The sequence below is a fragment of the Novosphingobium sp. SG707 genome (genome assembly GCF_012275515.1).
Taxonomy (GTDB): Bacteria; Pseudomonadota; Alphaproteobacteria; order Sphingomonadales; family Sphingomonadaceae; genus Novosphingobium.
Map to the genome: position 1 here is coordinate 57,672 of NZ_JAAZQL010000004.1, position 54,945 is coordinate 112,616.

General features: G+C 64.1%; 60 protein-coding genes and 2 tRNA genes (2 of these 62 running past the window's edge). 31 read left to right on the forward strand and 31 right to left on the reverse strand.

What is annotated here, in order from left to right:
• From FHW92_RS12650 to FHW92_RS12680, 7 genes are all read left to right on the forward strand, one after another.
• Positions 1–194: the 3' end of a TonB-dependent receptor gene (locus tag FHW92_RS12650; protein ID WP_168603648.1), read on the forward strand. The gene continues 2,149 nt to the left of window position 1, outside the view; the window shows 194 of its 2,343 coding nt (coding positions 2,150–2,343); the start codon falls outside the window, past its left edge; it ends in the stop codon at positions 192–194.
• Between the two features lie 2 nt (positions 195–196).
• Complete coding sequence (locus FHW92_RS12655; protein WP_168603649.1) at positions 197–931, forward strand: tetratricopeptide repeat protein; 735 nt, start codon at positions 197–199, stop codon at positions 929–931.
• Positions 928–1,551 (forward strand): PepSY-associated TM helix domain-containing protein, encoded by a 624-nt coding sequence (locus FHW92_RS12660; RefSeq protein ID WP_168603650.1) that lies wholly within the window; start codon positions 928–930, stop codon positions 1,549–1,551. The genes FHW92_RS12655 and FHW92_RS12660 overlap by 4 nt, the downstream gene beginning before the upstream one ends.
• Positions 1,552–1,563: 12 nt before the next feature.
• On the forward strand, positions 1,564–2,049 hold the full coding sequence (locus FHW92_RS12665) for a DUF2271 domain-containing protein (protein ID WP_168603651.1): 486 nt from the start codon (positions 1,564–1,566) through the stop codon (positions 2,047–2,049).
• Between the two features lie 29 nt (positions 2,050–2,078).
• On the forward strand, positions 2,079–2,984 hold the full coding sequence (locus FHW92_RS12670) for a DUF4198 domain-containing protein (protein ID WP_246870140.1): 906 nt from the start codon (positions 2,079–2,081) through the stop codon (positions 2,982–2,984).
• The gene (locus FHW92_RS12675) at positions 2,984–3,949 is read left to right on the forward strand and encodes an FAD:protein FMN transferase (RefSeq protein ID WP_246870141.1); all 966 of its coding nucleotides are present in this window, start codon (positions 2,984–2,986) and stop codon (positions 3,947–3,949) included. Before FHW92_RS12670 ends, FHW92_RS12675 begins: the two co-directional genes overlap by 1 nt.
• A gap of 69 nt (positions 3,950–4,018) precedes the next feature.
• Complete coding sequence (locus FHW92_RS12680; protein WP_168603652.1) at positions 4,019–4,807, forward strand: energy transducer TonB; 789 nt, start codon at positions 4,019–4,021, stop codon at positions 4,805–4,807.
• Here the strand turns inward: FHW92_RS12680 and FHW92_RS12685 are convergent.
• On the reverse strand, positions 4,797–5,576 hold the full coding sequence (locus FHW92_RS12685) for an alpha/beta fold hydrolase (RefSeq protein WP_168604070.1): 780 nt from the start codon (positions 5,574–5,576) through the stop codon (positions 4,797–4,799). The two genes, FHW92_RS12680 and FHW92_RS12685, sit on opposite strands and share 11 nt — an antisense overlap.
• Before the next feature lie 179 nt (positions 5,577–5,755).
• On the reverse strand, positions 5,756–6,058 hold the full coding sequence (locus tag FHW92_RS12690) for a hypothetical protein (RefSeq protein WP_168603653.1): 303 nt from the start codon (positions 6,056–6,058) through the stop codon (positions 5,756–5,758).
• A gap of 219 nt (positions 6,059–6,277) precedes the next feature.
• On the opposite strand from FHW92_RS12690, the gene FHW92_RS12695 reads away from it, so the two are divergent.
• Positions 6,278–6,946, forward strand: a complete 669-nt coding sequence (locus tag FHW92_RS12695) for a hypothetical protein (protein WP_168603654.1) — start codon at positions 6,278–6,280, stop codon at positions 6,944–6,946.
• Positions 6,947–6,979: 33 nt separating this feature from the next.
• Here FHW92_RS12695 and FHW92_RS12700 read toward each other — a convergent pair whose 3' ends face one another.
• The 13 genes from FHW92_RS12700 to FHW92_RS12760 form a co-directional block, all read right to left on the reverse strand.
• Positions 6,980–7,615, reverse strand: a complete 636-nt coding sequence (locus FHW92_RS12700; protein ID WP_168603655.1) for a DUF2238 domain-containing protein — start codon at positions 7,613–7,615, stop codon at positions 6,980–6,982.
• 1 nt (position 7,616) lies between these two features.
• Positions 7,617–8,642: an aspartate-semialdehyde dehydrogenase gene (locus FHW92_RS12705; RefSeq protein WP_168603656.1), complete on the reverse strand. Its 1,026-nt coding sequence runs from the start codon at positions 8,640–8,642 to the stop codon at positions 7,617–7,619.
• Between the two features lie 83 nt (positions 8,643–8,725).
• The gene (locus FHW92_RS12710) at positions 8,726–10,966 is read right to left on the reverse strand and encodes a S9 family peptidase (protein ID WP_168603657.1); all 2,241 of its coding nucleotides are present in this window, start codon (positions 10,964–10,966) and stop codon (positions 8,726–8,728) included.
• Positions 10,967–11,092: 126 nt separating this feature from the next.
• Positions 11,093–11,473, reverse strand: coding sequence for a 50S ribosomal protein L19 (gene rplS / locus FHW92_RS12715; RefSeq protein ID WP_168603658.1), 381 nt, complete (start codon positions 11,471–11,473; stop codon positions 11,093–11,095).
• Positions 11,470–12,219, reverse strand: coding sequence for a tRNA (guanosine(37)-N1)-methyltransferase TrmD (gene trmD / locus FHW92_RS12720; RefSeq protein ID WP_168603659.1), 750 nt, complete (start codon positions 12,217–12,219; stop codon positions 11,470–11,472). Before trmD ends, rplS begins: the two co-directional genes overlap by 4 nt.
• Before the next feature lie 48 nt (positions 12,220–12,267).
• A complete protein-coding gene (locus tag FHW92_RS12725; protein ID WP_168603660.1) occupies positions 12,268–13,011 on the reverse strand; it encodes a TIGR04222 domain-containing membrane protein in 744 nt (247 codons plus the stop codon).
• A gap of 148 nt (positions 13,012–13,159) precedes the next feature.
• Positions 13,160–13,486, reverse strand: coding sequence for a hypothetical protein (locus FHW92_RS12730; RefSeq protein ID WP_168603661.1), 327 nt, complete (start codon positions 13,484–13,486; stop codon positions 13,160–13,162).
• Complete coding sequence (gene rimM / locus FHW92_RS12735) at positions 13,483–13,980, reverse strand: ribosome maturation factor RimM (protein ID WP_168603662.1); 498 nt, start codon at positions 13,978–13,980, stop codon at positions 13,483–13,485. The genes FHW92_RS12730 and rimM overlap by 4 nt, the downstream gene beginning before the upstream one ends.
• Positions 13,980–14,345: a 30S ribosomal protein S16 gene (gene rpsP / locus FHW92_RS12740; RefSeq protein WP_168603663.1), complete on the reverse strand. Its 366-nt coding sequence runs from the start codon at positions 14,343–14,345 to the stop codon at positions 13,980–13,982. The genes rimM and rpsP overlap by 1 nt, the downstream gene beginning before the upstream one ends.
• Positions 14,346–14,371: 26 nt before the next feature.
• Positions 14,372–15,838 (reverse strand): signal recognition particle protein, encoded by a 1,467-nt coding sequence (ffh, locus tag FHW92_RS12745; RefSeq protein ID WP_168603664.1) that lies wholly within the window; start codon positions 15,836–15,838, stop codon positions 14,372–14,374.
• 149 nt (positions 15,839–15,987) lie between these two features.
• A tRNA-Ala gene (locus FHW92_RS12750) sits at positions 15,988–16,063 on the reverse strand.
• 23 nt (positions 16,064–16,086) lie between these two features.
• Positions 16,087–16,162 (reverse strand) — tRNA-Ala (locus FHW92_RS12755).
• 156 nt (positions 16,163–16,318) lie between these two features.
• The gene (locus FHW92_RS12760; RefSeq protein WP_168603665.1) at positions 16,319–16,636 is read right to left on the reverse strand and encodes an FYDLN acid domain-containing protein; all 318 of its coding nucleotides are present in this window, start codon (positions 16,634–16,636) and stop codon (positions 16,319–16,321) included.
• 250 nt (positions 16,637–16,886) lie between these two features.
• Between FHW92_RS12760 and aroA the strand changes: the two genes are divergently transcribed.
• From aroA to FHW92_RS12775, 3 genes are read left to right on the forward strand one after another with little or no spacing between them, the layout of a single operon-like run.
• A complete protein-coding gene (aroA, locus tag FHW92_RS12765; protein WP_168604071.1) occupies positions 16,887–18,191 on the forward strand; it encodes a 3-phosphoshikimate 1-carboxyvinyltransferase in 1,305 nt (434 codons plus the stop codon).
• Positions 18,188–18,472 (forward strand): permease, encoded by a 285-nt coding sequence (locus tag FHW92_RS12770; RefSeq protein WP_168603666.1) that lies wholly within the window; start codon positions 18,188–18,190, stop codon positions 18,470–18,472. The genes aroA and FHW92_RS12770 overlap by 4 nt, the downstream gene beginning before the upstream one ends.
• Entirely contained in the window at positions 18,469–19,107 is a 639-nt protein-coding gene (locus tag FHW92_RS12775; RefSeq protein WP_168603667.1) for a (d)CMP kinase, read from the forward strand. The genes FHW92_RS12770 and FHW92_RS12775 overlap by 4 nt, the downstream gene beginning before the upstream one ends.
• Here the strand turns inward: FHW92_RS12775 and FHW92_RS26080 are convergent.
• Positions 19,104–19,547, reverse strand: coding sequence for a hypothetical protein (locus FHW92_RS26080; protein ID WP_282599744.1), 444 nt, complete (start codon positions 19,545–19,547; stop codon positions 19,104–19,106). The genes FHW92_RS12775 and FHW92_RS26080 overlap by 4 nt on opposite strands.
• Before the next feature lie 387 nt (positions 19,548–19,934).
• Between FHW92_RS26080 and rpsA the strand changes: the two genes are divergently transcribed.
• Both rpsA and gloB read left to right on the forward strand, forming a co-directional pair.
• Positions 19,935–21,638 carry a 30S ribosomal protein S1 gene (rpsA, locus tag FHW92_RS12785; RefSeq protein ID WP_168603668.1) on the forward strand — a complete coding sequence of 568 codons (1,704 nt, stop codon included), beginning with the start codon at positions 19,935–19,937 and terminating at the stop codon, positions 21,636–21,638.
• A gap of 318 nt (positions 21,639–21,956) precedes the next feature.
• Positions 21,957–22,715, forward strand: a complete 759-nt coding sequence (gene gloB / locus FHW92_RS12790) for a hydroxyacylglutathione hydrolase (protein ID WP_168603669.1) — start codon at positions 21,957–21,959, stop codon at positions 22,713–22,715.
• A gap of 10 nt (positions 22,716–22,725) precedes the next feature.
• Here gloB and FHW92_RS12795 read toward each other — a convergent pair whose 3' ends face one another.
• The 10 genes from FHW92_RS12795 to FHW92_RS12840 form a co-directional block, all read right to left on the reverse strand.
• Entirely contained in the window at positions 22,726–23,079 is a 354-nt protein-coding gene (locus tag FHW92_RS12795; RefSeq protein ID WP_168603670.1) for a hypothetical protein, read from the reverse strand.
• 187 nt (positions 23,080–23,266) lie between these two features.
• The gene (locus tag FHW92_RS12800) at positions 23,267–23,461 is read right to left on the reverse strand and encodes a DUF4169 family protein (protein WP_168603671.1); all 195 of its coding nucleotides are present in this window, start codon (positions 23,459–23,461) and stop codon (positions 23,267–23,269) included.
• A 77-nt stretch (positions 23,462–23,538) separates the two neighbouring features.
• Positions 23,539–24,093 carry a hypothetical protein gene (locus FHW92_RS12805; RefSeq protein ID WP_168603672.1) on the reverse strand — a complete coding sequence of 185 codons (555 nt, stop codon included), beginning with the start codon at positions 24,091–24,093 and terminating at the stop codon, positions 23,539–23,541.
• On the reverse strand, positions 24,086–24,577 hold the full coding sequence (locus tag FHW92_RS12810) for an ATPase (RefSeq protein ID WP_168603673.1): 492 nt from the start codon (positions 24,575–24,577) through the stop codon (positions 24,086–24,088). The genes FHW92_RS12805 and FHW92_RS12810 overlap by 8 nt, the downstream gene beginning before the upstream one ends.
• Positions 24,578–24,733: 156 nt before the next feature.
• A complete protein-coding gene (locus FHW92_RS12815; protein ID WP_168603674.1) occupies positions 24,734–24,961 on the reverse strand; it encodes a F0F1 ATP synthase subunit C in 228 nt (75 codons plus the stop codon).
• Between the two features lie 62 nt (positions 24,962–25,023).
• The gene (locus FHW92_RS12820; RefSeq protein ID WP_168603675.1) at positions 25,024–25,812 is read right to left on the reverse strand and encodes a F0F1 ATP synthase subunit A; all 789 of its coding nucleotides are present in this window, start codon (positions 25,810–25,812) and stop codon (positions 25,024–25,026) included.
• A gap of 93 nt (positions 25,813–25,905) precedes the next feature.
• A complete protein-coding gene (locus FHW92_RS12825) occupies positions 25,906–26,226 on the reverse strand; it encodes an AtpZ/AtpI family protein (protein WP_168603676.1) in 321 nt (106 codons plus the stop codon).
• Positions 26,227–26,564: 338 nt separating this feature from the next.
• Complete coding sequence (locus FHW92_RS12830) at positions 26,565–26,960, reverse strand: YdbL family protein (protein WP_168603677.1); 396 nt, start codon at positions 26,958–26,960, stop codon at positions 26,565–26,567.
• Complete coding sequence (locus FHW92_RS12835; RefSeq protein ID WP_246870142.1) at positions 26,960–27,283, reverse strand: YnbE family lipoprotein; 324 nt, start codon at positions 27,281–27,283, stop codon at positions 26,960–26,962. The genes FHW92_RS12830 and FHW92_RS12835 overlap by 1 nt, the downstream gene beginning before the upstream one ends.
• A complete protein-coding gene (locus tag FHW92_RS12840; RefSeq protein WP_168603678.1) occupies positions 27,280–30,456 on the reverse strand; it encodes a YdbH domain-containing protein in 3,177 nt (1,058 codons plus the stop codon). Before FHW92_RS12840 ends, FHW92_RS12835 begins: the two co-directional genes overlap by 4 nt.
• A gap of 181 nt (positions 30,457–30,637) precedes the next feature.
• Here FHW92_RS12840 and radC point away from each other — a divergent pair, with 181 nt between their 5' ends.
• The 6 genes from radC (at position 30,638) to FHW92_RS12870 (ending at position 35,026) form a co-directional block, all read left to right on the forward strand.
• Entirely contained in the window at positions 30,638–31,351 is a 714-nt protein-coding gene (gene radC / locus FHW92_RS12845) for a DNA repair protein RadC (protein WP_246870174.1), read from the forward strand.
• Between the two features lie 92 nt (positions 31,352–31,443).
• A complete protein-coding gene (gene purB / locus FHW92_RS12850; protein WP_168603679.1) occupies positions 31,444–32,757 on the forward strand; it encodes an adenylosuccinate lyase in 1,314 nt (437 codons plus the stop codon).
• Between the two features lie 109 nt (positions 32,758–32,866).
• The gene (locus FHW92_RS12855) at positions 32,867–33,187 is read left to right on the forward strand and encodes a LapA family protein (protein ID WP_168603680.1); all 321 of its coding nucleotides are present in this window, start codon (positions 32,867–32,869) and stop codon (positions 33,185–33,187) included.
• A gap of 9 nt (positions 33,188–33,196) precedes the next feature.
• Positions 33,197–33,874 carry an orotidine-5'-phosphate decarboxylase gene (gene pyrF / locus FHW92_RS12860; protein WP_168603681.1) on the forward strand — a complete coding sequence of 226 codons (678 nt, stop codon included), beginning with the start codon at positions 33,197–33,199 and terminating at the stop codon, positions 33,872–33,874.
• A gap of 5 nt (positions 33,875–33,879) precedes the next feature.
• Positions 33,880–34,377, forward strand: coding sequence for a GNAT family N-acetyltransferase (locus FHW92_RS12865; protein WP_168603682.1), 498 nt, complete (start codon positions 33,880–33,882; stop codon positions 34,375–34,377).
• Between the two features lie 4 nt (positions 34,378–34,381).
• Entirely contained in the window at positions 34,382–35,026 is a 645-nt protein-coding gene (locus FHW92_RS12870) for a phosphoribosylanthranilate isomerase (protein ID WP_168603683.1), read from the forward strand.
• Between the two features lie 42 nt (positions 35,027–35,068).
• Here FHW92_RS12870 and FHW92_RS12875 read toward each other — a convergent pair whose 3' ends face one another.
• Together FHW92_RS12875 and FHW92_RS12880 are read right to left on the reverse strand one after the other, a co-directional pair.
• Positions 35,069–35,533, reverse strand: coding sequence for a hypothetical protein (locus FHW92_RS12875; RefSeq protein ID WP_168603684.1), 465 nt, complete (start codon positions 35,531–35,533; stop codon positions 35,069–35,071).
• 218 nt (positions 35,534–35,751) lie between these two features.
• On the reverse strand, positions 35,752–36,225 hold the full coding sequence (locus FHW92_RS12880) for an outer membrane beta-barrel protein (RefSeq protein ID WP_168603685.1): 474 nt from the start codon (positions 36,223–36,225) through the stop codon (positions 35,752–35,754).
• Positions 36,226–36,526: 301 nt separating this feature from the next.
• Here FHW92_RS12880 and trpB point away from each other — a divergent pair, with 301 nt between their 5' ends.
• From trpB to FHW92_RS12900, 4 genes are all read left to right on the forward strand, one after another.
• Entirely contained in the window at positions 36,527–37,777 is a 1,251-nt protein-coding gene (gene trpB / locus FHW92_RS12885) for a tryptophan synthase subunit beta (RefSeq protein WP_168603686.1), read from the forward strand.
• A 175-nt stretch (positions 37,778–37,952) separates the two neighbouring features.
• The gene (gene trpA, locus FHW92_RS12890; protein ID WP_168603687.1) at positions 37,953–38,753 is read left to right on the forward strand and encodes a tryptophan synthase subunit alpha; all 801 of its coding nucleotides are present in this window, start codon (positions 37,953–37,955) and stop codon (positions 38,751–38,753) included.
• Positions 38,750–39,604: an acetyl-CoA carboxylase, carboxyltransferase subunit beta gene (gene accD, locus FHW92_RS12895; protein WP_168603688.1), complete on the forward strand. Its 855-nt coding sequence runs from the start codon at positions 38,750–38,752 to the stop codon at positions 39,602–39,604. Before trpA ends, accD begins: the two co-directional genes overlap by 4 nt.
• Positions 39,605–39,627: 23 nt before the next feature.
• A complete protein-coding gene (locus tag FHW92_RS12900) occupies positions 39,628–40,944 on the forward strand; it encodes a folylpolyglutamate synthase/dihydrofolate synthase family protein (RefSeq protein WP_168603689.1) in 1,317 nt (438 codons plus the stop codon).
• Between the two features lie 248 nt (positions 40,945–41,192).
• Here FHW92_RS12900 and FHW92_RS12905 read toward each other — a convergent pair whose 3' ends face one another.
• Complete coding sequence (locus tag FHW92_RS12905; protein ID WP_168603690.1) at positions 41,193–42,899, reverse strand: MFS transporter; 1,707 nt, start codon at positions 42,897–42,899, stop codon at positions 41,193–41,195.
• 128 nt (positions 42,900–43,027) lie between these two features.
• On the opposite strand from FHW92_RS12905, the gene FHW92_RS12910 reads away from it, so the two are divergent.
• Both FHW92_RS12910 and rsmD read left to right on the forward strand, forming a co-directional pair.
• Positions 43,028–44,083, forward strand: a complete 1,056-nt coding sequence (locus FHW92_RS12910) for a pseudouridine synthase (protein ID WP_210428491.1) — start codon at positions 43,028–43,030, stop codon at positions 44,081–44,083.
• Entirely contained in the window at positions 44,080–44,640 is a 561-nt protein-coding gene (gene rsmD, locus FHW92_RS12915; RefSeq protein ID WP_168603691.1) for a 16S rRNA (guanine(966)-N(2))-methyltransferase RsmD, read from the forward strand. Before FHW92_RS12910 ends, rsmD begins: the two co-directional genes overlap by 4 nt.
• Positions 44,641–44,852: 212 nt before the next feature.
• Here rsmD and FHW92_RS12920 read toward each other — a convergent pair whose 3' ends face one another.
• Positions 44,853–46,130 (reverse strand): MFS transporter, encoded by a 1,278-nt coding sequence (locus FHW92_RS12920; RefSeq protein WP_168603692.1) that lies wholly within the window; start codon positions 46,128–46,130, stop codon positions 44,853–44,855.
• A 112-nt stretch (positions 46,131–46,242) separates the two neighbouring features.
• Between FHW92_RS12920 and FHW92_RS12925 the strand changes: the two genes are divergently transcribed.
• The 5 genes from FHW92_RS12925 (at position 46,243) to FHW92_RS12945 (ending at position 53,189) form a co-directional block, all read left to right on the forward strand.
• Complete coding sequence (locus FHW92_RS12925; RefSeq protein WP_246870143.1) at positions 46,243–48,534, forward strand: UvrD-helicase domain-containing protein; 2,292 nt, start codon at positions 46,243–46,245, stop codon at positions 48,532–48,534.
• Positions 48,535–48,654: 120 nt separating this feature from the next.
• Positions 48,655–49,149: a flavin reductase family protein gene (locus FHW92_RS12930; protein WP_168603694.1), complete on the forward strand. Its 495-nt coding sequence runs from the start codon at positions 48,655–48,657 to the stop codon at positions 49,147–49,149.
• Between the two features lie 91 nt (positions 49,150–49,240).
• Positions 49,241–49,681, forward strand: coding sequence for a chemotaxis protein CheW (locus FHW92_RS12935; RefSeq protein ID WP_168603695.1), 441 nt, complete (start codon positions 49,241–49,243; stop codon positions 49,679–49,681).
• A 137-nt stretch (positions 49,682–49,818) separates the two neighbouring features.
• Positions 49,819–50,697, forward strand: coding sequence for a CoA ester lyase (locus tag FHW92_RS12940; protein ID WP_246870144.1), 879 nt, complete (start codon positions 49,819–49,821; stop codon positions 50,695–50,697).
• A gap of 167 nt (positions 50,698–50,864) precedes the next feature.
• On the forward strand, positions 50,865–53,189 hold the full coding sequence (locus FHW92_RS12945; RefSeq protein WP_168603696.1) for an EAL domain-containing protein: 2,325 nt from the start codon (positions 50,865–50,867) through the stop codon (positions 53,187–53,189).
• Here the strand turns inward: FHW92_RS12945 and FHW92_RS12950 are convergent.
• Positions 53,180–54,223 (reverse strand): AI-2E family transporter, encoded by a 1,044-nt coding sequence (locus FHW92_RS12950; RefSeq protein ID WP_168603697.1) that lies wholly within the window; start codon positions 54,221–54,223, stop codon positions 53,180–53,182. The two genes, FHW92_RS12945 and FHW92_RS12950, sit on opposite strands and share 10 nt — an antisense overlap.
• 299 nt (positions 54,224–54,522) lie before the next feature.
• Here FHW92_RS12950 and FHW92_RS12955 point away from each other — a divergent pair, with 299 nt between their 5' ends.
• Positions 54,523–54,945 carry the 5' end (the start) of a TonB-dependent receptor gene (locus tag FHW92_RS12955; protein ID WP_168603698.1) on the forward strand. It continues 2,046 nt past the right edge of the window, so 423 of the gene's 2,469 nt are visible here — the first part of the coding sequence; its start codon is at positions 54,523–54,525; the stop codon falls past the right edge of the window.

Genomic DNA, 54,945 nt, shown 5'->3' on the forward strand with positions numbered 1-54,945 from the left:
TGCGCGCGGTCTATACGCCGTCCTACTGGCGCTTTGATGCCAATGCCGCCTATCAGTTGACCGACCATATCGGCGTCAAGGTCTCGGCGCTGAACCTGACCAACAAGCTCTATTACGATGCCACCTATGTCAGCCATTATGCCCATCAGGCGGCGGGCCGTACCATTCTGGCCAGCCTGAGCCTGAAGTATTGAGCATGAGCCATTCCCCGCTGACGGTGGAAGAGTGGCAGGCGGTGCTGGCGGGGGATTCTGCCGGCGCCGCCGCTGCGCTGTTTGATGCGGCACGCGGCGGGGACGCCCATGCCGCGCTGCATTACGGGCAATGCCTGCTGGACGGGCGCGGCGTGGCGCGCGATCCGCAAGGCGCCTTCCGCTGGTTCGTTCAGGCCGCGCAATCGGGCCTGGCGCCCGCGATGAACATGGTGGGCCGCTGCCTCGATCAGGGCTGGGGCGTGGATGAGACGCCGCGCCTTGCCGCATCATGGTTTGCCGCCGCAGCCGACAAGGGCGATGCCTGGGGCCTCTACAATTACGCCACCGCGCTCTCGCTGGGCCGGGGCGTGGAGCAGGACCGGGCGCGGGCGCTGGAGCTGTTCCGCCGCGCCGCCGCGATGGGCCATGCAAAATCGCAAAACATGATCGGATCGTTCCACGAGGATGGCTGGGCCGTGCCGGTCAATCTGGACGTGGCTGCCTATCACTATGCCCGCGCGGCCGAGGGCGGCGATTTTCGCGGCTGTTTCAACCATGCCCGCATGGAAATCGCGCATGGGCGGATGGATTCGGCTCACCGCTGGCTGACCGAAGCGGCCCGCCTTGGCCATGCCCGGTTCCGCCGCCAGATGGTCCAGTGGCTGAACGGGCGCGAGGAAGCATGGCTGCGCCGGTTTGCCGCCCAGATTCTATCGACGGACATGGCTCCGGCATGAGCAGGAAAAAGAATGGCGCGGCCAAACAGTGGTGGCAGCGCCAGTTTCACACATGGCACTGGATCAGCGCGGCCATCTCGTTGATCGGCATGTTGTTTTTCGCCATTACCGGGATCACGCTGAACCATGCGGACGCCTTTGCCGCCAGCCCCAAGGTGGTCGAACGCAGCGGGCAATTGTCGGTCGGCGCGCTGGTGCTGCTGCGCGCGCACCATGGCCCCAACGCTCCCCTGCCCGCGCCGGTCGCCGCCGCGGTCGCACAGGCCGTCCACATTGATGTTTCGGGCCATGACGCCGAATGGGCCGAGGATGCGATCACGGTCAACCTGCCCCGTCCGGGCGGCGACGGCTTTGTCTCGATCAACCCGGCCGATGGCGCGATTACGGCGGAACTGACCGACCGGGGCCTGCTCTCGCTGGCCAATGATCTGCACAAGGGGCGCAATGCGGGTGGGCCGTGGGTGTGGTTCCTCGACATTTTCGCGGTTGCCTGCGTGGTCTTCACGCTCACCGGCCTGTTGCTGCTGCATCTCCATTCCAAGCGCCGCCCCTCGACATGGCCGCTGGTGGGGCTGGGGCTGATCGTGCCGCTGCTGCTTGTCCATTTCCTTGTTCCCTAAAAGGAATATCCGATGAAACCCTCCTCCCTGCTTGCCCCCGTGCTGGCTCTTGCCCCGGCAAGCGCCATGGCCGGTTCGATCTCTATCGACCTGCCGCGCCTGCCCGTTGCCGAATATCATCGCCCCTATGTCGCCATCTGGATTGAGGGCGCAGGCATCCAGCCGCGCACCGTGGCCGTCTGGTATGACGCCGACCATCGCGGCGATCCGGGCACGAAATGGCTGTCGGACCTGCGCGGATGGTGGCGCGTGGCCGGGCGCAATATCGGCACGCCGCCCTCCGGCATTTCGGGCGCCACCCGCGCGCCGGGCCACCACACGATCCCCCTGCCCGCCGATCTGAAACCCGGCGCCTATACGCTCAAGGTCGAGGCCGCGCGCGAAACCGGCGGGCGCGAACTGGTCAGCGTACCCTTCACCCTGCCGCGCACCGGCGGCAAGGGCGCGGGCAATGGCGCGGGCGGCGAAATCGGCGCGGTTGCCGTCACCCTCCCCTGATCCGTCCCTTCCCCACAGGAGCCTTCTCCATGGCCAATTTCATCATGTTCAAGTCGCTTGCCCTGCTGGTCGGCGCCTCTGCCCTCGCGCTGCCGATGACGGCTTCGGCTCATCGCCAGTGGCTTTTGCCGGTGGCCACCACCTATTCGGGCGAAGATCCCTGGGCCAGTGTCGATGCCGCCGTGTCAAACGACCTGTTCTTTCCCGACCATTTCCCGATACAACTGGCGCAGATCAAGGTGACCGCGCCGGACGGCACAGCAGGCGCCATCGAACACGGCATCACCGCCCGCCATCGCAGCACTTTCGACGTTCACCTGACCCAGCCGGGCACGTGGAAGATCGGCACCGAGGGATTTAACGTGATGGGCAGTTTCAAGGTGGACGGCGTTGAAAAGCGCGTCGGCCGTCGCCCCGGCCCGCCGCCGGGCGCGATGGGGCCGGGCGGTGCTCCGGCCGGTACGCCGGGTGGTGCTCCGGGCCGCGCGCCGGTGGAATCGGTCGCACTTGATGCCATCCCGGCCAATGCCGCCGACCTGAAGCTGACCGAAGCAATCAGCCGCAACGAGATCTTCGTCACGCGCGGCGCGCCCACCACTGCGCTGTTCAAGCCCAGCGGCAAGGGTCTGGAATTCGATCCCTTGACCCATCCCGACGATCTGGTGGCCAATGAACCGGGCAAGTTCCGCTTCCTGATCGACGGCCAGCCCGCCAAGGGTCTCAAGCTGACCGTCATTCCGGGCGGCAAGCGCTATCGCGATGCCGAGGGCGGCTATGATGTCACCACCGATGCCAATGGCGTGGCCACCGTCAAATGGACCGGCGCGGGCATGTATTGGATGACCATCAGCGCCACCGACAACAAGCCGACCACCCCGCGCGCCACCGAGCGCCGGATGACCTACACCGCCACGGTTGAGGTGATGGCGCCCTGATGATCCGTGTCGCCCTGCCGCCAGTCATTGATGATAATGCCCTGCGCGGTCTGGACCCGAAGGCGCCCGTGGTGGCGCTTTCGGGCCAGACGATGGGGACGGTCTGGCGGGTTCGCGCGGTTTGGCCCCAAGGCCTAGACTCGGCGGATTTGCGCGGGGCGATTGCCGCGCGGCTCGATGATCTGGTGCGCCAGATGAGCCATTGGCAGGCCGACAGCGAGCTTTGCCTTTTCAACAATTTGCAAGGCGGGGAATGGGCGAGCCTTTCGCCCGATTTCGCCCATGTGATGGCCGCTTCGCTCGATCTGGCGCAGGCCAGCGGGGGCGCGTTCAGCCCGGCCATGGGGCGGCTGGTTGATCGCTGGGGCTTTGGCCCGCCCGGCCCTGTGGCCGCGCCGCCCGGTGATGGGGAGATTGCCGCGCTGCGCCCCTGTTGCGATGTTTCGCGTCTGGCATGGGACAGTGCGGCGGGGCGCTTGCGCCAACCGGGGGGCGTATCGCTCGACCTGTCGGGCATCGCCAAAGGCTACGGCGTCGATGCGCTGACCGCAATGCTGCGCGCGATGGGGGTGCGGCATGGGCTGGTCGAGGTTGGCGGGGAACTGTCCGGCTGGGGCGTGCAGAGCGATGGCCAGCCATGGTGGGTCGATCTGGAAAATCCGGCGGGCGTGGCGCCCTTGCGAATCGCGCTGCATGGCTTGGCGGTGGCCACTTCGGGCACCTATGTGCGCGGCGGGCATAATCTGGATCCGGCCACCGGTCGCCCGGCGCAAAGCGGGGTTCTGGCCTGCAGCGTGATCCATACAGAGGCGATGATCGCCGATGGCTGGGCCAGCGCGATGAGCGTAATGGGGCCGAACCGGGGGCGGGAACTGGCGGATCGGCTGGGGCTTTCAGTGCGCTGGGTGATGGAGGACGGGAGCGAGGTGTTGAGCGCGACATTGGTCGATATGATTGCGAATTAGATGCAATAAGCCTTGCTGGGGCGAGGTACTTTTGCTAATCGTTAGCAATAGCGAGCATCCAACGACCCCATGAGGCAGCCCATGTACGCCTTCCGAGTGACTGACGAAGCCGAGTTTTCCGCCCATTACGGCCCGCTTGGCCATGAGGCGCGACTCAGCTTTGCCGCTCCGGCTCCGGCTGCCCCCTTCATTCCCAGCGCCCGCTACGTCCAGCAGGCGCAACGCCCGCGCGGCGGCGCGATGCTGGCCTCGGCGTTGGCAGTCGGCGCCTTGTTCTCCGCGATGGTCTGGATGAATGTCGCACCCCATGCCAAGCGCGAACATCATATCGTAACGATGGACCTGACCGCCCCTCCCCCGCCTTCCGCGCCGCAGAGCAAACCGGTGGCCAAGGAGGTCGATATGCCGCAACTGCCCCAGGCCGTGGCCCAGCCGCAGCCCGAGGCCCCTACACCGCCGCTGGCCGTGGCCATTGCCGTAGGTCAGGAAGCAGCCGCGCAGCCCCCCGCCCCGCCTGCTCCTCCGGCCCCCGCCCCGGTCGCCGCCGCCGCGCCCAAGGCGCCTGCGGGGCCGGCCGAAGTGGGCGATCTGGGCGCGCGGATTCTCTCGTTCACCCCGCCCTCCTATCCTCTGGAATCGCGGCGGAATATGGAGGAAGGCACGGTGACACTGGGTCTTTTGGTCGGCACGGACGGGCGCGTGGCGGAAATCACCGTGGCCAACAGCAGCGGCTTCCCCCGCCTCGACAAGGCCGCGCTGGAGGCTGTGCGCAAATGGCGCTGGACCCCGATGATGCGCGGCGGCGAGGCGGTGATGCTGCGCGGCTTCCTGAAAATTCCCTTCAGCCTCAGGAAGTAAGGAATTCCACCATCTGCTGGCCCAGTTCCTTCTGGGTCACGCTGCTCATATGCGTGCCGGGGATTTCGGCATAGCGCGCATTGGGCAAGGTCTGGGCCAGACGCGGGGCGCTGCCATTGTCCTGATCGATGGCGCCGCAGACCACCAGCGTGGGCATGGTGATACCGGCCAGATCCGAAGGCGGCGTATCGTCCACCGATTGCAGCAGCAATTCCGCCGCGCGCAGATCGACCTTTTGCGCCTTCATGAACTGTTGGGCAACATAGGCCGGATCGCCATGCTTGATCGTGCCGTAGCGCGCGATGGCGTCGAGGAAAAAGGCGCTGCGCCGCGCCCATCCCGCCAGCCCTTCCAGACCCATGCCCGCAAGGATCAACCGGCGCGGCTCCAGCCCCGCCAGCACCGCGCGCGTGGCCGTGCGCGAGCCGAGCGAGAAGCCGCCCAGATCGAAGCCGCCCGGCTCAAACCCCAGTTCGCGCACCAGCATCAGCGCATCGGTGACCAGCACGTCCTCAGGATAGGCGGTGGCGTCATGGGGCGCCTCGCTCATGCCATGGGCGCGAAGGTCCGGCATGATGACCTCGAACCCGGCCTGCGCCAGACGTTCGGCATGGCCATATTTGACCCAGTTGATCGCCGCCGATGAAAACAGCCCGTGAAACAGCAGCAAGGGCCGCCCGCTCCCTCCCGATGCAGGCCCCATCCGGTGGAGCGCCAGCCGCGTTCCTGCCCAACCGCGAAAGTAGCTGGTGGTGACGGTTTCGGGCATGACGACATCCTCTTCGGGCGAATGGGCAAGGAGATCGCGATAGGCGCGGAAAAGCCAAAGGGGCAAGCGGCTTGTGCCAGCCGATGCCTGAAAATATTCATGGATCAAGGAAAGGCGCTCCAAAGGCGCGAAAGGAAACAGGGCGGGTTGCGCCCGCCCTGCATGATCTGTCGTCTGTTTCAGCAGCCGGTCAGCGAGGCGCCGGGCACATAGCGCGGGCCGAACATCGGCGAACAGGCGCGCGCCGCACCGGCACGCTTCAGCCGGGACGGGTCGATCTGGCCGCTCTTGGCGGTATCGGCGCGGTCAAAGGCGGTTTCCATATAGGCGACGAAGGCTTCGCGGGTGACCTTGCCATCGGCATCGCGCGGCACATGGGGCAGGATCTCGGCCAGCGCCGTGTCACCGGCAGCGGCGGCATTGGCCTGCGAAGCGCCGGCAAGGGCCAGAACCACGGCGGCGAGGCCAAAACGGATATTCATAACTCCTCCTATGCGAAAGTCCCCACCCCCGCGCCGCGCGGCCTAGCTTTTCGGACGGGCGTCCGATATGCGCAATTCTGCTCATGCTTTTATCGCGCATTTTCGGTCATTTCGTACAAAGCTGGCCTTTCCTTTGCGGGCGGCTCGCCTCGTCGCTTGGAACCATCGCCTCGCCGGACTCTTCCTTGGGCATGGTCCATGTTCGAGAGGAGTAGACCCATGAAGACCCTTCACAGCACGCTGCTCGCCGCCACCATGTTGGCCGTGGCATGGAGCGGCCCGGCCATGGCCGAGGGCAAGGCCGACCGCGCGAAAAAGGCCATCGCCGTGGCCGAGGCCAAGATCAGCGCCGCCGATACCGCAGGCGCCGACACTTTGCTGGCGGTGGATCAGGCCAAGGCCAAGCAGGCATTGGCCGATGCGCGCGAGGACCTTTCGGCAGGCCGCAAGGAAGAGGCCATTGAAACCGCCAATCAGGCCGCGATGATCGCCGATGCCAACCTTGGCCAGGCCCAGCGGATGAAGGCCGAGCGCACCGCAGCCCGTGTGGAGGCGGCCAAGACCGACGCCGCCATTGCCCAGCAGCAGGCCAGCGAGGCTTCGCAACAGGCCGCCGCCCAACAGGTTGCCGCGGCCAATGAGCGCGCCGCCAATGCCGAGCAAACCGCGCAGGCCGCCCAGCAGGATGCCGCAACAGCCCGCGCCAACGCCCAGGCCGCCCTGGACCAGAAGGCCGCCGTGGAAACCACAGTGACCACGCAGAACACGGGCCGGGTGGCCGCCAAGAAGGTGGTCAAGACGCGCGTGACGAAAAAGCCGGTGCACAGCGCCCATGTCGCCGGACCCGTGGCCACCACAACCACCACGGTGACGCAGCGGGTGAACTAAAAATGCAAAGAGCAGCGGGTCATGGTCGCAGAATCATGACCCGCTTCGGCGCTTCGAGGCAAGCAATGCGCGGGCCACGGGCAGAGCCAGCACAGCGCCCAGATTGGCCATCGCCATGTCTTTTTGGCTGTCATACATATCGCCCTGCTCGCCATTATAGGCGCCGGCCTGATCGGGCGAGAGGCCGATGGTGAGCAGCCATTCGAAGATTTCATAGATCGAGCTGAAAGCAAAAATACCCAGCACCGCCATCGACAGGGCCGCCCGGCGCGAAAGCCCGCCATGGCGCAAGCCGATTTCAGCGAAAGGCAGAACCATAAGCAGGCCGAAGGACAAATGAATCAGACGGTCAAACATATTGCGCCTGAAGCCAAAGGCCGCGTCGATCGAATGACCGGTCAAGGACCTGCCCCATGAATCATAGGGCGTAAAACTGTATGACCAGCAAGCGGCCAGCAGATGCAGCAGGATGAAACCCGTGACCATCCCCGCCGCGCGATGGCTCAGCGGCCAGCGCCGCAAGGCCCAAAAAGCAACAGGCAGGGCCAGCAAAACCGGCCCCACCTGCAACCATGTGTTTTGCGGATAGATCGCGCTCCAGCCGCTCAGCCCGGACCCGATGGCCATCGCCACCAGCATCCCGCGCTGAGCGACAGGGACAGCGTTCATATCAGCCCTTCTTGAGGTGGCGGCGGCCCAGCAGTTCGGCGATCTGCACCGCGTTCAGGGCAGCGCCCTTGCGCAGGTTGTCCGAAACGCACCACAGCGACAGGCCGTTTTCGACGGTGCTGTCTTCACGCACGCGGCTGATGAAGGTGGCGTAATCGCCAACGCATTCCACCGGGGTCACGTAACCACCGTTCTCGCGCTTGTCGACCAGCATCACGCCGGGGGCTTCGCGCAGGATGTCCTGGGCTTCCTGGGCGCTGATCTCGTTTTCGAATTCGATGTTCAGCGCTTCGGAGTGGCCGATGAACACCGGCACGCGCACGCAGGTTGCCGTCAGCTTCACCTTGGGATCAAGGATCTTCTTGGTTTCGGCCACCATCTTCCATTCTTCCTTGGTGTAGCCATCATCAAGGAAAACGTCGATGTGCGGGATCACGTTGAAGGCGATCTGCTTGGTGAACTTCTTGGCCTCGACCGGATCGCCGACAAAGATCGCGCGGCTCTGTTCGAACAGCTCGTCCATGCCTTCCTTGCCCGCGCCCGACACCGACTGATAGGTGGCGACCACGACGCGCTTGATCGTCGCCTTGTCGTGCAGGGGCTTGAGGGCCACAACCATCTGCGCGGTCGAGCAGTTGGGGTTGGCGATGATGTTGCGCTTGGTATAGCCGTCGATGGCGTCCGGATTCACTTCGGGCACGATCAGCGGAACGTCCGGGTCCATGCGATAGAGCGACGAGTTGTCGATCACCACGCAGCCCTGCGAGGCGGCCTTGGGGGCATAGATCTTGGTCGGCGCCGAACCTGCGGCAAACAGGGCGATGTCCCAGCCGGTGAAGTCGAAATGTTCAATGTTCTGAACCTTCAGCTTCTTGCCGGTTTCGCCGAAATCGATCTCGGTGCCCTGCGAACGAGGCGAAGCTACCGCCGCCAGTTCGTCGATGGGGAATTCCCGCTCGGCAAGGATGTTGAGCATTTCGCGGCCCACATTGCCCGTGGCGCCAACGACGACAACCCGATAACCCATGTTACTCACTCCTGCGGCCCATAAAGGGACCTGTTTCACGCGGCCTGAGACGCAAAGCCGCATTACAACAACTGGCTAGAGAATTACGGCGGCGTCACTCCATGCCGTGCCAGGAAAGCGAAAATCGTGTTCCAGAGATGGACGCTGACCTTGGGCCCGCCCACGCGGTGTGTATGGCCGGGATAGAGCATCATCTCGAAAGGTGTGGCCTCGTTCTGCATCTTGGCGATCAGAGCCGAGGAGTTTTCAAACACCACATTGTCATCCGAAAGCCCGTGGATCAGCAGCAGCGGATCGCGGATTCTATCCGAATTGTCGATGGCGTTGGAAGCCTTGTAGGCAGCCGGAACCTGCCGCGGATCCCCCATATAGCGCTCGGTATAGTGGGTGTCATACAGCTCCCACTTCGTCACCGGCGCGCCGGAGATCCCGGCGGCAAAGGCGCCCGGATGCGCCTCCAGCAGCTTGAGCGTCATATAGCCGCCATAGGACCAGCCATAGGTGGCGATCTTGCTGGCGTCCACGAAGGGCAGGCTCTTGAGGTAATCGGCCCCGGCGATCTGGTCGGCCACTTCCACCGTGCCCATCGCCTGCCAGATCTGGCTTTCAAAATCGACGCCCCGGTTCGCGCTGCCCCGGTTGTCGATCTCGAAATAGATATAGCCCTTGGCCACGATGGCCTGCGCCAGCGCGCCCGACCAGCCCTTGCTGACCACCTGAACATGCGGGCCGCCGTAATGTTCAAAGAACACCGGATAGCGCTTGCCCGGCTCCATCACCGGCGTGATCATCTTCCAGTGCAGGTCGCTGCCGTCCTGCGCCTTGATCGTGCCGAAACTGGGCGCGCGGTGGGCGGCAAGGAAGGGTGCGTAGGGATGGCCGGCATCCACGCGGTTTTCCTCAACCCATGCCAGACGCTTGCCCGCGCCATCAGCCAGATAGGTCTGGGCGGGCTGGTTCTGCGCACTGCGAGTGATGACCAGCGTTTGCCCGGCGCGATCCATCGTCGCGCTGTTCATATAGGCCGGATCGGTCAGGCGCTTCGGTTCGCCCGGATGGTTGTAATCCAGCGCATAGACCTGATGCGCCAGCACATCATCCTTCGTGCCGGTGAAGAAGAGCTTGCCGCCCTTTTCATCCACGCCGTCCAGCGAAGTGACCATCCAGCGCCCATGGGTGAGCTGCTGCCATTGGCCGCCTGCAAGGCGATAGAGATGGCCGAAACCATCGCGCTCGCTCCACCAGATCAGGCTGCCGTCGCGCAGGAAACGGTAATTGTCAGTGAGGTTGATCCAGCTCTTCGCGCGCGCGGTTTCGGTAAACAGCACCTCGGACTTGCCCGTGGCCGGATCGACCTTGAGCATGTCGAGGCGGGTCTGCGCCCGATCCTCGCGCTGGACATAGAGCGTCTTGCCATCGGGCGCCCAATCGACGCGGGCCAGATAGATGTCGGCCTCCGCGCCAAGATCGACCTTGACCGGGACACCGCCATCGGGGCTGACGACATAGAGCGACACTTCGGCATTGGGCGTGCCCGCCGCCGGATAGCGCTGGTCGAAAGTCTTGGTCCCGGTCGCGCCAATGGCCGCGCGGGTGACGGTGCCGACATGGGCCTCGTCAAAGCGTTCAACCGCCACATGCTTGTCATCGCCCGACCACCAGGCGCCGGTCAGGCGGGCCATTTCCTCCTGCGCGACAAATTCGGCCTCGCCCCAATGGACGGTCGAGCTGGTTTCGGCGGGGGTGATCGCACGCGGGGCGCCGCCATTGACCGGCACCACCCAGAGGCGACGATCACGGACAAAGGACACGAAACCGCCCTTGGGGCTGAGACGCGGATTGAGCGCATCGGCCCCCGCCCCTTCGACCTTGCGAACCGAACCATCAAGCCCCGCCAACAACAGATCACCATCGAGCGGCACCAGCACGCCCTTGCCATCGGCCGCCCAGCTATAGGTGACGATGCCCTTGAGATCGCCGATCCGCTGCCGCTCGCGCTGCATCTTTTCCGCCTCGGACAAGGCACGGCCCGAGGACAGCTTTTCCGAATCGACCAGCATCCGCCACTGCCCGTTCTGGCGGTCATAGCCCCACAGGTCATAGCGCTCGCGGTCATTGGCGCGGTTGCGCAGCAGCGTCAGATAACGCCCGTCCGGCGACAGCTTGACCCCGCGCGGCGCCGGGCCGTTGAGCGAAGGGCTGGCAAAAACCCGCTCGAACGACAGCGCAGCGGCGGCAGGCGCGTTCACAGCAGCCCCCTGCGCAAAGGCGAGGGGCGCAGGCACAAGTGCCGCTGCAGCAAGCAGGAGAGCGGGAAAGCGCATGGCAAGGAGAGAGACCTGTCGAAGTATTGGAGATAAGGCGCGCAAGCAAAAGGGCGCCCCGGCTGTCTTGGCCGAGGCGCCCTTTCACGATGTTCCGCTGGTTGGCTGGGGAACTGCTGTTCCGGCTCAGCCTGCCGTGCGGGGGTCGCGGCGCTCGGCGATACGTGCGCGTTTGCCGGTGCGGCCGCGCAGATAGTACAGCTTGGCACGACGCACGACACCACGGCGAACCACGGTAATCGATTCGATGTTGGGCGAGTAGAGCGGGAATACGCGCTCCACGCCTTCGCCGAACGACATCTTGCGCACGGTGAAGTTCGAGTTGATGCCGCGGTTCGAGCGAGCGATCACCACGCCTTCATAGGCCTGAACGCGGGTGCGGTCGCCTTCGATAACCTTCACGCCGACGCGCAGCGTGTCGCCAGCGCGGAATTCCGGAATTTCCTTGCCCGTAGCCGAAAGCGCCTTGGCGATTTCTTCGGCTTCGATCTGCTGAATCAGGTTCATTGACCCAAATCCTTCGTTTTGCGCCGCGCGCCAGAGGCAGACTGACCCGAAGCACCACCGTAGCGCTCCCAAAGGTCGGGCCTGCGTGACCGAGTATCGTCGAGCGCCTGTTGTTTCCGCCAGGCGTCGATCTTTCCATGATCCCCCGATCGCAGCACTTCAGGGATCAATCGCCCTTCCCAATCATTGGGTCGGGTATAGTGGGGATATTCGAGCAATCCGTTTTCGAACGACTCATCATCCCCACTAGAGGCCGCGCCCATTACGCCGGGAAGCAGCCGAATGCAAGCATCCAGAAGCATAATTGCCGCAGGTTCGCCGCCCGAGAGAATAATATCGCCCATCGAGACCTCCTCGACATCGCGCCCGGCGAAAATCCGCTCGTCAAACCCTTCAAATCGCCCGCAAAGTACGATCACCCCCGGTCCGGCGGCCAATTCGCGCACCCGCGCTTGCGTCAAAGGGCGCCCGCGCGGGGTCATGGCGATGACGGGCCGCCCCATCGGACCATTCGCGCGCGCATGGTCAATCGCGCGGGCCAGCACATCGACCTTGAGCACCATTCCCGCCCCGCCGCCTGCGGGCGTATCGTCCACGGTGCGGTGCTTGTCCTGTGCAAAGTCGCGGATCTGCACAGCGTCAATGGCCCACTTGCCCTCCTCGCGCGCACGGCCGGCAAGGCTGACCCCCAGCGGGCCGGGGAACATATCGGGATAAAGCGTCAGGACGGTGGCGGAAAAGCTCATGGCGCCCCCATGCCCCCTGCGCCGCCGGTCTGCAAGGGGCATCGGGTCTCAACGGCGGCGAATGCGCAGCCTGTGCAGCGCCTCATAGGGGGTGCCCGCCAGAACCTCGGTGCCGAACAGGGCGACCGCGATCTGGACCTGCTCGCCATCGCGGCGCAGGTTGCGCGCCTCGTGCCGCGCGCGCGCCAGCACGCGGCTGCCGCCCCGTGTCCGCCGGTCGATGGTGGCGCAGCGCACCACCCCGCCCAGCAGGGCCGCCAGCACAAGCCACCCAAGATAAGGCACCGGCCGATGATGAAGCAGGCCCGCCTCCCAGCGAATCGCGCCGAACAGCAAAACCAGCATGTAGGGCAAACAGGCCCAGCCACGAACCTGCCACCATTCCGCGCGGTCCAGCCACAGGCCGCGCGCAATCAGGCGCAGTTCGACCCAGTGGACCGCGCTCCACAGGCTGGTCATCAGCAAGGCCCAATCCGTCCCGGGCGGCAGACCCAGCACCGCCACCTCGGCCCGGCTGATGCCTGCGGCGGGGCGCAGCGGCTCGAAATGACGCTCGTCGCGCAGGGCCAGATGCCCCGCCTGCATCAGCCCCACCACCAGCGTTTCAGCATAGCGCGTCGGCCCGCCCGAAAGGCAGGCCAGTTCAAAAGGATGTTGCAACGCCAGCATTCTGCCATCGGGGCGCAGCCAATGCGGCAACACCCACGCCATCGCCGCCGCCGCCAGCAGCAGCCCGGCATAGATCGCGAGAAACTGCTCCCCGCTCAATTGAAACGGGTCCAGACCCGCCATGATCCCTCCTCATCCGCCCTCCGGCGAAGAAGACCCCGCGTGTCTTTAACCTTCAAACCAGCGCGGTACAATCATGCATTTAGGATAGGGAGGTTTTGGCAAAACAACAGCATAAGTGTTCAGGGTTCGAACCAGACTCCCCGGTCGATCACCGCCGCAATATGGCCGCCACCAGCCGTTCCGGCTCCTGAACCTGATGCAAACCGCGTGATCGGGCACGAAACAGCCAACACAGCAGCAGCCAGGGCAAGCCGAAAATGGCGAGGCAACCCACACCTTCACGGTCATCGGCAAAGCGCGCCCACGGCCAATCCCAGACCCACTCGCCATAGCAATCGGCCAAGGCCATTATGAATTCCGTGATGTCATCGCCGTAAAGCCCGAGATCCTGCGACACGGCCATATCCGGCCATACTCGCCGCAAACCCGACAGATCCTGCGCCAAGGCGGCAATCTCCGCCTCGCGCTCGGTCACCCGACGTAGGCGTCCTCGATCAGCACCCGCGTCTCGTCCCATTCGGGTACGGCCTCGGTGCGCATAGGCACCATGAAGCGGTGGCTCTTGCCGTCCTCGCCCGAGGGCGTCTCGATTTCCAGAATGTCGCCCGCGCCGAAATTCTCGACCGCGACCACCGTGCCCAGCATCGCACCCGTGGTGGATTGGGCCGCCAGACCCAGCAGGTCGGCGTAATAATACTCACCCGGCGCCAGCGGCGGCATGGCCGAGCGGGGGACCGTCAGCGCCGTCCCGCGCAATTTTTCCGCCGCCGTTCGATCAGGGACTTCGGCAAAGCGGGCCAGAGCGCCCCCCTTGCCGTCATCCTTGATCGATTTCAGCGTCAGCGCGCCATTGTTGAAGGTGCGGTAGCCCTTGAGCGCGGCCACACCTTCACCAAACAACTTGAGACGAACCTCGCCCGTGATGCCATGGGCCGCCGCAACAGCGGCCATTGTCACGGGCCGGCTCATTATTCAGCAGCAGCCGCTTCAGCAGCTTCAGCGGCCTTCTTGGCCTTGTCTTCAGCGCGTTCCTTGGCCTTCTTGCCGGGTTCGGCCTTGTTCGGGTTGTTGGTGGGGGCGCGTTCCTTCAGACCGGCCTTGTCCAGCAGACGGGCAACGCGGTCGGTCGGCTGCGCGCCAACGCCCAGCCAGTACTTCACGCGGTCTTCGATCAGACGCACGCGGTCTTCGCTGTCCTTGGCGAGCAGCGGGTTGTAGGTGCCGACCTGCTCCAGGAACTTGCCGTCGCGGGGCGCGGTCGAATTGGCAATAACGATCTTGTAGTAAGGGCGCTTCTTAGAACCGCCACGCGACAGACGCAGAGAAACCGACATTTTCGTACCTTTCCAATTAATTCAGCTTATTTCTTCAAAAACTTTGTAAAATCCGGGGCGCCCGCGCCAAGGCCGGGAAGGCCGCCGGCACCGGGGCCGCCAAGACCGCCCATGCCACCAGGCATTCCGCCGCCGCCCAGACCACCCATGCCACCCTTGCCGAACAAGGCGGCCAGGCCCTTGAGCCCGCCCATCTTCTTGATCTGCTTCATCGCCTTTTCCATCTCCTGATGCATTTTCAGGAGCTTGTTGACTTCCTGCACCTGCGTGCCGGAGCCATTGGCGATGCGGATCTTGCGCTTGGCGTTGAGCAATTCGGGGCGCGCACGCTCCTTGGGGGTCATCGAACCGATGATCGCATCCATGCGCAGCAGTGTACGGTCGTTCATCCCGCTGTTGGCCATGGCGGCCTGCGCCTTCTTCATGCCCGGCAGCATCCCGGCCAACATGCCCAGCCCGCCCATCTTCTGCATCTGGCGCAGCTGGGTGCGCAGGTCGTTCATATCGAACTGACCCTTGGCCATACGCTCGGCCAGCTTTTCGGCGTCCTCGGCCTCAACCGCCTGCGCCGCCTTTTCCACCAGGCTGACGATATCGCCCATGCCCAGGATGCGGCCCGCCACGCGGCCGGGATTGAACACTTCAATCTGGTCGAGCTTTTCGCCCATACCGGCAAACTTGATCGGCTTGCCCGTGACCGCGCGCATCGAAAGCGCCGCACCGCCGCGCGCATCACCATCCATACGGGTGAGGATCACACCCGTCAGATCGACTTCGCCCGCAAAGCTCTGCGCAACGTTGACCGCGTCCTGACCGGTCAGCGAATCGACGACCAGCAGCGTTTCCTTCGGGGTCGAGATGGCGGCCACCGCCTTCATCTCTTCCATCAGCGCGGCATCGACATGCAGACGGCCCGCCGTGTCGAGCAGCAGCACGTCCACAGCCTGAAGCTTGGCCGAATTGATCGCGCGTTCGGCGATCGCCGTCGGCATCTGGCCAGCGATGATCGGCAGGGTCGAAACGCCCACCTGCTCGCCCAGAACGGCCAACTGTTCCTGAGCGGCGGGGCGGTTGACGTCGAGCGACGCCATCAGCACCTTTTTGCCGTGCTTTTCCTTCAGCAGCTTGCCGAGCTTGGCCGTGCTGGTGGTCTTGCCCGACCCTTGCAGGCCGACCATCATGATGACCACCGGCGGCGCGGCGTTCAGATCGAAACCGGGGACATCCTGCCCGCCCAGCATCTCGACCAGCGCGTCATTGACGATCTTGACGACCTGCTGACCGGGCGTGACCGACTTGAGCACATTTTGCCCAACGGCCTTCTCGGTCACATCGTCGATAAACCGGCGCACCACCGGCAGGGCCACGTCGGCTTCGAGCAAGGCGATGCGCACTTCGCGCATCGCATCGCGCACATCCTGTTCCTTGAGCGCACCGCGCCCCTTCAGCCGATCAAAGACCGAGCCAAGGCGATCAGACAGAGCGTCGAACATCAGCCAACCCCAACAGCGGCGCAAAATTACGCCAAAAACGCCGATGGGCGAAACCTCGCCGATCAGCGCATATTCCCATCAAGCGAAAAACGCCGGCGGACGTAAATTCGTCGGCCAGCGTAACGCTTGATGAAGCGATACTTTCCCTTTGGTGGAGCCTAGCGGGATCGAACCGCTGACCTCCTGCATGCCATGCAGGCGCTCTCCCAGCTGAGCTAAGGCCCCTAACCAATGGGTATATGTTTGAATGGTGGAGCCTAGCGGGATCGAACCGCTGACCTCCTGCATGCCATGCAGGCGCTCTCCCAGCTGAGCTAAGGCCCCATTCATTCAATAAGCTAGGCATCCCAGGGTGGTTTGCTTCGCTTCCGCCTCGTCGGCGGGCCGCCCCACTAGGACGACCCCGGAACCTTGGCAAGAACTTTTTTCGAGAAATTTCATTTTTCTGAAAAAAGCCCCGCCAAGGTTCCGGACAAGAGCTTACACTTCGTCGGGCTCTTCATCATGGCCCGACACGCCCAGGTCGTCATCGCCGCCTAGGTCGACATCATTGTCCGGCGAATCGCCGTCATCATCGATATCCAGATCCTCATCGGCCAGATCGCCGTCGGCCACCTCATCGGCGTCCTTCTTCTGGATCTCCTCAAAGGGAATCGGCTGCTTGCTCTTGAGAACCGGTTCGGGAACCCAGGCATAGCCGCATTCGATGCAAGTGACGGGATCGTCCTTGCCCAGATCGTAAAAGCGGGTGCCGCACTTCGGGCAGCCGTGCTTGGCGCCCCATTCTGGCTTGACCATGCTATTCCTCATGTCTGCCCCAGCCAAAGCGGCGGGCGGTATCCATTGCTATGCGTAACTGGCGCGAAGGGCCATTTGACCGGCCTTGCCATGCTCTGGCGCCTTGCCATAGAGCCCCCGCGCTGTCAAAAGCCGCGCGCTTCTGACGGGTGCCTGCCCGTGACGCAAGCGTTTTTCGCATCCCCAGTCTTCATAGCCCTAAGGAATCCTGTCCGTGAGCGCCTCTGCCACCCCCCGCCCCCGCCGTTTCATGCCCACCGGCGCGCTGAATGGCACGATCCGCGTCCCCGGCGACAAGTCGATCAGCCACCGCTCGATCATGCTGGGCGCGCTGGCGCTGGGCGAAACGCGGGTCACGGGCCTGCTGGAAGGCGAGGATGTGATGTCCACGGCGGCCGCGATGCGGGCCATGGGCGCAAAAATCGAGAAAACCGAAGATGGCGAATGGATCATCAACGGCGTGGGCGTGGGCGGCCTGCTGCAACCGGAAACCGCGCTCGACATGGGCAATTCGGGCACCTCGACTCGCCTGCTGATGGGATTGGTGGCCAGCCATGGCATCACCGCCACCTTCGTGGGCGATGCTTCGCTGTCGAAGCGCCCGATGGGCCGGGTGATCGACCCGCTCTCCACGATGGGCGCGGATTTCACCTCCGTCGAAGGCCGTCTGCCGCTGACCATGCGCGGCGCCTCGCCTGCCGTGCCGATCACCTATCGCCTGCCCATGGCCAGCGCGCAGGTCAAATCGGCAGTGCTGCTGGCGGGCCTGAACACGCCGGGCATCACCACCGTGATCGAGCCCGTACCCACCCGCGACCATTCCGAGCGGATGCTGCGCGGCTTTGGCGCGAATCTGACCGTCGAGGTCGATGAGGAAGGCACGCGCACCATCCATATCCACGGCCCCGCCGAGCTGAAGGGCCAGACCATCGTGGTGCCGGGCGACCCCTCCTCCGCCGCCTTCTTCATCGTTGCGGCGCTCACCGTGCCGGGCAGCGATGTGCTGATCGAGAACGTGGGCCTCAACCCCACCCGCGCCGGGATCGTCACGGTCCTGCGCCAGATGGGCGGCAGCATCGAGGAAGTGAACCCGCGCGAGGTCGGCGGCGAACCGGTGGCCGATCTGCGCGTGCGCCATTCGCAACTGCATGGCATCGAGGTCGATCCGGAAATCGTGCCCAGCATGGTCGATGAATTCCCCGTCCTCTTTGTCGCCGCCGCACAGGCCAAGGGCCGCACCGTCACCACCGGCCTTGAGGAATTGCGCGTCAAGGAAAGCGACCGCATCACCGTGATGCGCGTGGCGCTGGAACTGGCGGGCGCAAATGTGACCGAAACCGAGGACGGCCTCATCATTGACGGCACGGGCGGCGCGCCCCTGCCCGGCACATCGGGCGCGCATCATGTCGCCACGCATCTCGATCACCGCATCGCCATGAGCATGGCCATTGCAGGCCTCAACAGCATGAATGGCGTCGCCATCGACGACACCAGCCCGATCGCCACCAGCTTCCCCAATTTCGAATCGCTGCTCGCCAGCCTGGTGGCCATATGAGCCTGATTACCGGGATTCCCGAGGAGCTTGCCACCGCCTGCGGTTTTGCGGGCATGGCGCTCTGCGTCTTTGCCTATGGCTATACCACGGCCTTTACCGGCAAGACGCGCGAGCCCAATCCGTTTGTCCAGCATGGCGCCAATCTGGCCGGTGCGCTGCTGCTGGTGATTTCGCTGCTGGTCGATACCAATCCGGCCTCGCTGGCGCTGGAAAGCCTGTGGTCGGCCATCGCCTTTGTCGGCCTTGTCCGCGCCATCATGGCCAAAGGGAAAAACGCATGATTATCGCCGTTGATGGCCCGACCGCTTCGGGCAAGGGCACCATCGCCAAGGCGCTGGCCGCGCATTACGGCCTGCCGCATCTGGACACCGGGCTGCTCTATCGCGCGGTGGGGCGGCAAGTGGCGATAAATGGCGGCAATCCCGATGATGCGGGCGATGCGCTGGCCGCCTGCGGCTTTGCCGACAGTTTGCTCGACGATCCCGAATTGCGCTCCGAAGCCTCGGGCGGGCTGGCCAGTCGCGTGTCGGTGCATCCCGCCGTGCGTCAGGCGCTGTATGAACGCCAGCGCGCCTTTGCCACGCAAAGCGGCGGGGCGGTTCTGGACGGGCGCGATATCGGCACGGTGATTGCGCCGGAGGCCACGGCCAAGCTGTTCGTGATCGCCAGCGTAGCCGCACGCGCGGCGCGGCGCCATGCCGAAATGCTGTCGCAGGGGCGCGATGTAGCGCTTGCCGAGATCGAGGCCGACCTTGCCGCGCGCGACGAGCGCGACCGCAATCGCAGCGCCGCCCCTTTGCGCCCGGCGCCCGATGCGATCACCCTCGACACATCCGATCTGGGGCGCGAGGCGGCGATTGCCGCCGCCATCGCGCTGGTCGAGCAGATGCGCTGCCTTAGTGGTGAAACGTCTTAATGGTGAAATTGGGCCTGCGTGACCTGGGCTTCCTTGGCCACGGTCTTTTTCTTGGCCACGCTCTTGGAATGATGGCGCTTCTTATTCTTCCCTTCCAGCTTATGGAGGCGCGCCTTCAGCACGGCCACCTGTTCGCGGGCGGCGCGGGCATCGGCAGCGGCCGCCGCGGCCAGTGAATTGGCAGAATTGGCCGAGTTGCCCGCGTTTTGCGCCGCCATATTGGCCGCATCGGCCGCACTCTGCGCCCGGCCCGAGGCCGCAAGGGCATTGTCGGCCGTGCCCTGCGCGCGCGATGCGGCGCCATTGCCTTCCTGGGCGCTGGCATAGGCTTCATCTGCGCGCGCCTGTGCCCGCTTGACCGAACCGGTCGTGGCACAGCCCGAAAGCGCGAGAGACGCCGCCACCAGACCCGTCCCCATCAGGCCCAAAGAAATACGCATGGGTTCTCCTCCTTCACAAAGTTTCCATCCAGTGGAAATCTGAACAGACCGCTGCGGTCCTGTGCGGAAAATGAACGGAACGGCAAACCTCGTTGGCCCGCCCCCGGCGCAAGACGAACCGTGTTGCCACACCCATCGCCACCTGTACCAAGGATCAGGTGGCGGGCGGTATTTTCCTTGCCTTTCGCGCCCGTTTGGCCTAGTCGCCGCCGGTCTGCCCGTGGCCTTGGCTGTGGGTGGGTGCTGTGGATGGCATCCGGCCTCCATGGCGGTTCGGCCCTTTTTGGCCCGGCCATCGCATGGTGCGATGCCGGAGGAAAGACCGGCGGACGGAGCAAAACTCCCAACCGCCTGGCCGGAAGAACGTTAGATTTGAAGGACTCTTTTATGAGCACCCCGACCCGCGACGATTTCGCGGCTCTCCTTGACGAATCGCTTGGCGGCGCCGCCAACGGTGGCTTTGAAGGCCGCGTAGTCAAGGGCACCATCACGGCAATCGAAAACGACAAGGCCGTCATCGACGTAGGCCTCAAGAGCGAAGGCCGCGTTCCGCTGCGCGAATTCGCCATGGCCGGTCAGCCCCACGGTCTGAAGGTTGGCGATGAAGTCGAAGTGTTTGTCGACCGCGTCGAAAACGCTGACGGCGAAGCGATGCTCTCGCGTGACCGCGCTCGTCGCGAAGCCGCCTGGGACAAGCTTGAAAACGAATTTGGCGAAGGCAAGCGGGTTGAAGGCGTCATCTTCGGCCGCGTCAAGGGCGGCTTCACCGTTGACCTCGACGGCGCCGTGGCCTTCCTGCCCGGCTCGCAGGTCGACATCCGCCCCGTGCGCGACGTCACCCCGCTGCTCGACGTTCCCCAGCCGTTCCAGATCCTCAAGATGGACCGTCGCCGTGGCAACATCGTCGTGTCGCGCCGCGCCGTTCTGGAAGAAACCCGCGCCGAACAGCGCAGCGGCCTGATCCAGAACCTCTCGGAAGGTCAGATCATCGACGGCGTGGTCAAGAACATCACCGATTACGGTGCGTTCGTTGATCTGGGCGGCATCGACGGCCTGCTGCACGTCACCGACATGAGCTACAAGCGCGTGAACCACCCGAGCGAAGTGATCGCCATCGGCGACACCGTGCGCGTGCAGATCGTCCGCATCAACCAGGACACGCAGCGCATCAGCCTGGGCATGAAGCAGCTGGAATCGGATCCGTGGGATGGCGTTGCCGCCAAGTACCCGGTCGGCGCCAAGCTGCGTGGCACCGTCACGAACATCACCGAATATGGTGCGTTCGTCGAACTGGAAGCCGGCATCGAAGGTCTGGTCCACGTTTCGGAAATGTCCTGGACCAAGAAGAACGTCCACCCCGGCAAGATCGTTTCGACCTCGCAGGAAGTCGACGTGCTGGTGCTGGAAGTCGATTCGGACAAGCGCCGCATCTCGCTCGGCCTCAAGCAGGCCCAGCAGAACCCGTGGGAAGCTTTCGCCGAACGTCACCCGGTTGGTTCGAGCGTCGAAGGCGAAGTCAAGAACGCCACCGAATTCGGCCTCTTCATCGGTCTGGACGGCGAAGTCGACGGCATGGTTCACATGTCGGACATCGCCTGGGGCATCTCGGGCGAAGACGCGCTGGCGCTGCACCGCAAGGGTGAAAGCGTCAAGGCGATCGTTCTGGACGTGGACATCGAAAAGGAGCGTATCTCGCTCGGCATCAAGCAGCTCGAAAAGGGCGCTCCGGCTGCCGGCGGCGTGTCGCCTGCTGGTGGTTCGAACCTGAAGCGCAACGAAGTCGTCACCGTGACCGTGCTCGAAGTGCGTGACGGCGGCCTCGAAGTGCAGGCCGGCGACGATGGCGCCACCGGCTTCATCAAGCGTTCGGATCTGGGTCGCGACCGCGACGAACAGCGCCCCGACCGCTTCCAGGTCGGTCAGAAGATCGACGCCATGGTCACCGGTTTCGACCGTTCGAAGAAGCCCAGCTTCTCGATCAAGGCGCGTCAGCTGCACGAAGAAAAGGAAGCCGTCGAACAGTACGGTTCGTCGGATGCCGGCGCTTCGCTGGGCGACATCCTGGGCGCCGCTCTGAAGGCCAAGCAGTAAGCCTGAACCTTCTCAGAGCTGTTGCCTGAGATACAAAGACCCGCTCGGAGCGATCCGGGCGGGTTTTTTGTTGGGGGTTTAGGTTTAGGGATAGAATGCGAGGGTCTGGACCCTCGCGCTCCCATTACTGTCCTTGTTGCGCCAAAGGTTCACCCTTGCGCCCAGCTTGCCGCGCCGCAGGCTTTAAATAGAGCGGCTTTGCCGCATGACGCTTGCTCGCAAGCAAAGCGCAACCAGTATCGGGATTGCAAAGGGCTTTCGCCCTTTGCCCGCCGGAGGCATAAGCCCTTCCCGAATCCCCACCACAGGACCGCGCCCATGCCCCTCCAGATCCACCAATTCCCCTGCCTTTCCGACAATTACGGCTTTCTGCTGCACGATCCGGCCTCGGGCGAAACGGTGTGTATCGACACGCCGGATGCCGACGAATACCTGCGTCAGGCCGATGCAAAGGGCTGGACGATCACCCAGATCTGGAACACGCATTGGCATAAGGATCACGCGGGCGGTAACAGCGCGATCAAGGCCGCCACAGGCTGCGTAATCACCGCGCCTGCGGGCGATGCGGGCAAGATCGAGGGCGTGGACCGCGTAGTTGATCAGGGCGATTCGGTGGCTTTGGGGGCCTATCGCGGCCAGGTTATAAATGTGGGCGGGCATACGCTGGGCCATGTCGCCTATCACCTGCCGGAGGCCGCAGTGGCCTTTGTGGGCGATGCGGTTTTTGCGCTGGGCTGCGGGCGGATGTTTGAAGGCACAGCACCGCAGTTCTGGGCCAGTCTGGAGCGGATCAAGGCGCTGCCGCCCGAAACGACGCTCTATTGCGCTCATGAATATACGGTCGCCAACGCCCGATTCGCGCTCCATGCCGACCCGGATAATACCGCGTTGGCCGCCTATGCCGAAGAAATCACCGCGCGACGAGCGCGGGGCGAAGCAACCGTCCCCTTCCCGCTGGCGCGCGAACTGGCCACGAATCCTTTCCTGCGCGCCGACAGCGCCGATATTCAGGCTCGCTGGGGTGACGATCCCGTCAGAGCCTTTGCCGCTCTGCGTGAGGCCAAGAACAGCTTTTGAGTGAGGCTTGTTACAGTTTGAACTGCACCATGGCATGGACAACGGCAGTTCGGTTCACACCCGTCACATGCGGCACGAATCCGACGCGCAGCGGCCCCAGCTTGACGCCCGCCATCGCATAGGGTTCGACCAGATGGTTCGGATAGCCGGTGACGCCACCGATCTCGACGAACAGCGGCAGGTGGTCCGTCTCTGCGCGCCATCCAATCTGGAAGGATGGCCTGCGATAGGAATTGTAATAGCCGCCCGCGATAAAGCCGCATTCGCTTTGGGCATAAAGCCCGTAATTCTGATCGTTATAGCCCGGCTTTTCATGCACCGAGACAAGATGAAGGCCAATGGCCGCAAGGTTCAGACAATTCATCGCCCATTCGTCTCTTTCTGTGCATGATCCCGCTCGGTGAGCGCAGGCTTTTAGCGCAGAGGTTCTTTGCATTTCGCAATGAATGACGACGTAGTCTTGCCCATATCACAACGCTGACAATGGCAACCATAGGCCATCGTTGCATTGTGGCTTTTACATATTTGATTTCAGGCCAATTTTCCGGCTATCACAGCTTGGAACTGTCCGGATCCTCGCGCTTGACGCCGTCGAGCAGACGCTCCGCGCGCTCCTTCTCCGCTTTGCTGATCGCGCGCGCGGCCTTGCTCTGACCATGCAGGGCCCGATTGGCCTGCGCCTGCTTTTCAGCCTCGCCGCGCGCCTTGGCCTTACGCGCCATGCGCAAATTGATGATCTCCGCCATGCTCGCTCCCTTTCCCGCCCCAAACGCAAAAAGCCCCGCCGGAGCGGGGCTTTTCACCAGATCCGCAAGAAGCAGGATTACAGACCGGCGATTGCCGCGTCCACCTGAGCCTTGTCGGCATCGACGCCGTAACGACCGGCGATCAGACCGCGAGCCGCCGAGGCCGCCGCTTCGGCCGCCTTGTTCTGCAGTTCGGCAACAGCCGCGCGTTCCGCCGCCTCGATCTTGTCACCGGCGATCTTCTCGCGGCGCGCAATCACGGCGGTGGTGTCGGCTTCCGCCTTGGCGATGATCGCTTCGGCTTCATGCTTGGCATGCTCGACCAGCTGCGCGGCTTCCTTTTCGGCACCGGCAATACGGGCGGCATATTCAGCGCGCAGCTTGTCCGCTTCAGCGCGCAGCGCCTTGGCTTCGTCGAGCTGCTTGCGGATTTCGGCAATGCTGCCGTCCAGCCCCTTGGTGATCACCGAGGGAACCTTGAGCGCGATGGCGATCAGGATCAGCACCGCCATAGCAGCGGCAACGATCTGCGGCGCCGTGGCAAAGCCCAGCATCAGCGGTTCGGCAGCTTCATGACCACCGGCTTCACCGGCGCCGGCAGCCAGAACGGCCAGAGTAGCAAGATCAGCCATGGAGGACCTCCTTCACGGCGGCGCGGGCGGCATCGCCTTCCACGCTCAGGCCGGCAAGGCGGGCGACGATGTCGCTGGCCGCTTCGCTGGCAACGGTTTCGATTTCGGCCAGCGCATCGGCACGGGCGGCGGCAAGGCGCGCATCAGCTTGCGCGATACGCTCGTCCACCACGGCGGCGGCCTGCGCCAGACGGGCTTCGCTTGCCTTGGTGGCGTCGGCCTTGGCCTTGGCGATCAGGGCCTGCGCTTCGGCGCGCTGCTTGTTGCTGGTCGCGGCCCAATTGGCCTCGTCCGATTCGGCGGCGCGGCGCGCGGCTTCGGCGGCGGCCAGATCATCAGCGATCTGCTTGTCGCGATTTGCCACCGTTGCCTGAACCTTGGGCACAAAGCCGCGGCCAACAACAAAGAAGACAAATCCGAAGAAGATCAGCGCCCAGAAGATCTGGGACGCATAGGTTGCGGATAGCTGCGCAATCTGAGGCATCACTTAGGTTCCGGTCGCTGTGCGTCGGGCCGGATGGACCCAAACGGTATCACCGCATGGCCGCGGCATTGCCCAAAGGCAAAATCCGGGCCGGGAAAATCAAAGGCGATCCCGACCGGGGCAAACCGCCCCGGCCAGTATCACCTTGGTATTCGTTCAGGCAACGAAGATCAGGATCATCGCCACGACGAACGAAAGCAGACCCAGAAGTTCAGCAGCCGCGAAGCCGATGAACAGACGGCCCTGCTGGCCATCAGCGGCGCCGGGGTTGCGCAGAGCGGATTCGAGGAACGAACCGAACACGTTACCCACGCCCAGGGCAGCCACACCGGCGCCGATAGCGGCCAGACCAGCACCGATCAGCTTTGCGCTTGCAGGTTCCATTTCCATAACTCCTTTTGAACGAATTTCGTTGGTTGAAAGGCTTTGATGTACGTCTTGAAAACTTAGTGCAGGTTTTCGGCGTCGTTGAGATACAGCGAGGTCAACAGCGCGAAAACATAGGCCTGGATGCCGGCAACCAGAATTTCCAGCGCGCAGATGGCGATCATCAGCGCAAAGCTGGGCAGGCCGACAACAGTGCCCCACAGCATGCCCGAATTGGTCGAGCTGATCACAAAGCTGGAAAGCACTTCGAGCAGCACGTGGCCCGCCATCATCGCAACGAACAGACGAAGCGCGAGAGAGAAGGGACGCACGAGGAACGAGATCAGCTCGATCACCGGGATCAGCCACAGCAGCCATGCCGGCGTGCCATGCGGCACAAACAGGCTGAAGAAGTGCAGGCCATGGCGCGCAAAGCCCACGATCAGGACGATCGAGAAGGACAGGATCGCCAGAACGCCGGTCACCGTAAAGTGGCTGGTCGAAGTGAAGGGATGAACGCCCTTGATCAGGCCCAGCGGCAGCAGACCCAGAACGTTGGAGAAGAGAATGAAGCTGAACAGCGAGAAGATGTAGGGCACATACTTCTTGCCCTTGGGGCCAACATTGGCGGCCAGCAGGTTGTCAATAAAGCCAACCAGCCCTTCAACCATCACCTGCCAGCGGCCGGGAACGGTCTGACCCTTGGCGCCGCCCGCGACGAACGCGAACAGCACGACAAAAGTGATCAGCATCCACAGCGCCGAATTGGTGAAAGCAATGTTATGCCCGGCAATGGTCCAGTGATCGGTGCCAAAAAGCGGCTCGATCATGAACTGGTGCATCGGATCGACTTTGCCCTGTTCGGCCACGCTTTATGCCCCCTTGCCTATGCATCATGTGCGGTCTTTCCTAACCCCTTCGTTGGGGCGACCCTGGTTCAGAGCCCGCGCCCTGTTCAAGGATCATTCAGACCGCCGGGTGGAAATCCGGATAATGTTCCTGAAAGCGGCAAAGGTGCCAAGCCCCATCACCACCAACAGACCCCAATGACCGCGCCCGATCAACTGGTCTATAGTCCAGCCGATGAACGCACCGCCACCGATCCCCGCGATCAGTTCGGCCAGAACCCGGTTGCCCAGACGATAGCTATCGTCAGATTGCGCCCCCGCATTCGGCGTTTTACGCATTTCCTCCCGCTCCCGAACGGCGTTAATCCGTTCATCGAGAGCCGCAAGGCGCGCATCCTCACCGCGTTGATCCTGTGCCTCCGGCTCGTTGCTCAATTCTCTCTCCCGCCTACCTGTCCTTGGAGTGGACTGTGGGGCCAAAAAGAGCCTTGTGCAACGGCTGTCCGCTCAGGGCGCCTGCCCCTTAGGCGGGGGGTAGGCCCAAGTCAACCGGTCGCTAGGTAGTAGTAAGGTAGCATAAAGCCGTTCGCGCCATTTTCAGACGGGTACGTATGCACAGAAAATGCGGGAACCGGCAAATATCGCGCAATTGTCCGACATCTGCGCATCCAGGCGCGAATCACCTGTATCAATGACACGCCCGAACAGGAGCAAAGAAAAACCGCGCGGGAACCATGCCCCACGCGGTCGATCCTAACAGCGGTTAAGCCGGTTTACGCCGGACAGCGACTATCGCGGACCGGGGCGCCCCCGCCCCTCACCTGCCAACTGCCATCGGGGGTCTGATACTTTTCCCCCGGCTGGGTCTGCATCACCAGCTTGCAACCGGTGGTGAAGGCATATTCCTCCACCGTGGCATGCTGGGCCTGGGCGCGCTCGGCATAGACCGCCTTGCGCTTGATGTTGATGTCATCGACCAGCCGCTTGAGTTCGGGCGTGGAGGCGCCGACGATCCCAAGATAGCCGGTGGGCATTTCCCCCACCTGTCCGGCGGCGCGCGCGGCGGCATAGGCTGGATCGCGCACCTGCGCCAGGGCGCCGCCCGCCATCACCGGAACCAGCAGCGCCGCGGCCAAAAAGGGCGAAACAGAAGCAAATACGCGCGACATCAGAAGATATCCTTATTGCTATCAATCGTTTTGCCCGCATCGGCGGCCAGACGATAGATGACTTCCTGTTTGATGTTGATGTTCAGCTCGATCACGATCGGCTTGTCCGGCGCGCTCACGGTAATACACCCCGACAACGCGGTGACCATGCCCAGCGAAAGAACCGAAACCCCCAGCCGGACGGGTCGTTTGCGCCACACCTTTTGCAAGGCTGGCCACAGACGTCCGTCCGGCCCCTTCGCCCTGCCCTGAAATGTTTCCCGCTGGTCCATACGGGAATCTTTTGCCACGGCGGGGCGGCGGGTCAATGTATTACGCTTCATGGACGATGCTCGCTGACTGAAGGCTGAATGGTTGCGGTTTTCGGCAAAGGGTTTTGCGTTGGCATGATGCGCATCGACGGCAGGGTCAGGCCCTTGTCCCGCGGATCGCCGATATAGCTCGAATCGTAAAGCGAGCGCAGCGAGCCGATCAGTTGATAGAAGGGCGCGCGAATGTTCACATTGAATTGCAAAGGCAATTTCGCCACCTGACGGGTCAGGAAATTCTTCGACGCGCCCTTGCCCTGGCTCAGGCCCTTCATTGACACGCGCGTCACCACCTCACCGGCCAGATCGCCGTCGAGGCCGATTCGCATTTCCTTGAAACGCACATCGCGCAGGGTGCGGAAGGCGAAATTGGCCATGGGCGTAAGGTCGCGATAGCTCAACTGCCCCACATAGGAGACAGAGCCGCCGCCCGGCCGCGAGATCAGTTCGCCGCCCGAGACACGTCCGCCATTCTGATCGAAAATCAGCGGGATACGGCCATCAAACAGGCCCGTCGCCGCCAGATTCGACACATCCATATGCGTGATCAGCTTGGCCGCGTTCACTGCCGAGAGCTTCAATTCGAATCGGCGTACCGCCGCCCCGCCCAATTGCAGTGTGGTCGGCAGCATCTCCATCTCGCCATCGAGGAAGGGCCAGCGCGCATCCTCGATTTCCAGCAGATAGCCCGGATGCATGGTAAAGCGCATCTTGCCATCGGTGGCCTCGATGCCCGGATTGATCGAACCGATGCGCAGGCTCTGATGCGGCGCGGTGACAAGGCCGAGCAGGTCGGTGAATTCCACCGTCCCGGCCACACCCTTCACCGGCCCGGCAAGACCCGCGAAATCAAAGCTCTGCGTGGTGATCCTGCCATGGCTTGTCACCTTGCCGTCCGCCCAGTCGATCCGCCCAGTGCCATCGAATCGCCCCGCCGCATTGGCAATCGTGCCCAGCGCCAGCGCCGTCAGACGGTCCGGCTGTAGCGCGGCATCAAAGGTCAGCCCGTCCAGCGTCAGATCGGCAAAGCCCTTGGCCCCGCCCAGATCATGCGTGATGGCAACCTGCACGATCTGCCGGTCGCTCTTGGGTTCGCGCAGCACTGCATCGGCGCGAATCACCCCATCCTTCATGGTCAGGCTGGCGCCATGCGCGGACAGCGGGGCAAAGCGGGCCAGCTTTTCCACATCGCTCACCTGCATCGCCACATCGCTCAGCGCCAGCGTACCGTCCGCATAGCGCCATTGCCCCGCGCCATTCTGGATCAGCATCGGCACCGCAGCCAGCGATCCCTCCAGCCCCTTGAACTCACCCGCCGCGCCCGCGCCCATCTGCGCCGTCACCGAGGCCAGCTTCAGCGCCGTTCCCTCGCCCGGCTTGCCCAGTTGCACCGAAACATTTTGCGCATTGAGCGCTGCGTCACGCCCGGCCCCGGCGCGCAAGTCCATCGCCCCGCTGTTCAGCTTCAACGGCGAATCGCCCATCCGCCCGTTCAGATCCAGCCCGGACAGCCGAACGCCCGCGCGCCATCCGCCCCGATCCAGCACCAGCAACGGCCCGGAAAGCGGGCAGGCCGCCAGCTTGCCCGCGCTCAGGCTCAACCCATTGGCCTCCAGCCCGGCAAAGCTGACCGGTGTGCAGGAGGACCACAGACGCGCGCCCTGCGCGCCGCCCACGCCATCGAGCGGCAGATGCAGGTTCGCCACCCTCACCCCCGGCGCCAGCGCGCCCGAGGCCACCGCCTCGCCCCTCCAGCGGATTTCGCCGCTCTTGGCCACAATCTCCATCCGGGGCAGCGCCAGAGCCGCGCCATTTTCGGCGCGATATTCGGCCATGCTCAGCCGGATCGGCCCGCCGTTCTTGGGAATTTCGGCCAAAACGCGCGGCAGGCCGGGCGCCGCCGTCCGCAGGGAGCCGGTGAAGGAAGGTTTGGCCCCATCGTTTTTGACCAGCGTCAGCCGGTCGCCATCCACCAGCGGCATGCCCGATTCCCCGACCAGCCGCAGCAGGGGCGCAACAAAGCTGAACCGCCCCTCGCCCGCATGAAGGTTGAAGCGCCCCTCCAACCGGCTGCGCGGGGTTTCCTTGCGCAGGCTCGCCTCGATCCGCGCGATCAGCGGTTCGGCCAGTGTTCCGGCCGCACCGCCCCGCGCCTTGCCCAGCGCGGCATAGCCGGCCTTGTCGGGCACCACGCCCTGGCCCGAAATCGTGCCGTCGCCATCGATCCGCGCCATGGTCAAAGGCGCGCGCAGACGGCCCTCGATCCCCACTTCGCTGGCCGCCAGCCCGGTCGTGGCCAGATCATGCGCGGCGATCCGCCCCATCGCATTGACCGCCGAATCGCGCAGCGCCAATCGCAGGGGCCCGGTGATCGAGCCGATGCGCGCACCCGGCATATCCAGCGCGCCGGTCCGCAGAGCCAGATCGACCTGGCCGCCATCGAGCAATTCGTCCAGCCTGCCCTTGACGTCGATCTGCGAGGCGCCCAGCCGGATCGCGCCGCAGGAGGCGGGCATGAGATCGGCCGCGCCCTCCAGCGTGGGCGCCCCGCCCTTTACCCCGATACGCCCGGCAAACCGTCCGCCGCCCGAACATCCCGCCCCGCGCAGATGCGGCGCAACCACCAACAGCGGGCCGTCAAAACCGCCCGCCAGATTGCCCCGGCCCGACACCACCGCCCCTACTCCGCCCGCAGGCGTGGCCAGAGCCATGACACCATCCTTGATCCGCAAATCCATCGCGGGCAGGCCGGAAGGTTTACCGCCGCCTTTCATCAATGTGTCGATCGCGCCAAAACTGACCCGCCCGTCCTTAATCGCGGCAAAGAGGCGCGGCGAGGTCAGGTCCACCCGCGAAATGCCCGGCGTAAGACCCACCATACCGGCCCAGACCTCGACACGGGGAATCACCGCATCAGGATGGGCCGAATCGCCCACCACCACATCGGCCAGCACCGCATGGCGCGTATCGAGTTCGACCACCTTATAACTGGCCGCCAGCCCCAGCCGCACCAGTTCGCGCCGCAGCACGGCATCGGCAATCGAGAGCCTTTCGGCCCAGCCCAGCCCCAGCGCAAGCGCCACCAGCCCCGCTCCGGCCAGCGCCAGTTGCCGCCCGCGCGGCGCCCGCAACAGGCCGCGCCCGCGCGGCGGGGGCGTCACTTCGGCATCGGTGGGCAAATCATCCATCACCTACAGACTCTTGCGCGAGGGGGCCGGGAAAGGCAATGCTTATACGCAATTGCCGCGATAGGCGCCGCCATGGATCGGGGGGACGGATGTGACCAGTGATGATGATGCCTCAACCGATCACCGGGCCGCCAGCCGCCTGCGAGAGGCGCATCATGGCACTTTGTTTTCTGCACAGGACCTGAATCCCGTCCCGCCCTCGGCCGAAAAGCTGCAGCAGATCGCGCATGACCCGTCCGGCCATCGCGCGCGTTTGCGCAAGAGATTGCTCGAAGGCGGCGAAGGCGCGCTGGCCGATCATGAGATCATCGAATATCTGTTGATGACCGCCATCCCCCGGCGCGACACCAAGCCGCTGGCGCGCAGCCTGCTGGCGCGGTTCGGCTCGCTGGCGGGGGTGTTCAATGCCGATTCGGCGGCGCTGGCCGCGCATCCGGGCATGGGCGAAACCAGCGCGGCCGCGATCCGCATTGTCGCCACGGCCACGCGCCGCTTTGCCCGGCAAGAGGTGAGCGAACAGCCCGTTTTGAGCACCTGGCAGACGCTGATCTCTTACCTCACCATCGACATGGCGCATCTGAAGGTCGAACGGGTGCGCGCACTTTATCTGGACACCAAAAACCGGTTGATCCGCGACGAACATCTGGGCGACGGCAGCCTGGACGAGGCGGCGATCCACCCGCGCGAGGTCATCCGCAAGGCGCTGGATCTGGGGGCGGCCTCGATGATTCTGGTCCACAATCACCCTTCCGGCTCGCCTGAACCCAGCCGGGCCGATATCCACATCACGCAGAAGATTGCCGAGGCGGGACACCATCTGGGCATCAGTGTGCATGATCATGTCGTCATCGGGCGCGAGGGGCATGTATCGCTGCGCCAGCGCGGTCTCTTATGAGGGGCCAGCGGGGCCTGTTGTAACGCAAAACTTGCCTTTCGGCCCATGAAGCCCTAGCGGCGCGAGCAAGAGAATCTGCGCCGGAGACACATATGGTACCCCGTTACGCCCGCCCCGCGATGACCGCGATCTGGGAGCCCGAAGCCCGTTACAAGATCTGGTTCGAGATCGAAGCCCATGCCACGCAAAAGCTGGGCGAGCTGGGCGTTGTGCCCGCAAGCGGCCCCAAGGCGCTGTGGGACTGGTGGGCGACCAATCCGACCATCGACGTGGCCGCCATCGATGCCAAGGAAGCGATCCTCAAGCATGACGTGATCGCCTTCCTCGACTGGGTTGCCGAACAGGTCGGGCCCGAGGCGCGCTTCATGCATCAGGGCATGACCTCCTCCGACGTGCTGGACACCACGCTCTCGGTGCAGTTGGCCAAGGCCGCCGACATCCTGATCGAGGACATCGACGCGCTGCTGGCGGCGATCAAGCGCCGCGCGTTTGAGCACAAGTATACACCCACCATCGGCCGCAGCCACGGCATCCACGCCGAACCCACCACCTTCGGCAAGAAGCTGGCCGAGGCCTATGCCGAATTCACCCGCAACCGTGCGCGCCTTGTGGCCGCGCGCGAAGACATCGCCACCTGCGCGATCTCGGGCGCGGTCGGCACGTTTGCCAACATCGATCCCAGCGTCGAGGTCTATGTGGCCGAGCAGATGGGCCTGTCGGTCGAGCCGGTTTCCACGCAGGTCATCCCGCGCGACCGCCACGCGATGTTCTTTGCGACCCTTGGCGTGATCGCCTCGTCCATCGAACGTCTGGCCGTTGAAATCCGCCACCTTCAGCGCACCGAAGTTCTGGAGGCGGAAGAATATTTCTCGCCCGGCCAGAAGGGTTCGAGCGCGATGCCGCACAAGCGCAACCCGGTGCTGACCGAAAACCTGACGGGTCTGGCCCGCGTGGTGCGTTCGGCTGTTACCCCCGCGCTGGAAAACGTGGCGCTCTGGCATGAGCGCGACATTTCGCACTCCTCGGTCGAACGTTACATCGGCCCGGACGCGACGATCACGCTCGACTTTGCGCTGGCCCGTCTGACCGGCGTGGTCGATAAGCTGGTGATCTATCCCGAGCGGATGCAAAAGAACCTCGACCGTATGGGCGGCCTGGTCCATTCGCAGCGCGTGCTGCTGGCCCTGACTCAGGCCGGTCTGGAGCGCGATGCTTCGTATCGTCTGGTGCAGCGCAATGCGATGAAGGTGTGGGAATCGGACGGCCAGCTCAGCTTGCTCGAACTGCTCAAGGCCGATCCCGAAGTGACCGCCGCGCTGACCCCGCAGCAGCTCGAGGACAAGTTCAACCTCGACTATCACTTCAAGGCCGTCGACACGATCTTTGATCGCGTGTTCGGCGCCTGATGGTGCAAGGACAAGGGGCGCTGCCACAAGCGCCCCTTTCCATCCGGAACATTCCGGCCTAGCATAAGCCTTTGGGCACGATAATCCGGCCTATACCGCGCAGGAGGGGATGACCTTGCAGATCTTACGCACCGCGCTCTGGATCCTGACGGCTGTGCTGATCTCGTCCTTTGTGGCGATCAACTGGCAAAAGACCTCGATCAATTTGTGGCCGCTGGAAAACGGCTATCTGCATGTCGATTGGCCGGTGGGGCTGATCGCGATGGCCGCATTTGTGGCGGGCATGGTGCCGGTGTGGCTTTTGGCCAAGGCGAAGATCTGGCGGCTGAACCGCCGTATCGCGGGCCTTGAAAACACGCTGCGCGCCGCCACCCCCACTCCGCCGATCGCCACCGCAACCCAGCTCGATGCCGCTGCCGAGAAGAATTGAGACGCAAAGATGAACCATAATCCGATCTATGTCGCCCTCGACCTGCCCCGTCTGGATGCCGCCGAAGCGCTGGCGCGGCGGATCAAGGACCATGTGGGCGGGATCAAGCTGGGGCTGGAATTTTTCTGCGCCCATGGCCATCACGGCGTGCATGAATTGGCCAAGGTCGGCCTGCCGATCTTTCTCGATCTGAAACTGCACGACATTCCCAATACGGTGGCGGGCGCGATGCAGGCGATCCATGTGCTGCAGCCGGCCATTGTCACGGTTCACGCCTCGGGCGGGCGGGCGATGCTGGAAGATGCCAAGGCTGCGGCGGGCGAGCATACCAAGGTGGTGGCCGTGACCGTGCTGACCAGCCTTGACGATGATGACATGGGCGCCATCGGCTATGCCAACCGCGCCGGCGATCAGGCGCTGCGTCTGGCCGAACTGGCCCATGGCGCGGGCGTGGACGGCATCGTGTGTTCGGGCCACGAGGTGGGCGATATCCGCCGCCAATGGAAGGATGGTTTCTTTGTGGTGCCCGGCCTGCGCCCGGCCGACGGCGCTCTGGGCGACCAGAAGCGTTCGGTCACGCCGCGCGCCGCGCGCGATGCCGGGGCCAGCGTACTGGTCATCGGCCGCCCGATCACGCGCGCCGAAGACCCGGTGGCCGCCGCCCGCGCCATCGAAGGCACGCTGTAACGGCGATGGTCCGTCTTGCCCTGCCCGACGATCTGCCGGCGCTTCATGCGCTGGTCGAAAGCGCCTATCGCGGCGGATCGGCGCGCGGTGGATGGACGCATGAGGCCGACCTGCTGGAAGGGCAGCGCACCTCACAGGCCGAACTGGCACGGGTGCTGGGCGATACAGGCAGTCGGATGTTGGTGATGGAAAGCGACGGCGCGCTGATCGGCACGGTAACGGTGACGCGGCGCGCGGACGGGATGGCCTATATGAGCATGCTCTGTGTCGATCCGGCCTTGCAGGCGGGCGGCATGGGCCGCGCCCTGATCGCGGCGGCCGAGGATTGCGCCCGGCGCGATTTCGGCGCGACCGTCATGGAAATGACCGTTGTGGCGCCCCGCACCGAACTGGTCGCCTATTACGAACGGCGCGGCTATGCGCAAACCGGCGAAATCCGCCCCTTTCCCCTGCCCCAATTCGACCATCTCACGATGGTGGTGCTGACCAAGGCGCTGGGATAGGTCCATGGCACGCATCGGCATCAAAATCTGCGGCATTTCCGACCGCGCCAGTCTGGACGCGGCCATCGGCGCGGGCGCGGACCATATCGGGCTGGTGTTTTTCGCCAAGAGCCCGCGCAATGTCGGCATTGAACAGGCCGCCGCGCTGGCCCATCATGCGGCGGGCCGGGCAAAGATCGTCGGTCTTTTCGTCGATCCCGAAGCCGATTTCCTCAACCAATTGCGCCAGAGCGTCCGCCTCGACGTGATCCAGCTTCACGGCAAGGAAAGCCCCGCCCGCGTGGCACAGGTGATGGCCGCGCAAGGCCTGCCCGTTTGGAAGGCGATAGGCGTGCGCAAGACGGCCGATCTGGACGCGGCGCACGCCTATCAGGGTGTCACGCGCGTCCTGTTCGACGCCAAGCCGCCCGAGGGGGCCGACCTTCCGGGCGGAACGGGCTTGCGGATCGACTGGTCGCTGATGGCCAATTATCGCCATTCCATCCCGTGGATTCTGGCGGGTGGTCTTGATCCGCGCAATGTGGGCGAGGCCATCCAGGCTGCGGGGGCCGATTTCGTCGATGTGTCCTCGGGCGTCGAAAGCGCGCCCGGCGTGAAGGACGCAGGCAAAATCGCCGCTTTTTGCGAGGCCGTTCGAGCGGCGGGCTGATCGCTGTGCGGGCGGCAGGTTGATCCCGCCGCCCCCGTTTCCTCAGAACTTGACGCCAAAGCCCAGCGTCAGCGCATCGCCCGGGCGCCATCCGCCCTCGTTCATGTAATGGCGATATTCGACCTTGCCATAGACCGGGCCAAGGCCCTGCTGATAACCGGCGCCGATCGAGGTTGCATTCGGCCCCGAACCATAGTGATAGCCCGCAACGCCATAAAGCGCGCCCAGCGACAGCACCTTGATCCCCAGCCGTCCCGAGGTGCCCCAACGCGTCCCGCTGCCCCCGGCGGCACTGTCTACCGATTCCTCGACGCCCGCAAAGACCCCGTTGCCCAGCGCGCCCACGGACATGTCATAGCCGACAGCCGCGCCGACCGTCGCCTTGGTCGAGTTGCCCTGCCAGCTGACCCCGCCATGCCCCTCAATGCGGATTTCGCCAGCCTGCGCCGTGCCCGACATCATAAAGGCGGCCATGGCGGCCGTGGTTGCATAGATCAAATGACGCATAGGATTGGTTCCTGCTTCCCTGAAATTCCGCCCCCGCGCTTTCCGCAAGATCGCGGGATTGTCCAGATGCGTCGGGTCTAAACACCACGTGGCGTTCAATAAATCGGGCGGACCGGCGTTGCAGGATTCGCGCCGCCCATAGGAAACGCGCCCATAAAAAACCGGCGGCCTGCCGATGCAGACCGCCCGCTCTTTACACGCAACCCGTCAGAGCTGGATCAGAAGCGCATACCGACACCGACCAGCGCAGCATTGCTGTCGCGGGCATTGTCTTCATTGAAGGTGTGGCGATATTCGACCTTGGTAAAATACTGCTGGCCAAGGCTGTGCTCGACGCCCGCGCCGATATGCGCGCCGTTCGGGCCGGTGCCATAGGTGTAACCGGCAAGGCCATAGACCTTGTCATGGGGGGTGGCCTTGATGCCAAGGCGGGCGGTGGTGCTGAAACGGGCCTTGTCTTGGCTGGTCAGCACCTTGTCGACCGATTCTTCGAGGCCGACGAAAGTGGTGCCGCCCGTGGCGATGTCGTAACCCAGCGTGGCACCCACGGTCCCCTGAACGGCGCGACCATCATTCCATGCGGCGCCGGTGTGAACGTCAAAACGGGCCCCCATGTCCTTGGTTTCGCCCTGGGCCATGGCAGGCGCGGCAACAGCCAGCGACGCGGCGAGCGAGAAAAGAACCAGACGCATAATCGTTACTCCGTTTGTTATCCCTGGGCGCCAAAGAATTTCATCGTTGATCGGCGCCTGCATCCCGTCTGGACCCGGCCGCCTGACGTCCAAGTGAACAGGAAAGTCAGGCAAATGTCAGATTTCGTTCATAAAACTATGCAAAGAAGGGCGATTGCCGCAGAAATCCGGCATTGAGGCAGCCCAGCGCCGCATTTGTCGCGAAATGTATTGCCAATGCGGCACCCTGCCTTGACTGCCCCTTTTGCCCCTTTGGCGGGACTGGACTTGGCGCCGCCGCCGTGGCAGGCGTTTTATCGCTATGAACACCGCCACCATCCCAAACTCGCTGCGCACGCAACCCGATGAATGCGGCCATTTCGGCCAGTTCGGCGGGCGCTATGTCGCTGAAACCCTGATGCCCTTGATCCTCGATCTGGAGCGCGAGTATAAGGCCGCCAAGGCCGACCCCGCGTTCAAGGAAGAATTCGACGATCTGATGAAGCATTTTGTGGGCCGCCCCAGCCCGCTCTATTTTGCCCCGCGCATGACGGAGCATTTTCGCGCGATCGCCGCCGAGCAGGGCAAGCCGGAAAATGGCGCGCAGATCTGGTTCAAGCGCGAAGAGCTCAATCACACCGGCGCGCACAAGATCAACAATTGCATCGGCCAGATCCTGCTGGCCATCCGCATGGGCAAGACCAAGATCATTGCCGAAACCGGCGCGGGCCAGCACGGCGTGGCCACCGCCACGGTCTGCGCGCGCTTTGGCCTGCCCTGCACGATCTTTATGGGCGCGACCGACGTGGCGCGTCAGCAACCCAACGTGTTCCGCATGAAGCTGCTGGGTGCCGAAGTGGTGCCCGTCACCAGCGGCGCGGCGACGCTCAAGGATGCGATGAACGAGGCGCTGCGCCACTGGGTCGCGCATGTGCATGACACGTTCTATATCATCGGCACGGCGGCGGGCCCGCACCCCTATCCCGAACTGGTGCGCGATTTCCAAAGCGTGATCGGCAAGGAGGCGCGCGCGCAATTGCTCGAACGCACCGGGCGCCTGCCCGACCTGCTGATTGCAGCGGTGGGCGGCGGCTCGAACGCCATCGGCCTGTTCCACCCCTTCCTTGACGACACGGACGTACAGATGCTGGGCGTCGAGGCGGGCGGTCATGGGCTGGACAAGGAACATGCCGCATCGCTGACCGGCGGCAAGCCGGGCATCCTGCATGGCAACAAGACCTATCTGTTGCAGGACGAGGACGGCCAGATCACCGAGGCCCACTCGATCAGCGCGGGTCTGGATTATCCCGGCATCGGGCCGGAGCATAGCTGGCTGCACGATATCGGCCGCGCCAAATACCTGCCGATCACCGACGATCAGGCCATGGAGGCATTCACGCTGTGCTGTCAGCTTGAAGGGATCATCCCGGCGCTCGAATCGGCCCATGCCCTTGCCGCGCTGCCCGAAGTGGCGCCGAAAATGGGCAAGGATCAGATCATCATCGTCAATGTCTCCGGTCGCGGCGACAAGGACATCTTCACCGTGGCCGAAAAGCTGGGCGTGAAATTGTGAATGATCGGCAGAAGGTCGCCCTGACATCCGGGGCACTTTCTGCAATCCTTATGAGTCTGTATTGGTTGGTCGGCGCCATCTGGCCTGTCCTGAGAACCGATATGGCGCTGGGGGCAGTTATCCCCGTTGTTATCGCACTGTGCGTCCTTGCACCTTTGGTTCGTGGAATTCGCAAATGACCAATCGCCTCTCCGCTGCCTTCTCCAAAGGCCGCCCTGCCCTTGTCACCTTCATCACCGGGGGCGATCCCACGCCGGACGCCACGCCCGCCATCCTTGATGCGCTGGTCGCGGGCGGGGCGGATGTGATCGAACTGGGCATGCCCTTTACCGATCCGATGGCCGATGGCCCCGCGATTCAGGCCGCCAATCTGCGCGCGCTTGCCGCCGGAACGCGCACCGCCGACATTTTCCGCATCGCGCGCGATTTTCGCGCGCGGCATCCGGAAGTGCCGCTGGTGCTGATGGGCTATGCCAATCCGATGGTGGCGCGCGGGGCCGAATGGTTTGCCGCGCAATGCGCCGAGGCCGGCGTCGATGGGATCATCTGCGTCGATATTCCGTCCGAGGAAGACCCTGAAATCGGCCCCGCTCTGCGCGCCCATGGCATCAGCTTTATCCGCCTTGCCACACCCACCACCGACACCGCGCGCCTTCCCGCCGTGGTCGATGGCTCGTCAGGCTTCCTCTATTACGTCTCGGTCGCGGGCGTGACGGGCAAGCAGCAGGCCGCCGTGGACTCGATCAAAGAAGCCGTGGCGCGCATCAAGTCAGGCACCGACCTGCCCATCGCGGTGGGCTTTGGCGTGCGCACGCCCGAGCAGGCCGCCGCCTTTGCCGCCCATGCCGAAGGCGTGGTGGTGGGCTCTGCTCTGGTCGATCTGGTGGCCCAACATGGCGCCGATGCGGCCGGGCCAGTGCGCGAATTGACCGCCGCCTTGGCAGATGCCGTCCATAACGCTAAGGCGCTGGCATGAGCTGGCTTAACAAAGTTCGCAACTCGCTTTCCTCGCTCACCGCGAAGAAGGACGATACGCCCGACAACCTGTGGATCAAGTGCAAGAACTGCAACGAGATGCTGTTCGCTCAGGAATATGAGGCGAATCTCTCGGTCTGTCCGCGCTGTGACCATCATGGCCGCATCGGCACGGACGCGCGTTTCGCGCATCTGCTCGATCCCGGCTTTACCGTGCTGCCCACGCCAAAGGTCAAGGACGACCCGCTGAAATTCCGCGATACGAAAAAGTATCCGGACCGCATGAAGGCCGCCCGCGCCGCCAATCCGCATCCCGATGCGCTGACCAATGCCCTTGGCAAGATCGAGGGCAACAAGGTCGTGCTGGGGGTTCAGGACTTCGGCTTCATGGGCGGCTCGATGGGCATGGCTGTGGGCGCGGCTTTCGTGGCCGGGGCGCAGCGCGCCTTGAAGGAAAAATGCGCCTATGTGATCTGCACGGCGGCGGGCGGCGCGCGTATGCAGGAGGGCATTCTGTCCCTGATGCAGATGCCCAAGACCACGGTGGCGGTGCGCCGGCTCAACAATGCGGGCCTGCCCTATATCGTCGTGCTGACCGATCCGACGACGGGCGGCGTGACGGCCTCCTACGCCATGCTGGGCGACGTTCAGATTGCCGAGCCGGGCTGCCTGATCGGCTTTGCCGGACAGCGCGTGATTCAGGACACGATCCGCGAAAAGCTGCCCGAAGGGTTCCAGCGCGCGGAATATCTGCACGATCACGGCATGGTCGACATGGTCGTCCACCGCCACGCGCTGCGTGAGAAACTGGCGCAGGTGCTTTCCTATCTCACCGCCGCCAAGGCGGCCTGAAACACGACGAACGGGGTGATCCGGTGAAGGATTTTGCCATCTCGGACCACCCCGGCGTGGCCGCGCAACTGGCTCGTCTGGAGCAGCTTTCCGTACCGCAGGGGCGGCTGGGACTGGAGATTATCGAGGGCCTGTTGGCGCGTCTGGGCAATCCGGAACGGCGCCTGCCCCCGGTGTTCCATGTCGCGGGCACCAATGGCAAGGGCAGCACTTGCACCTATCTGCGCATGATGCTCGAAGCACAGGGGTTGGTGGTTCATAGCGCCACCAAGCCGCATCTGGTGCGCTATAATGAGCGGATCAGGCTGGCCGGGCGGCTGATTGAGGATGATCTGCTGGCCGACCTGCTGGCCGAAGTGCTGGACGCCAATGATGCGGGCGAGGATCTGGGGCCGAGCTTTTTCGAGGTGACGACTGCCGCGATCTTCCTCGCCTTTTCGCGCATCCCGGCGGATGTCTGCGTGATCGAGGTCGGGCTGGGCGGGCGGCTGGATGCCACCAATGTCATCCCCAATCCTGTCGCCACCGGCATTGCCACGCTGGGCATTGACCATGAAGGTTTCCTGCTGCGCCCCGAAGAAGGCGCGCCCGAAGTGCCCCTCGCCCGCATAGCGTGGGAAAAGGGCGGAATCGTGCGCCCCGGCGCGCCTATGGTGACGCTGGACTATCCCGCCGTGGCCGAGGAGCAGATCGCGGCGTTGACCGCAGACGCGGGCGCGCCATGGATCCGGCGCGGGCGGGACTGGTTTGCCGATATTGGCGAGACGATTGAATATCGCGATGCGCGCGGTGCGCTCTCGCTGCCCCTGCCGCAACTCGCCGGGAGGCATCAGGCGGAAAATGCAGCGCTTGCCGTCGCGCTGATCCGGCATCAAACGGCGGTGGCGGTCAGCCCCGAAGCCATGGCCGCAGGCATTCGCGCCGCACGCTGGCCTGCGCGGTTGCAGCGCCTTGGCGATGGGCCGCTGACGGCGCTGGCCGGTGGCCGCGCGGTGTGGCTGGACGGCGGACACAATCCCGACGCGGGCCTTGCCATCGCGCGCCATTTTGCCGATGCACCGCCCTTCCATCTCATCACCGGCATGCTGGCCAACAAGGATCCCAGCGCGATCATCGCCCCGCTGGCAGGCAAGCTGCTCTCGCTCAGCGTCGTCCCTGCGCCCGGCCATGATGCCCATCGGCCCGAGGATTTCGCGCCCTTCACCGCCCTGCCCGCTCATCCGTTTGAAGATGTGGAGCAGGCCTTGGGGGCGCTGCCGGCCGAGGGCGATGTGTTGATTGCCGGGTCGCTTTATCTGGCGGGGGATGTGTTGCGGCGGAATTTGGAGTTTCCGGATTGAGGTTTGAGGGGGTTTGGAATGCCTCCGGCGGGCAAAGGGACTCGGTCCCTTTGCAATCCCGTTACTGTCTGCCTAGCGCGTTAGGTTCTGCCGGGGTGGCCAATACGCGGCGTTGAAATATGAAGGCCTGCGGCGCAATCTAACTGCGCCGCGGGCCTTCATAGTTATAACAAAGGGCCGCAAACCTCCCACCACCCATTAATGGGATTGCAAAGGGCCCCCGCCCTTTGCCCGCCGGAGGCAAACCTTTAATTCTTCAAAGCCCGCGCCTCCGCCCGGCTCACCCGCACCCACTCCATCAACACGAAGGACACGCTGACCACCCCCGCCAGCGCGGTGGCGCGGAAGACCGGCCCATAGCCATAGGTGTCAAACGCCTCGCCCGCCACGCCGCGGCCCAGCGTGCCCACCAGAAACGTCAGCGAGGAGAGCAGCGCGTACTGGATCGCGGTATAGCGCTTGGAGACCACGCTGGAGACATAGGCGACGAAGGCGGTGCCTGCGAGGCCGGTGGCGATGTTTTCATAGACGATGGCCAGCAGCAGACGCAGCATCCGCGCATCGGCCCCCAACGCCCCGCCCAGCCGGTCAAGCATCAGCACATGGGCAAAGGCGTCGATCACATGCCCGCCATCGGCAAGGTCCGCATAGAGCAGATTGCCCAGCGGCGGCAGCATCGCGCCCAGCAGCACGGTGGGAAAGCGCCCGATGCGCAGGAACAGGTATCCGCCCAGCGAAATGCCGAACATCGTCATGATAATGCCAAAGATTTTGGAGGCGAAGGCGACCTGATCCTTGGTGTAATGCAGATAGTCCAGATAGAAGGGAAAGGCGAAACTGGACCAGATATTGTAGCAGAACGCATAGGTCAGGATGAAGCCCAGCACCACCAGCACCCCGGCCCGCAGCCTTCCGGCCAGCTCCGCCAGAGGCGTGACCAGCGCGGCATAAATATGGTTGGCGATGGTGCGCGAGGGGCCATGCGCATGGTCCTCCACCGCCAGCACGCCCAGCGCGCGGGCCTTCAAATGGTTGGCCACGCTGGCCACGATCAGCGGCACGAACACGGTGGCCCCCACGATCCACGGCCCCTGCGTCTTCGTAAATTCCGCCACGGAGGGCAATTTGCCCCCCGGCGCGACCGGGGCCAGCATCGTGATCATGAAATGGGCGATCGTGGCAATTGCCCAGACCCAACTGGCCAGCACAATAAACAGCAGGACCGCCCGCACCCCCGGCGCCAGTTCGCCCGGCTGCCCAAGATCGGCGTGCAGGCGCGCGGTGATCGTGCGCTCGGTATCGGGTGCGCGCAGAGTCACCAGCGTCATCACCGCCATCAGCCCCGCCATCGCGCCGAACACCTGCGGCCAGGACATCCGCGCCGCCAGCATCAGCGCCAGCGCGCCGCCCACAATCGAGGCCGTGCGATAGCCAAATTGATAGAGCGCGGTCAGCAGTTCGAGGCTGGTGTCCTCATCGGCATTCTCGATCCGCCATGCGTCGAGCGCGATGTCCTGCGTGGCGCTGGCAAAGGCGGCGATGAAGGCGATGATGGCGAAAGTGCCGATGGCGCGCGTGGGGTCGGTGATGGCCAGCCCGGCAATCGCGCAGGCCAGCACCGCCTGACACAGGATGATCCAGCTGCGCCGCCGCCCCAGCGCCTCCAGCCCCGGCAGTTTCAGCCGGTCGACCAGCGGCGCCCAGAGGAATTTGAACGAATAGGACAGGCCGATCCATGACAACACGCCAATCGTCGCCAGCTTGATCCCCACCTCGCCCAGCCAGGCATTCAGCGTGCCGATCAGCAGCGCAAAAGGGAGCCCTGAAGAAAAGCCGAAACCCAGCATACACCCCGCCTTGCGCGTCGAAAGCGCCACGCGCAGCAGCGCCAGCCCCTTGGGCCGGGGCGGTTTTTCCGCATCCGCCGGGGTGTTGTTCTGGGCGCTGATGGCCATGCGGGTTTGGTCCTGAATAATGGAAATGAAGTGGCAAGATTAGGCGGTTTGATGAACAAAAAGAAAGGGCAAATCGCCGCGCGTCCACCGCTTTTGACCTGTGGCCCGAAGAAGAGTAAGGCGGCCCCATGTCTTATACCAAGAATCCCGGTGGCCCTTCCAAGGGTCCTTCATCGCGTGGCCCCGCCTCGCGCAATGGCCGCGCGTCCGACGCCGCCCCCCGCGGGAAACCGCAATTTGACCGCAGCGGCAAGCCGCAGGCCGAACGGAGCGGTAAGCCCTCGTATGGCGGCAAGCCTTCCTATGGCGACAAGCCAAGCTATGGCGACAGATCGAAGGCGGGCGGCAATGCCCAGTCCACCGGCAAACTCCACCCGCCGCGCATCCCCCGACCCCCGCGCCCCGCGCCTGAACCGATCAACAAGCTGGAAGGCGAAGGCGAGCGTATCGCCAAGCTGCTGGCCCGCGCGGGCGTGGCAAGCCGCCGCGAGGTGGAACGCCTGATCGAGGCCGGCCGGGTCAAGGTGGGCGAAATCACCGTCACCACGCCCGCCACGCTGCTCACCACGCTCAAAGGCGTCACGGTGGACGGCAATCCGGTCAAAGCGCCGGAAGCGGCGCGGCTCTATGCGTTTCACAAGCCCAGCGGCCTCATCACCGCCGAGCGCGATCCGGCGGGACGCCCCACGATCTACACCGCGCTGCGCAACGCCCTGCCCGAAGGGACGCCGCGCCTGATGCCCATCGGGCGGCTCGATCTTAACACCGAAGGTCTGCTGCTGCTGACCAACGATGGGGAATTGAAGCGCGCGATGGAATTGCCCAGCAGCGGCATTCCGCGCACCTATCGCGCCCGCACCTTTGGCGACATCACGCAGGACCGGCTGGAAGAGCTGATGGAAGGCATTGAGGTCGACGGCATCCGCTATGGCCGGATCGACGCCAATATGGAGCGCCGCACGGGCCGCAACCAGTGGATCGAATTGACGCTGAGCGAGGGCAAGAACCGCGAAGTGCGCCGTGTGCTGGAGGCTTTGGGGCTTCAGGTCAGCCGACTGATGCGCACCAAATACGGGCCGTTCGAATTGCTTGATCTGGCTCGCGGGCAGGCGATCCAGATCCCGCAGGTGCAGGTCGAACGCTTCCGCAAGGGGCTGAAATTTGCCAAGGCGCGCGGCGAATGATCCGTATCATTGCTGGCGAATGGCGTGGCCGCAAACTGGCCGCGCCCGAAGGTGACGACACCCGCCCCACCGCCGACCGCACCCGCGAGACGCTGTTTTCCATGCTCAACAGCCGCCTTGGCGGTTTCGAGGAATTGCGCGTGGCCGACCTGTTCGCAGGATCGGGCGCGCTGGGCCTTGAAGCGTTGAGCCGGGGCGCGGCGCATTGCCTGTTTGCCGAACAGGCCGCCCCCGCGATCCGCGCGATCCGCACCAATATCGCCAACCTCAAAGCCCACGCCCGCTGCGACGTGCGCGCGGGCAGCGTGATGGCCCTGACCGCCACCAAGGAGCCGCTCGACCTCGTGCTGCTCGACCCGCCCTATAACACCGGCGCGGGACAGGTGGCGATCGACAAGCTGCGCCGCCTCGGCTGGATCGGGGAAGGCACATGGGTTGCGCTGGAAACCGCCGCGACCGAAAATCCGCAGGTGCGCGGGTTTGTGGTCGATGCCGAGCGGAAGGTGGGTAAGGCGAAGATTACCTTGTTCAGGATGGAAGAGAAGCAGGAAGGGTAAGATGCGAGGGTCTAGACCCTCGCGCTCCCATTACTGTCTATGTCGCGCTAAAAGTTCGACGTTTTGGGTCGGGCGCGGCGTTGGAAAAATGAAAGCCTGCGGCGCTATTTAACTGCACCGCAGGCTTTCATTTTAATAGCCCAAGACCTCAAACCCACCCTATTAACGGGATTGCAAAGGGCCCCCGCCCTTTGCCCGCCGGCGGCAAACCTTCACTTCACCTTCAACCGCCGCGTCCACCCGATCCCTATCAACGTAACGACACCCGCAACCGCCGGGATAATCCCGATCCAGTTGCCCAGCCCCTTTTCGATCAGACCTTGCGCAAGCACGGGCGTCAACGCACCGCCGATGATGCCGCCTGCGTTAAACGCCATCGAGATGCCAGAATAGCGCACCTCGACCGGGAACAGGCCCGAGAGCCAGCCCGAGAGCGGGCCATAGGCCATGCCCATGGCAAAGAGCGCGGCCGAGAGGGTGACAAAGACGATGATAAGGCTGCCCGAGGAGAGGCCCATCCAATAGACCGCGCCGATCACCGCGCCCAGCGATGCGCCCCATGCGAGGATACGCCCCGAACCGAAGCGGTCGGACCAGACAGCGGCGCAGGCGATCCCGGCGGCCAGCATCAGATTGGCCGCCAATTGCGCGACCATGAAGCCGGTGCGCGGATAGTGGAGCGGCCCAGTGCCCTGCGCCAGCGCGAAAGCGGTGCACAGATAGAACAGCGAGAAGCAGGAGACGACGCCCGCGCTGCCCGCGATCAGCGGCTTCCAGTGTTGCGAGAGCAGCAGGCCCAGCGGCACTTCGGGCGGCTTTTCATGCGCGCGAGCGGCGGCAAAGGCGGCGGTTTCGGTGATTTTCAGCCGCACCCACAAGCCCACGCCCACCAACACGACCGAGAGCAGGAAGGGAATGCGCCAGCCCCATGCCTTAAAATCAGCCTCGGGCATGACCAGGCCGAGGATCAGGAACAGGCCGTTGGCCGCCAGAAAGCCCACCGGCGCGCCAAGCTGGGGGGCGCAACCAAAGCGGGCCTCCCAGCCGCGCGGGGCGTTTTCCACCGCCAGCAGCGCCGCCCCGCCCCATTCGCCGCCAAGGCCAAAGCCCTGACCAAAGCGGCAGACGCACAGCAGGATCGGCGCGAGAATACCCGCCTGCGCATAGGAAGGCAGGAAGCCCACCGCCAGCGTCGAGCCGCCCATCAGGATCAGCGAGGCCACCAGCGTGGATTTGCGCCCGATCCTGTCGCCGAAATGGCCAAAGGCGATGGCCCCCACCGGCCGCGCGACAAAGGCGATGCCAAGCGACATGAAAGCCAGCAGCAATTGCCGCCCCGGCGCCGCCTCGGGAAAGAACATCGGGCCGAACACCAGCGCTGTGGCGGTGGCAAAGATGTAGAAATCGTAGAATTCAACCGAGGTGCCGACAAGGGCTGCGGTCAGGATTCGGGCGTTCTTGCGGATCGGGTGCGGACTGTTCTGGCTCATGGGCGCAACGGGTTGATGGCGGATTGGCTTCAGGTCAACCCAAAATGCAGTTTTCTGCCCAAAACCCCCTCTTGCGCGGACCGGGCATGTTCTCTAGGCGTTCCGGATGACTATGCCCGAGACTCCCGCTCATGACGCCCCCTGGCTGGCCAATCTGAACCCGCCCCAGCGCGAGGCGGTGCTGACGACCGAGGGGCCGGTGCTGATGCTGGCGGGCGCGGGCACGGGCAAGACGGCGGCGCTGACCGCGCGCATGGCGCAGATCATTGCGCAAAGACTGGCTTGGCCGTCGGAAATCCTGTGCGTGACCTTTACGAACAAGGCGGCGCGCGAAATGCGTGAGCGTGTGGGCCATCTGATCGGGCCTGCGGTCGAGGGGATGCCGTGGCTGGGCACGTTTCATGCGATCGCGGCCAAGATGCTGCGCCGCCATGCCGAACTGGCCGGTTTGCAGAGCAATTACACGATCATCGACACCGACGACCAATTGCGCCTGTTGAAGCAGTTGATTCAGGCCGAGGGGCTGGATGAAAAGCGCTGGCCCGCCAAGGCTCTGGCCGGATGCATTGACCGGTGGAAGAACCGGGGCCTTGGGCCGGGCGATCTGGATGCGGTGGAGAATGAAGCCTATGCCAATGGGCGCGGCGCGCATTTCTATCGGCTGTATCAGGACCGGCTGAAGGCGGTGAACACCTGCGATTTCGGCGATCTGCTGCTGCATATGCTCGATATTTTCCGCCGCCACCGCGACGTGCTGGAGGAATATCAGCGCCGGTTCAAATATATCATGGTGGACGAATATCAGGACACCAACTCGGTGCAGTATCTCTGGCTCCGCCTGCTGGCGCAGGGGATCGAGGGGCGGCGGCACAATATCTGCGTGGTGGGCGACGATGACCAGTCGATCTATTCGTGGCGCGGGGCAGAGGTCGCCAATATCCTGCGCTTTGAAAAGGATTTTCCCGGCGCGAAAGTGATCCGGCTGGAGCAGAATTATCGGTCGACCCCGCATATCCTTGGCGCGGCCAGCGGCCTTATCAAGGAGAACAGCGAGCGTCTGGGCAAGCAGCTTTGGACCGAGGCGACCGGCGGCGACAAGGTGCGCGTGATCGGCGTATGGGACGCGCCCGAGGAAGCGCGGCGTGTGGGCGAGGAAATCGAACGGCTGGAGCGCGAGGGCCTGCCGCTCGACAAGATCGCCATTCTGGTGCGCGCCCAGTTTCAGACGCGCGAGTTCGAAGATCGATTTATCAGCATCGGCCTTGCCTATCGCATCATCGGCGGCTTCCGTTTCTATGAGCGCGCCGAAATCCGCGATGCGCTGGCTTACCTGCGCATCATTACCCAGCCTGCCGACGATCTGGCTTTTGAGCGAATCTATAACACGCCCAAGCGGGGCCTTGGCGACAAGACGCTGGAAAAGCTGCATCGTTTCGCGCGCGCGCATGGGATGCCGCTGGCTGCCGCCGCGCTGGCCATGGCCGATACGGATGAATTGCCAACCAAGGCGCGCAACACGCTGCTGGGGCTGATGCGCGACATGGCGCGCTGGCGCGATCTGGCCAAGACGGCGACGCCTGCCGAACTGGCGCGCGTGATGCTCGACGAATCGGGCTATACCGCCATGCTTCAGGCCGACCGCAGCGCGGAAAGCGCGGGGCGTCTGGAAAACCTGTCGGAACTGGCCCGCGCGATGGAGGATTACGAATCGCTGGGCGCGTTTCTTGAGCATGTCTCTCTGGTCATGGACAACGAGGCGAATAATGACGCCGAAAAGGTCACGATCATGACCATCCATGCCGCCAAAGGTCTGGAATTCGACCATATCTTTCTGCCCGGATGGGAGGAAGGCGTGTTCCCCAGCCAGCGTTCGCTGGACGAAGGCGGGTTGGCCAGTCTGGAGGAGGAACGCCGCCTTGCCTATGTCGCGATCACGCGGGCGCGACGCCATTGCACGATCCTGCACGCGGCCAACCGGCGCATCTATGGCCAGTGGACATCCTCGCTGCCCAGCCGCTTCATCGGCGAATTGCCCCCCGCCCATATTCACAGCGAAAGTACGATGACCGGCGGGGCCAGCCTGTGGCGCGCGCAATGGAGCGAGCGGGACGATCCCTTCGCCCATTTGGCACAGAACAAGCCCCAGCGCATGGAAACGCGCGGCCCCGGCTGGCAGCGCGCCAGCCAGACCACCTTTGCCCCCGCCCGCAAGATCGCCGAAAACACCCGCAGCGCGGCCAGCTTTGCCGCCGCGCCGCGTCTGGACCTCCGCATCGGCGACAAGGTATTCCACGAAAAATTCGGCAATGGCACGGTCAAGGCACAGGAAGGCAACAAGCTGGAGATCGAATTCGACAGCGGCGGGTTCAAGCGCGTACTGGACAGTTTCGTGAAGCGCATATGATCTCCGAAAGGCGACTATAAGCAATTCCCATGAGGCCCTGCCCCATCACGCACTTGCAGCATCGCGCGCGCTCTGGCACGGCGTTGCGTAAGACATTCACGGTGGGGACAAGGACAGACCATGACGCAAACGGCCACGGCCATCGAACCGGCAGACTATCGCCGCGTGATGGGTCATTATCCCACCGGTGTGGCCGCGATCACCTCGACCGGGGCCGATGGCACGCCGCTGGTGCTGGTGGTGGGCACGTTTACCTCGGTTTCGCTTAATCCGCCGCTGGTGGGCTTTTTGCCGACCAGTACGTCGGCAAGCTGGCAGGCGATTGCCGCCACGGGCCGCTTTGCGGTCAATGTGCTGGGCAGCGATCAGGCGGCGCTGTGCGGCCAGCTCGCCGGGCGGGGCGACAAGTTTGCCGGGGTGGAATACACGCTTTCTGAAGGGGGCCTGCCCTTGCTGGCCGATGCGCTGATAACGATCGAGGCCGATATCAGCGCCACGCTGCCTGCGGGCGATCATGATTTCGTGCTGGGCGCGGTGCGGCGGATGAATGTGGCGCGCGAGGGCGATCCCCTGCTGTTTCATCGCGGAAATTATGGCGGTTTTGCCGCGCTGTAACGGCAAAAGGTCAGCGCCAATTTGAACCCATCTGGCGTTGCGCCATGCTGCTCGAATGCGCCAAACGCTGGTGCGGACGAGAAGAGGTGGCATGACGCGCGAACTGATAACTTTCGAAGTATCGCGGCAATTGTTCGGACTGGATATTGCCGCGATCCGCGAAATCCGCGCCTGGTCGCCGGTTGCGCGCTTTCCCGGCGCGCCTTCCTATATCGCGGGCATGGCCAATCTGCACGGCAACACGCTGCCCATCATCGATCTGGGCTCGCGTCTGGGCTGGGGCACGACCCAGACGACCGAGCGCCATGCCATCGTCGTGGTGCAGATGGGCGCGCTGATGGCCGGGCTGATCGTTGAAACGGTATCCGATCTGGTCAATCTGGCCGAGGAATCCTTGCAGCCGCCGCCCTGCCTGGGGGTGGAGGAGATGACATCCTTTATCGACGGGCTGGCGCCGGTGGGCAATCGCATGTTGCTGGTGCTCAATCTGGCGCAACTGGTCGGCCGCGACTGGTTGACGAGCGGGGAATAGATCCGCGACTTATTGCTGCCCCTACCTAAAGCCGGCTTGACGCCCGCCGGGCTTGTGAACAAAATCGCGCCTGTTCAGCCCTATCAAGGTCGCGGCGCCACCCCCGATGCCCTGGCCGAACCATCAGAGGATCGTTCATGCCCGCTCTCCGCCTCGACCGCCCCCGCCGCAGCGCGCTGTTCATGCCCGCCTCCAACCCCAAGGCGCTGGCCAAGGCGCGCGAGGTGGATGCCGACGTCATCATCCTTGATCTGGAGGATGCCGTTGCGCCCGAACAGAAGGAGGCCGCGCGCGAGGCTGCGGTGCGGGCGCTCTACACCGGCGGCTTTGGTCATCGCGAGGTGGCCGTGCGCGTCAACGGGCTGGACACCGATTGGGGGGCCGAGGATCTGGAGGCTCTGGCGCGCGCGGGGGCCGATGCGCTGCTGGTGCCCAAGGTTTCCAGCCCGCAGGACGTGCTGCGCTATCATGAGGCGCTGGCCGATGCGCCTTCGGATCTGCAACTGTGGGCGATGATCGAGACGGCCGGATCGGTGCTGCGGCTCGACGCCATCGCCTCGCTGGCGCGGCAGACGCGATTGGCGCTCTGGGTGATCGGGCCCAATGATCTGGCCCGCGAATTGCACGCGCGGCCCGATGCGGGGCGGACCTTCCTGCAACCTTTCCTGTCGCTGGCCGTGGCGGCGGCGCGGGCGCATGGCCTGTCCATTCTGGATGGCGTATGCAATGAATTCAAGGATATGGACATCTTCCGCGCCGAGGCGGCGCAGGGTCTGATGTTCGGTTTCGATGGCAAGACACTGATTCATCCCGCCCAGATCGCGCCTTGCAACGAGGTGTTCAGCCCCTCGCCTGCCGAGCTGGAATGGGCCGGGCGGGTGATCGAGGCTTTTGCCCTGCCCGAACATGCCGGCAAGGGAGCGATCAAGCTGGACGGGCGGATGGTCGAACTGCTCCACCGCGATCAGGCGCAGAGCCTGCTGGCCATGGCAAGGCGGATTGCCGCGCGCGGCTAATGGCGCAGCGAAGGGGGATTCGGACCGTCCTTCGCACCTGCGGCATGGAAAGCCTTCAATGCATTGGTGAATCCTTTCGAAACTGACCTATGTATTAACACTTTTTGCGTAGAATCACTCGGTCTGGATCAACAAGAGTGGGCCTGCCGAGCGTGCCGATACCAAGAGTGACCCATTGGCTGCTTAGCACCGGCGAGAAAGTCTCGGCGCCCATCGCCGCACAATTGGCCAATGGCCTGTTCGGATCGCTGCCGATTTTCATCGGCGGGGTCATCAACAGCGTGGCTGTGGCGGCGGTGGCGGCGGGGCGGATGCACACCGCCCCCTTCATCGGCTGGATGGTGTTCGAGGCGGTGCTGGGGCTGGTGCGGATCGGCGTGGTCCAGTCCTCGCACAGCGCGCCGCCCGAAAAGCTGGAGCGGCTGCGCCATCTGGCCAGTCTGCTGTCGGTGGCATGGGCAGCCTCGGTGGGCATCGGCACGCTGCTGTGCCTGACCAGCGGCGACTGGGTGCTGGCCACGATTGCCTGCCTGTCGACCGCGGCGATGGTCTGCGGCATTTGCCTGCGCAATTTCGGCACGCCGCGTCTGGCCGCGGTCATGACTTTTGCCGCGCTGGCCCCCTGTGCGGTGGGCGGGTTGATGACGCAGGAGCCTTCGCTGCGCATCATCAGCGTGCAATTGCCGATCTTCATGACCACGATCTTTTCCGCCTCTTTCGGACTGCACCGGATGCTGGTTTCCTGGATGACCACCACGGCGGAGCTGAAACGCAGCAAGGCGCTCAATGAAACGATCCTGCAGTCGAACCCCGATCTGACGCTGATTCTGGACGAGAACCATCAGATCATTTTCAGCAACCGTATGCCCGAACAGCTCGCCTGCCAGTCGGCGCTGGTGGGGCGCGATTTCTATTCGGTGCTGGAGGAAAAGGATCGCCCTGCGGCGGCGGCGGCGCTGGCGCGCGCGCAGCGGGGCGAATTGTCCAGCTTCACCACATGCTTTACACGCCCCTCGGGCGAGAAACTGTGGTTTGACACGGTGGTCAACGAAACCTCGGACGCCTCGGGCCGGTTTATCGTGGTGGCCCGCGACATCACCCGGCAAAAGCATTCCGAAGAGCGCGCGATCTGGATGGCGCATCACGATACGCTGACCGGCCTGCCCAATCGTGCGGTGCTTCAGGAAAGGCTGGATGCCGCGCTGGTGACGGGCGATGGCGCGCACGAATTGAGCCGCGATGATAGGGTCGCCGGTCATGCGCTGCTGATCGTGGATGTCGATAATTTCAAGGCGATCAATGATACGCTGGGCCATGACGGCGGTGATGTGCTGCTGCGCGCGCTGGCGGCGCGGCTCTGTGCGGCGGTGGGGCATGGCGATCTGGTGGCGCGCACGGGGGGTGATGAATTCGCGCTGATCGTGGCCGCAGGCGATGCCGAGGCGCTGCATAGCATCGCGGCGCGGATCTATGAGGAATTGCGCGAACCGATCCTGCATGGCGACCGCGTGATGGAATGCGGCGCCAGCATCGGGGCCAGTTTCATCCCGCAGGACGGACCGGGCCGGTCCGAGGTGATGAAGGCGGCCGACATTGCGCTCTATGCCGCCAAGGCGGCGGGCCGGGCACAGATGAAGATCTTCGAGCCCGCGATGATGGACGAGGTCGAGCGCCATCAGGCGATGATCACCGCCGCTCGCTTTGCCCTGAAGCGCAAGACCATCGTACCGCATTACCAGCCCAAGGTCTGTCTGGGCGGCGAAGGGCGGGGTGACGGGCGGATTGTCGGTTTCGAGGCGCTGCTGCGCTGGCGCGACCGCGACGGGCATGTGCGCGGCCCCGATGCGATCAAGGCCGCCTTCAACGACCCGATCCTGAGCGTGGCGATCAGCGATTACATGCTGGAGATGATCCTGAACGATATCGAAGGCTGGGTGGCGGCGGGCGTGCCGTTCGGCCATATCGCCGTCAATGTGACCAGCGGCGATTTCCGCCCCGGCGGCATTGTCGAAACCGTGCTGGACCGGCTCAAGGCCCGCGACCTGCCCGCCTCATGCCTGCAGATCGAGGTGACCGAGGATGTGTTCCTCGACAAGGGGGCGCTGGATGTCGAACGCGCGCTCAAACGGCTGAGCCACCACGGGTTGCGCATCGCGCTCGACGATTTCGGTACCGGCTATGCCTCGCTCTCGCATCTCACCCAGTTTCCGGTGGACCTGCTGAAAATCGACCGCTCCTTTATCGGCCAGATGGGCGCCAAGGGCGATGCCGAGGCGATTTCCTCGATCGTCATCAATCTGGGCCATTGCCTCGGGCTGGAGGTGATTGCCGAAGGGGTGGAAACGATCCAGCAGCAGGAACAACTGATCGCGATGGGCTGCGATACGGGACAAGGCTATCTCTACGCCCGGGCGATGCCCGCCACCGAAGTGGCCGCACATGTGCGCGAGCATGAAACCGCCCGCGCCCTGCTCCACCTGCGTCAGGCCTGATTGCGGCTCTCGCCCACCACTTGCCAGATGGCGATGAACAGCGCGGCGATCACCGGCCCCATGACAAAGCCGTTGAAACCCATCAGTTCAAACCCTCCCAGCGTGGTGATCAGCACCACATAATCAGGCACCCGTGTGTCGCGCCCCACCAGGATCGGACGCACCAGATTGTCGACGCTGCTGATCACGAAAAAGCCCATCGCCGCCAGCGCCGCGCCTTGCCACACCGATCCGGTGGCCAGCAGATAGACCGAAACCGGTACCCAGACGAAGCCCGTGCCCACCGAGGGAAACAGCGAAAACACTCCCATCGCCACGCCCCACAGCAAGGCTCCCGGCAGGCCAAGCACCCAGAAGCTCAAGCCCCCGATCGTACCCTGCAGCACGGCGACGATCAGGCTGCCCTTGATGGTGGCGCGGATCGCCTGAAGGAATTTGGCGATCAGCAGATCGGTCATCGCCCGCTCCAGCGGCACTGAACGCGCGATCTTTTCGCCCAGCGCCCGCCCGTCGCGCAGCAGGAAATAGGCCAGATAGAGCATCACGCCCAATTGCAGGAACAGACCCAAGGTGCTCTGCCCCAATTGCAGCAGTTGCGGGCCGACATTGCGCAGGAGGTCGCCCATCTCGCGGCTCAGCCAGCCCCGCAGGTCGTCCAGACTGGCCAGCCCGGCGACCCCCAATTGCCCCTGCAGCCAGTGCGGCATCCGCGTCTGCAGCCCGGCCAGAAAGCGCAAGGGGTCGATCTGGCCCGATTCGATGCGGGCATAAAGCATCCCGGCCTGTTCGATCAGCGCCGCCCCCAGCGCCAGCGCGGGCAACACCACAACCGCCACCACCACCAGCAAAGCCATCGCCGCGCAGCGATCCGGATGGCCCGGCATCGCACGCATCAGCCGTTGATAGAACGGATCGAACAGCACCGCGACGATCACCGCCCAGAGCACCGCCCCCCAAAAAGGCACCACCAGCCAGCCGAAAGCCAGCGAAACCGCCACCACCAGCCCCAACAGAAACATGCGCGCCGGTTGCATCTGGCGGTTCTCCCGATTGACCAAGCCCCTATGCATAGCCTGCCCGGGGCGCAGGGCAACAGGGTGATCGGCGTTTAGCCAGACTTGGGCGTTCAACAGATTTCCTTGAATGTCTATTTTTAAGATTGAGATTAGAAGCGAGTCAACTCTACCTAATTGATAGAAATTAATAGGACGAGCATCACAGGGGGGACATTCGCATGAGGCCCGCGCCCGGCTCCGGCCGGAATGCCTGATGCGCATTCCCGATCACCATCACTTGAACGCGCGTGCCGCGTTGCAAAGGTAAAGGATCGAATATGAAACTGCGCCAGATTTTCCTCACCAGCGTGGCCAGCGCCGGACTTTTCGCCAGCCCGGTCTTTGCCGAGGATGCGGCCCCCGCCGCAGAAGCCGCCGCCGATCAGGTGCAGGCCGAAGCCCCCGGCGACATCGTCGTCACCGCGCGCCACCGCAGCGAATCGGCCCAAAGCGTGCCTCTGGCCATCTCGGTGCTGGGCGGGCTGACGCTGGAGCGGACGGGCGCGTTCAACGTCAATCGGCTGCAGCAGTTGGCCCCCACTTTGCAGTTCTATTCCTCGAACCCGCGCAATTCGGCGGCCAATCTGCGCGGGCTTGGCGCGCCCTTCGGCCTGACCAACGATGGCATCGAACAGGGCGTAGGCATCTATGTCGATGACGTTTACTTCAGCCGCGCGGCGGCCAGCACCTTCGACTTCCTC

What these genes read in the sequence shown, in the direction of transcription:
- FHW92_RS12655 (WP_168603649.1), top strand. Translation starts at nt 197, where the DNA reads ATGAGCCATTCCCCGCTGACGGTGGAAGAGTGGCAGGCGGTGCTGGCG.
- FHW92_RS12660 (WP_168603650.1), top strand. Translation starts at nt 928, where the DNA reads ATGAGCAGGAAAAAGAATGGCGCGGCCAAACAGTGGTGGCAGCGCCAG.
- FHW92_RS12665 (WP_168603651.1), top strand. Translation starts at nt 1,564, where the DNA reads ATGAAACCCTCCTCCCTGCTTGCCCCCGTGCTGGCTCTTGCCCCGGCA.
- FHW92_RS12670 (WP_246870140.1), top strand. Translation starts at nt 2,079, where the DNA reads ATGGCCAATTTCATCATGTTCAAGTCGCTTGCCCTGCTGGTCGGCGCC.
- FHW92_RS12675 (WP_246870141.1), top strand. Translation starts at nt 2,984, where the DNA reads ATGATCCGTGTCGCCCTGCCGCCAGTCATTGATGATAATGCCCTGCGC.
- FHW92_RS12680 (WP_168603652.1), top strand. Translation starts at nt 4,019, where the DNA reads ATGAGGCAGCCCATGTACGCCTTCCGAGTGACTGACGAAGCCGAGTTT.
- FHW92_RS12685 (WP_168604070.1), bottom strand. Translation starts at nt 5,576, where the DNA reads ATGCCCGAAACCGTCACCACCAGCTACTTTCGCGGTTGGGCAGGAACG.
- FHW92_RS12690 (WP_168603653.1), bottom strand. Translation starts at nt 6,058, where the DNA reads ATGAATATCCGTTTTGGCCTCGCCGCCGTGGTTCTGGCCCTTGCCGGC.
- FHW92_RS12695 (WP_168603654.1), top strand. Translation starts at nt 6,278, where the DNA reads ATGAAGACCCTTCACAGCACGCTGCTCGCCGCCACCATGTTGGCCGTG.
- FHW92_RS12700 (WP_168603655.1), bottom strand. Translation starts at nt 7,615, where the DNA reads ATGAACGCTGTCCCTGTCGCTCAGCGCGGGATGCTGGTGGCGATGGCC.
- FHW92_RS12705 (WP_168603656.1), bottom strand. Translation starts at nt 8,642, where the DNA reads ATGGGTTATCGGGTTGTCGTCGTTGGCGCCACGGGCAATGTGGGCCGC.
- FHW92_RS12710 (WP_168603657.1), bottom strand. Translation starts at nt 10,966, where the DNA reads ATGCGCTTTCCCGCTCTCCTGCTTGCTGCAGCGGCACTTGTGCCTGCG.
- rplS (WP_168603658.1), bottom strand. Translation starts at nt 11,473, where the DNA reads ATGAACCTGATTCAGCAGATCGAAGCCGAAGAAATCGCCAAGGCGCTT.
- trmD (WP_168603659.1), bottom strand. Translation starts at nt 12,219, where the DNA reads ATGAGCTTTTCCGCCACCGTCCTGACGCTTTATCCCGATATGTTCCCC.
- FHW92_RS12725 (WP_168603660.1), bottom strand. Translation starts at nt 13,011, where the DNA reads ATGGCGGGTCTGGACCCGTTTCAATTGAGCGGGGAGCAGTTTCTCGCG.
- rimM (WP_168603662.1), bottom strand. Translation starts at nt 13,980, where the DNA reads ATGAGCCGGCCCGTGACAATGGCCGCTGTTGCGGCGGCCCATGGCATC.
- rpsP (WP_168603663.1), bottom strand. Translation starts at nt 14,345, where the DNA reads ATGTCGGTTTCTCTGCGTCTGTCGCGTGGCGGTTCTAAGAAGCGCCCT.
- ffh (WP_168603664.1), bottom strand. Translation starts at nt 15,838, where the DNA reads ATGTTCGACGCTCTGTCTGATCGCCTTGGCTCGGTCTTTGATCGGCTG.
- FHW92_RS12760 (WP_168603665.1), bottom strand. Translation starts at nt 16,636, where the DNA reads ATGGTCAAGCCAGAATGGGGCGCCAAGCACGGCTGCCCGAAGTGCGGC.
- aroA (WP_168604071.1), top strand. Translation starts at nt 16,887, where the DNA reads ATGCCCACCGGCGCGCTGAATGGCACGATCCGCGTCCCCGGCGACAAG.
- FHW92_RS12770 (WP_168603666.1), top strand. Translation starts at nt 18,188, where the DNA reads ATGAGCCTGATTACCGGGATTCCCGAGGAGCTTGCCACCGCCTGCGGT.
- FHW92_RS12775 (WP_168603667.1), top strand. Translation starts at nt 18,469, where the DNA reads ATGATTATCGCCGTTGATGGCCCGACCGCTTCGGGCAAGGGCACCATC.
- FHW92_RS26080 (WP_282599744.1), bottom strand. Translation starts at nt 19,547, where the DNA reads ATGCGTATTTCTTTGGGCCTGATGGGGACGGGTCTGGTGGCGGCGTCT.
- rpsA (WP_168603668.1), top strand. Translation starts at nt 19,935, where the DNA reads ATGAGCACCCCGACCCGCGACGATTTCGCGGCTCTCCTTGACGAATCG.
- gloB (WP_168603669.1), top strand. Translation starts at nt 21,957, where the DNA reads ATGCCCCTCCAGATCCACCAATTCCCCTGCCTTTCCGACAATTACGGC.
- FHW92_RS12795 (WP_168603670.1), bottom strand. Translation starts at nt 23,079, where the DNA reads ATGAATTGTCTGAACCTTGCGGCCATTGGCCTTCATCTTGTCTCGGTG.
- FHW92_RS12800 (WP_168603671.1), bottom strand. Translation starts at nt 23,461, where the DNA reads ATGGCGGAGATCATCAATTTGCGCATGGCGCGTAAGGCCAAGGCGCGC.
- FHW92_RS12805 (WP_168603672.1), bottom strand. Translation starts at nt 24,093, where the DNA reads ATGGCTGATCTTGCTACTCTGGCCGTTCTGGCTGCCGGCGCCGGTGAA.
- FHW92_RS12810 (WP_168603673.1), bottom strand. Translation starts at nt 24,577, where the DNA reads ATGCCTCAGATTGCGCAGCTATCCGCAACCTATGCGTCCCAGATCTTC.
- FHW92_RS12815 (WP_168603674.1), bottom strand. Translation starts at nt 24,961, where the DNA reads ATGGAACCTGCAAGCGCAAAGCTGATCGGTGCTGGTCTGGCCGCTATC.
- FHW92_RS12830 (WP_168603677.1), bottom strand. Translation starts at nt 26,960, where the DNA reads ATGTCGCGCGTATTTGCTTCTGTTTCGCCCTTTTTGGCCGCGGCGCTG.
- FHW92_RS12835 (WP_246870142.1), bottom strand. Translation starts at nt 27,283, where the DNA reads ATGAAGCGTAATACATTGACCCGCCGCCCCGCCGTGGCAAAAGATTCC.
- FHW92_RS12840 (WP_168603678.1), bottom strand. Translation starts at nt 30,456, where the DNA reads ATGGATGATTTGCCCACCGATGCCGAAGTGACGCCCCCGCCGCGCGGG.
- purB (WP_168603679.1), top strand. Translation starts at nt 31,444, where the DNA reads ATGGTACCCCGTTACGCCCGCCCCGCGATGACCGCGATCTGGGAGCCC.
- FHW92_RS12855 (WP_168603680.1), top strand. Translation starts at nt 32,867, where the DNA reads ATGACCTTGCAGATCTTACGCACCGCGCTCTGGATCCTGACGGCTGTG.
- pyrF (WP_168603681.1), top strand. Translation starts at nt 33,197, where the DNA reads ATGAACCATAATCCGATCTATGTCGCCCTCGACCTGCCCCGTCTGGAT.
- FHW92_RS12865 (WP_168603682.1), top strand. Translation starts at nt 33,880, where the DNA reads ATGGTCCGTCTTGCCCTGCCCGACGATCTGCCGGCGCTTCATGCGCTG.
- FHW92_RS12870 (WP_168603683.1), top strand. Translation starts at nt 34,382, where the DNA reads ATGGCACGCATCGGCATCAAAATCTGCGGCATTTCCGACCGCGCCAGT.
- FHW92_RS12875 (WP_168603684.1), bottom strand. Translation starts at nt 35,533, where the DNA reads ATGCGTCATTTGATCTATGCAACCACGGCCGCCATGGCCGCCTTTATG.
- FHW92_RS12880 (WP_168603685.1), bottom strand. Translation starts at nt 36,225, where the DNA reads ATGCGTCTGGTTCTTTTCTCGCTCGCCGCGTCGCTGGCTGTTGCCGCG.
- trpB (WP_168603686.1), top strand. Translation starts at nt 36,527, where the DNA reads ATGAACACCGCCACCATCCCAAACTCGCTGCGCACGCAACCCGATGAA.
- trpA (WP_168603687.1), top strand. Translation starts at nt 37,953, where the DNA reads ATGACCAATCGCCTCTCCGCTGCCTTCTCCAAAGGCCGCCCTGCCCTT.
- accD (WP_168603688.1), top strand. Translation starts at nt 38,750, where the DNA reads ATGAGCTGGCTTAACAAAGTTCGCAACTCGCTTTCCTCGCTCACCGCG.
- FHW92_RS12905 (WP_168603690.1), bottom strand. Translation starts at nt 42,899, where the DNA reads ATGGCCATCAGCGCCCAGAACAACACCCCGGCGGATGCGGAAAAACCG.
- FHW92_RS12910 (WP_210428491.1), top strand. Translation starts at nt 43,028, where the DNA reads ATGTCTTATACCAAGAATCCCGGTGGCCCTTCCAAGGGTCCTTCATCG.
- rsmD (WP_168603691.1), top strand. Translation starts at nt 44,080, where the DNA reads ATGATCCGTATCATTGCTGGCGAATGGCGTGGCCGCAAACTGGCCGCG.
- FHW92_RS12920 (WP_168603692.1), bottom strand. Translation starts at nt 46,130, where the DNA reads ATGAGCCAGAACAGTCCGCACCCGATCCGCAAGAACGCCCGAATCCTG.
- FHW92_RS12925 (WP_246870143.1), top strand. Translation starts at nt 46,243, where the DNA reads ATGCCCGAGACTCCCGCTCATGACGCCCCCTGGCTGGCCAATCTGAAC.
- FHW92_RS12930 (WP_168603694.1), top strand. Translation starts at nt 48,655, where the DNA reads ATGACGCAAACGGCCACGGCCATCGAACCGGCAGACTATCGCCGCGTG.
- FHW92_RS12935 (WP_168603695.1), top strand. Translation starts at nt 49,241, where the DNA reads ATGACGCGCGAACTGATAACTTTCGAAGTATCGCGGCAATTGTTCGGA.
- FHW92_RS12940 (WP_246870144.1), top strand. Translation starts at nt 49,819, where the DNA reads ATGCCCGCTCTCCGCCTCGACCGCCCCCGCCGCAGCGCGCTGTTCATG.
- FHW92_RS12950 (WP_168603697.1), bottom strand. Translation starts at nt 54,223, where the DNA reads ATGCAACCGGCGCGCATGTTTCTGTTGGGGCTGGTGGTGGCGGTTTCG.